This window comes from Streptomyces sp. NPDC005435 (genome assembly GCF_040703155.1).
Lineage (GTDB): Bacteria > Actinomycetota > Actinomycetes > Streptomycetales > Streptomycetaceae > Streptomyces.
This window is the reverse complement of sequence record NZ_JBEXEQ010000015.1, coordinates 1-57,671: the sequence shown is the minus strand read 5'-3', so window position 1 is coordinate 57,671 and position 57,671 is coordinate 1. Positions and strand designations below refer to the sequence as shown.

47 protein-coding genes, 1 tRNA gene and 1 pseudogene (1 of these 49 running past the window's edge) are annotated in these 57,671 nt (G+C 72.2%); 27 read left to right on the top strand and 22 right to left on the bottom strand.

Translation table 11 applies throughout. The annotated features are described in order from the left end of the window. The 4 genes from hisF to AB0898_RS20370 all read left to right on the top strand — a co-directional run. Positions 1 to 545: the 3' portion of an imidazole glycerol phosphate synthase subunit HisF gene (gene hisF / locus AB0898_RS20385; RefSeq protein WP_366804344.1), read on the top strand. It extends 211 nt beyond the left edge of the window; the window shows 545 of its 756 coding nt (coding positions 212-756); its start codon lies beyond the left edge, outside the window; its stop codon occupies positions 543 to 545. A gap of 100 nt (positions 546 to 645) precedes the next feature. Beyond that, positions 646 to 864, top strand: coding sequence for a hypothetical protein (locus AB0898_RS20380; protein WP_018545641.1), 219 nt, complete (start codon positions 646 to 648; stop codon positions 862 to 864). Then, on the top strand, positions 861 to 1,235 hold the full coding sequence (locus AB0898_RS20375; protein ID WP_366804343.1) for a hypothetical protein: 375 nt from the start codon (positions 861 to 863) through the stop codon (positions 1,233 to 1,235). Before AB0898_RS20380 ends, AB0898_RS20375 begins: the two co-directional genes overlap by 4 nt. A gap of 4 nt (positions 1,236 to 1,239) precedes the next feature. Continuing rightward, positions 1,240 to 2,697, top strand: coding sequence for an MFS transporter (locus tag AB0898_RS20370; RefSeq protein ID WP_366804342.1), 1,458 nt, complete (start codon positions 1,240 to 1,242; stop codon positions 2,695 to 2,697). Between the two features lie 26 nt (positions 2,698 to 2,723). Here AB0898_RS20370 and AB0898_RS20365 read toward each other — a convergent pair whose 3' ends face one another. Together AB0898_RS20365 and AB0898_RS20360 are read right to left on the bottom strand one after the other, a co-directional pair. Next, positions 2,724 to 3,122: a VOC family protein gene (locus AB0898_RS20365; protein ID WP_366804341.1), complete on the bottom strand. Its 399-nt coding sequence runs from the start codon at positions 3,120 to 3,122 to the stop codon at positions 2,724 to 2,726. Positions 3,123 to 3,139: 17 nt separating this feature from the next. Then, on the bottom strand, positions 3,140 to 3,775 hold the full coding sequence (locus tag AB0898_RS20360) for a TIGR03085 family metal-binding protein (protein ID WP_366804340.1): 636 nt from the start codon (positions 3,773 to 3,775) through the stop codon (positions 3,140 to 3,142). A gap of 82 nt (positions 3,776 to 3,857) precedes the next feature. Between AB0898_RS20360 and hisI the strand changes: the two genes are divergently transcribed. The 11 genes from hisI (at position 3,858) to lgt (ending at position 12,837) form a co-directional block, all read left to right on the top strand. Beyond that, a complete protein-coding gene (gene hisI / locus AB0898_RS20355; protein ID WP_366804339.1) occupies positions 3,858 to 4,238 on the top strand; it encodes a phosphoribosyl-AMP cyclohydrolase in 381 nt (126 codons plus the stop codon). A gap of 5 nt (positions 4,239 to 4,243) precedes the next feature. Then, a complete protein-coding gene (locus tag AB0898_RS20350) occupies positions 4,244 to 5,725 on the top strand; it encodes an anthranilate synthase component I (RefSeq protein WP_366804338.1) in 1,482 nt (493 codons plus the stop codon). A gap of 50 nt (positions 5,726 to 5,775) precedes the next feature. Continuing rightward, entirely contained in the window at positions 5,776 to 6,414 is a 639-nt protein-coding gene (locus AB0898_RS20345) for a TIGR02234 family membrane protein (RefSeq protein WP_366804337.1), read from the top strand. A gap of 171 nt (positions 6,415 to 6,585) precedes the next feature. After that, positions 6,586 to 6,843, top strand: a complete 258-nt coding sequence (locus AB0898_RS20340) for an HGxxPAAW family protein (protein WP_366804336.1) — start codon at positions 6,586 to 6,588, stop codon at positions 6,841 to 6,843. A 118-nt stretch (positions 6,844 to 6,961) separates the two neighbouring features. Continuing rightward, the gene (locus AB0898_RS20335) at positions 6,962 to 7,414 is read left to right on the top strand and encodes a DUF2752 domain-containing protein (RefSeq protein WP_407078372.1); all 453 of its coding nucleotides are present in this window, start codon (positions 6,962 to 6,964) and stop codon (positions 7,412 to 7,414) included. A gap of 150 nt (positions 7,415 to 7,564) precedes the next feature. Further along, on the top strand, positions 7,565 to 8,374 hold the full coding sequence (gene trpC, locus AB0898_RS20330; RefSeq protein WP_362386504.1) for an indole-3-glycerol phosphate synthase TrpC: 810 nt from the start codon (positions 7,565 to 7,567) through the stop codon (positions 8,372 to 8,374). Between the two features lie 20 nt (positions 8,375 to 8,394). After that, on the top strand, positions 8,395 to 8,595 hold the full coding sequence (gene trpM / locus AB0898_RS20325) for a tryptophan biosynthesis modulator TrpM (RefSeq protein ID WP_366804335.1): 201 nt from the start codon (positions 8,395 to 8,397) through the stop codon (positions 8,593 to 8,595). Positions 8,596 to 8,672: 77 nt separating this feature from the next. Continuing rightward, positions 8,673 to 9,956 carry a tryptophan synthase subunit beta gene (gene trpB, locus AB0898_RS20320; protein WP_366804334.1) on the top strand — a complete coding sequence of 428 codons (1,284 nt, stop codon included), beginning with the start codon at positions 8,673 to 8,675 and terminating at the stop codon, positions 9,954 to 9,956. Then, positions 9,953 to 10,771 carry a tryptophan synthase subunit alpha gene (gene trpA, locus AB0898_RS20315; protein WP_366804333.1) on the top strand — a complete coding sequence of 273 codons (819 nt, stop codon included), beginning with the start codon at positions 9,953 to 9,955 and terminating at the stop codon, positions 10,769 to 10,771. Before trpB ends, trpA begins: the two co-directional genes overlap by 4 nt. Before the next feature lie 97 nt (positions 10,772 to 10,868). Beyond that, the gene (locus AB0898_RS20310) at positions 10,869 to 11,645 is read left to right on the top strand and encodes a thioredoxin domain-containing protein (RefSeq protein WP_366804332.1); all 777 of its coding nucleotides are present in this window, start codon (positions 10,869 to 10,871) and stop codon (positions 11,643 to 11,645) included. Between the two features lie 85 nt (positions 11,646 to 11,730). Continuing rightward, positions 11,731 to 12,837 carry a prolipoprotein diacylglyceryl transferase gene (gene lgt / locus AB0898_RS20305; RefSeq protein WP_366804331.1) on the top strand — a complete coding sequence of 369 codons (1,107 nt, stop codon included), beginning with the start codon at positions 11,731 to 11,733 and terminating at the stop codon, positions 12,835 to 12,837. An 80-nt stretch (positions 12,838 to 12,917) separates the two neighbouring features. On the opposite strand, the gene AB0898_RS20300 is transcribed toward lgt, so the two are convergent. From AB0898_RS20300 to AB0898_RS20270, 7 genes and pseudogenes are all read right to left on the bottom strand, one after another. After that, entirely contained in the window at positions 12,918 to 13,730 is an 813-nt protein-coding gene (locus tag AB0898_RS20300; protein ID WP_366804330.1) for a CoA ester lyase, read from the bottom strand. Beyond that, positions 13,727 to 14,956, bottom strand: coding sequence for a CoA transferase (locus tag AB0898_RS20295; protein ID WP_366804329.1), 1,230 nt, complete (start codon positions 14,954 to 14,956; stop codon positions 13,727 to 13,729). The genes AB0898_RS20300 and AB0898_RS20295 overlap by 4 nt, the downstream gene beginning before the upstream one ends. Beyond that, positions 14,953 to 15,846, bottom strand: coding sequence for a ribokinase (gene rbsK, locus AB0898_RS20290; RefSeq protein WP_366804328.1), 894 nt, complete (start codon positions 15,844 to 15,846; stop codon positions 14,953 to 14,955). Before rbsK ends, AB0898_RS20295 begins: the two co-directional genes overlap by 4 nt. Further along, complete coding sequence (locus AB0898_RS20285) at positions 15,843 to 17,204, bottom strand: ADP-ribosylglycohydrolase family protein (protein ID WP_366804327.1); 1,362 nt, start codon at positions 17,202 to 17,204, stop codon at positions 15,843 to 15,845. Before AB0898_RS20285 ends, rbsK begins: the two co-directional genes overlap by 4 nt. Next, positions 17,201 to 18,415, bottom strand: coding sequence for an ADP-ribosylglycohydrolase family protein (locus AB0898_RS20280; RefSeq protein ID WP_366804326.1), 1,215 nt, complete (start codon positions 18,413 to 18,415; stop codon positions 17,201 to 17,203). Before AB0898_RS20280 ends, AB0898_RS20285 begins: the two co-directional genes overlap by 4 nt. A gap of 7 nt (positions 18,416 to 18,422) precedes the next feature. Then, positions 18,423 to 19,535, bottom strand: a complete 1,113-nt coding sequence (locus tag AB0898_RS20275) for an ADP-ribosylglycohydrolase family protein (RefSeq protein ID WP_366804325.1) — start codon at positions 19,533 to 19,535, stop codon at positions 18,423 to 18,425. 482 nt (positions 19,536 to 20,017) lie between these two features. Beyond that, positions 20,018 to 21,088 (bottom strand): annotated as a pseudogene (locus tag AB0898_RS20270) (ADP-ribosylglycohydrolase family protein); the annotation flags it as partial. Positions 21,089 to 21,370: 282 nt separating this feature from the next. Between AB0898_RS20270 and AB0898_RS20265 the strand changes: the two are divergent. From AB0898_RS20265 to AB0898_RS20255, 3 genes are all read left to right on the top strand, one after another. Further along, positions 21,371 to 22,102, top strand: a complete 732-nt coding sequence (locus AB0898_RS20265) for a VIT1/CCC1 transporter family protein (protein ID WP_366804324.1) — start codon at positions 21,371 to 21,373, stop codon at positions 22,100 to 22,102. A gap of 545 nt (positions 22,103 to 22,647) precedes the next feature. Continuing rightward, entirely contained in the window at positions 22,648 to 27,159 is a 4,512-nt protein-coding gene (gltB, locus tag AB0898_RS20260) for a glutamate synthase large subunit (protein ID WP_366804457.1), read from the top strand. Then, positions 27,152 to 28,615 carry a glutamate synthase subunit beta gene (locus AB0898_RS20255; RefSeq protein WP_366804323.1) on the top strand — a complete coding sequence of 488 codons (1,464 nt, stop codon included), beginning with the start codon at positions 27,152 to 27,154 and terminating at the stop codon, positions 28,613 to 28,615. The genes gltB and AB0898_RS20255 overlap by 8 nt, the downstream gene beginning before the upstream one ends. 139 nt (positions 28,616 to 28,754) lie before the next feature. Here the strand turns inward: AB0898_RS20255 and AB0898_RS20250 are convergent, their stop codons facing one another. Then, positions 28,755 to 29,672: a rhomboid family intramembrane serine protease gene (locus AB0898_RS20250; RefSeq protein WP_366804322.1), complete on the bottom strand. Its 918-nt coding sequence runs from the start codon at positions 29,670 to 29,672 to the stop codon at positions 28,755 to 28,757. A 331-nt stretch (positions 29,673 to 30,003) separates the two neighbouring features. Between AB0898_RS20250 and AB0898_RS20245 the strand changes: the two genes are divergently transcribed. Further along, positions 30,004 to 31,215 (top strand): hypothetical protein, encoded by a 1,212-nt coding sequence (locus AB0898_RS20245; protein ID WP_366804321.1) that lies wholly within the window; start codon positions 30,004 to 30,006, stop codon positions 31,213 to 31,215. 15 nt (positions 31,216 to 31,230) lie between these two features. Here AB0898_RS20245 and AB0898_RS20240 read toward each other — a convergent pair whose 3' ends face one another. Next, entirely contained in the window at positions 31,231 to 32,148 is a 918-nt protein-coding gene (locus tag AB0898_RS20240) for a hypothetical protein (protein ID WP_366804320.1), read from the bottom strand. A 98-nt stretch (positions 32,149 to 32,246) separates the two neighbouring features. On the opposite strand from AB0898_RS20240, the gene AB0898_RS20235 reads away from it, so the two are divergent. Both AB0898_RS20235 and pepN read left to right on the top strand, forming a co-directional pair. Then, positions 32,247 to 32,591, top strand: a complete 345-nt coding sequence (locus tag AB0898_RS20235) for a chorismate mutase (RefSeq protein ID WP_366804319.1) — start codon at positions 32,247 to 32,249, stop codon at positions 32,589 to 32,591. Positions 32,592 to 33,044: 453 nt separating this feature from the next. Continuing rightward, on the top strand, positions 33,045 to 35,528 hold the full coding sequence (pepN, locus tag AB0898_RS20230) for an aminopeptidase N (protein ID WP_366804318.1): 2,484 nt from the start codon (positions 33,045 to 33,047) through the stop codon (positions 35,526 to 35,528). 70 nt (positions 35,529 to 35,598) lie between these two features. Here the strand turns inward: pepN and AB0898_RS20225 are convergent, their stop codons facing one another. Beyond that, positions 35,599 to 36,129, bottom strand: coding sequence for a GNAT family N-acetyltransferase (locus AB0898_RS20225; RefSeq protein ID WP_366804317.1), 531 nt, complete (start codon positions 36,127 to 36,129; stop codon positions 35,599 to 35,601). A 146-nt stretch (positions 36,130 to 36,275) separates the two neighbouring features. Between AB0898_RS20225 and AB0898_RS20220 the strand changes: the two genes are divergently transcribed. After that, a complete protein-coding gene (locus tag AB0898_RS20220; protein WP_366804316.1) occupies positions 36,276 to 37,634 on the top strand; it encodes an aminotransferase class V-fold PLP-dependent enzyme in 1,359 nt (452 codons plus the stop codon). Further along, positions 37,631 to 39,043: a SidA/IucD/PvdA family monooxygenase gene (locus AB0898_RS20215; RefSeq protein ID WP_366804315.1), complete on the top strand. Its 1,413-nt coding sequence runs from the start codon at positions 37,631 to 37,633 to the stop codon at positions 39,041 to 39,043. Before AB0898_RS20220 ends, AB0898_RS20215 begins: the two co-directional genes overlap by 4 nt. Before the next feature lie 25 nt (positions 39,044 to 39,068). Here AB0898_RS20215 and AB0898_RS20210 read toward each other — a convergent pair whose 3' ends face one another. Beyond that, on the bottom strand, positions 39,069 to 40,892 hold the full coding sequence (locus AB0898_RS20210; protein WP_366804314.1) for a 5'-nucleotidase C-terminal domain-containing protein: 1,824 nt from the start codon (positions 40,890 to 40,892) through the stop codon (positions 39,069 to 39,071). Positions 40,893 to 41,041: 149 nt separating this feature from the next. Between AB0898_RS20210 and AB0898_RS20205 the strand changes: the two genes are divergently transcribed. Continuing rightward, positions 41,042 to 41,734 carry an SIMPL domain-containing protein gene (locus AB0898_RS20205; protein WP_366804313.1) on the top strand — a complete coding sequence of 231 codons (693 nt, stop codon included), beginning with the start codon at positions 41,042 to 41,044 and terminating at the stop codon, positions 41,732 to 41,734. Positions 41,735 to 41,964: 230 nt separating this feature from the next. Continuing rightward, complete coding sequence (gene pyk / locus AB0898_RS20200; protein WP_366804312.1) at positions 41,965 to 43,401, top strand: pyruvate kinase; 1,437 nt, start codon at positions 41,965 to 41,967, stop codon at positions 43,399 to 43,401. Between the two features lie 7 nt (positions 43,402 to 43,408). Here the strand turns inward: pyk and AB0898_RS20195 are convergent, their stop codons facing one another. Both AB0898_RS20195 and AB0898_RS20190 read right to left on the bottom strand, forming a co-directional pair. Continuing rightward, complete coding sequence (locus tag AB0898_RS20195; protein WP_366804311.1) at positions 43,409 to 44,185, bottom strand: transcriptional regulator; 777 nt, start codon at positions 44,183 to 44,185, stop codon at positions 43,409 to 43,411. A gap of 103 nt (positions 44,186 to 44,288) precedes the next feature. Further along, positions 44,289 to 44,361: transfer RNA gene (locus AB0898_RS20190), tRNA-Leu, on the bottom strand. Positions 44,362 to 44,462: 101 nt separating this feature from the next. Between AB0898_RS20190 and AB0898_RS20185 the strand changes: the two genes are divergently transcribed. Next, positions 44,463 to 45,134, top strand: a complete 672-nt coding sequence (locus AB0898_RS20185; protein ID WP_366804310.1) for a response regulator — start codon at positions 44,463 to 44,465, stop codon at positions 45,132 to 45,134. 74 nt (positions 45,135 to 45,208) lie between these two features. Here the strand turns inward: AB0898_RS20185 and AB0898_RS20180 are convergent, their stop codons facing one another. The 7 genes from AB0898_RS20180 to AB0898_RS20150 form a co-directional block, all read right to left on the bottom strand. Beyond that, complete coding sequence (locus tag AB0898_RS20180; RefSeq protein WP_366804309.1) at positions 45,209 to 45,925, bottom strand: ABC transporter ATP-binding protein; 717 nt, start codon at positions 45,923 to 45,925, stop codon at positions 45,209 to 45,211. Then, positions 45,922 to 46,956: an ABC transporter ATP-binding protein gene (locus AB0898_RS20175; protein ID WP_366804308.1), complete on the bottom strand. Its 1,035-nt coding sequence runs from the start codon at positions 46,954 to 46,956 to the stop codon at positions 45,922 to 45,924. The genes AB0898_RS20180 and AB0898_RS20175 overlap by 4 nt, the downstream gene beginning before the upstream one ends. Before the next feature lie 5 nt (positions 46,957 to 46,961). Continuing rightward, positions 46,962 to 48,803 carry a branched-chain amino acid ABC transporter permease gene (locus tag AB0898_RS20170; RefSeq protein WP_366804307.1) on the bottom strand — a complete coding sequence of 614 codons (1,842 nt, stop codon included), beginning with the start codon at positions 48,801 to 48,803 and terminating at the stop codon, positions 46,962 to 46,964. A gap of 5 nt (positions 48,804 to 48,808) precedes the next feature. After that, positions 48,809 to 49,741, bottom strand: coding sequence for a branched-chain amino acid ABC transporter permease (locus AB0898_RS20165; RefSeq protein ID WP_366804306.1), 933 nt, complete (start codon positions 49,739 to 49,741; stop codon positions 48,809 to 48,811). Between the two features lie 109 nt (positions 49,742 to 49,850). After that, positions 49,851 to 51,086 carry a branched-chain amino acid ABC transporter substrate-binding protein gene (locus AB0898_RS20160; protein ID WP_366804305.1) on the bottom strand — a complete coding sequence of 412 codons (1,236 nt, stop codon included), beginning with the start codon at positions 51,084 to 51,086 and terminating at the stop codon, positions 49,851 to 49,853. 569 nt (positions 51,087 to 51,655) lie between these two features. Further along, the gene (locus AB0898_RS20155; protein ID WP_366804304.1) at positions 51,656 to 52,129 is read right to left on the bottom strand and encodes a hotdog fold thioesterase; all 474 of its coding nucleotides are present in this window, start codon (positions 52,127 to 52,129) and stop codon (positions 51,656 to 51,658) included. Between the two features lie 79 nt (positions 52,130 to 52,208). Next, on the bottom strand, positions 52,209 to 54,509 hold the full coding sequence (locus tag AB0898_RS20150) for an FdhF/YdeP family oxidoreductase (protein WP_366804303.1): 2,301 nt from the start codon (positions 54,507 to 54,509) through the stop codon (positions 52,209 to 52,211). Between the two features lie 291 nt (positions 54,510 to 54,800). On the opposite strand from AB0898_RS20150, the gene polA reads away from it, so the two are divergent. Next, positions 54,801 to 57,521 (top strand): DNA polymerase I, encoded by a 2,721-nt coding sequence (gene polA / locus AB0898_RS20145; RefSeq protein ID WP_366804302.1) that lies wholly within the window; start codon positions 54,801 to 54,803, stop codon positions 57,519 to 57,521. Positions 57,522 to 57,671: the final 150 nt, after the last annotated feature.

Below are 57,671 nucleotides of genomic sequence, written 5' to 3'. Positions count from 1 at the left end.
CCGAGCAGGTCTTCATCCCGCTCACCGTGGGCGGCGGCGTCCGCACCGCCGAGGACGTGGACAAGCTGCTGCGCGCGGGCGCGGACAAGGTGGGCGTCAACACGGCCGCCATCGCCCGTCCCGACCTCATCCGCGAGATCGCGGAGCGGTTCGGCCGCCAGGTGCTGGTCCTCTCGGTGGACGCCCGCCGCACGCCGTCCGGCTCCTTCGAGGTCACCACCCACGGCGGCCGCACGGGCACCGGCATCGACGCGGTCGAGTGGGCGCACCGGGCCGCCGAGCTGGGCGCGGGTGAGATCCTGCTCAACTCGATGGACGCGGACGGCACGAAGGACGGCTACGACATCGAGATGCTGGCCGCCGTCCGTCGGCACGTCTCCGTGCCGGTGATCGCCTCGGGCGGCGCGGGCGCGCTGGAGCACTTCTCCCCGGCGGTCGAGGCGGGCGCGGACGCGGTCCTCGCGGCGTCGGTCTTCCACTTCGGCGACCTGCGGATCGGGGATGTGAAGCGGACGCTGCGGGAGGCGGGGCATCCCGTCCGGTAAGCGGGGCGTTTCGTCCGCTTATTCGGTCAGCCGTTTGTCCTTTCACTCTTGGTAGTGAAGGCGGTAGTGGTCGGGGTTCCAGGCTGTATAAGCTGCGCATATGCCTGGAATCACGATCGAGTTCACCGAGGAAGAGCTGGCCGAGCTGCGCGCCGAGGCCAAGGAGCAGGGCGTGGCGATCAAGCGGCTGGCGCACGACATACTGACCGAGGACGTCGTGCGGCGGCGGCAGAAGCAGCGGTTCGTCGAGGGGGCCTCGAAGAAGGCCCGCGAGATCATGGCCGACTTCGAGGAGCGATTCCCGAAGGGACTCCGATGACGCTGTACGTCGATCCGGGATGGGTGCTCAACATCCAGGTCAACGTCTCCCCGCAGAACACCCCCATCCGTGACTGGGGCGCGCTCCACTGCATGGTCGAGCGGCACCGGTACGAGCGGGTAGCGGGCGAGCCGTACTACGAGGAGATCGCCTCCCGGGCGGCCACCTTCCTGCACACCGCCCTGCGCCTGCGGCCGTTCAGCGACTACAACGCGTCGATCGGTGTCGCCTGCGCCTGGGAGTACATGGAGCAGTCCGGCGTGCCCTTCGAGATGCCGCGCGGCGAAGTCGCCAAGCTCGTCGCCGACATCCGCAGCGACGAGGCCGACCTCCAGGAGACCGCCCGCCTGCTGCGCGAGTGGGCCGCGTGACCCAGTGACCGACACCGCGATACGCCCGGCCGCCCGGACCGAGAGCCGGGCGGCCCACCGTGATCCCAACGTCCTGCGCTGGCTCGGTGCCTACGCCGCCTCCATGGTCGGCGACAACGTCTACTACCTCGCCCTGTCCTGGGCCGCCGTACGCTCCGGAAGCCCCGCGGAGGCCGGGATCGTGGTCTCGGTGAGCGCGCTGCCGCGTGCCGTGCTGATGCTGGGCGGCGGAGTGGTGGCCGACCGCTTCGGACCGCGCCGCGTCGTCATCGGCAGCGACACCGTGCGCTGCGCGGCCGTCCTCGCCGTGGCCGCGCTGCTGTACGTCGCCCACCCCGGACTGTGGCCGCTGGCCGCGCTGGCGCTGCTGTTCGGCACCGTGGACGCCGTGTTCGTCCCCGCCGTGGGCGCCCTGCCGGCCCGGATCACCGGCCCGGACCAGCTGGCCCGCGTCCAGGGGATGCGCGGCCTCGCCAACCGGTTCGCCTCCGTCGTGGGCGCCCCGCTCGGCGGACTCGGCATCGCCATGGGCGGCGCGGCGGCCGCGTTCGGCGTGGCCGGCCTGCTCATCGCGGTCTCGGTGCCGCTGCTGGTCTCGGTACGGATGCGGGGGCTGCCCCCGGCCGAGGAGACCGGTACGCCCGGTGGGACGGGCCTGCCGGGGGAGGGCGCTTCCGGCGCCGCGGCCGGGGAGGCCGTGGCGGCGGCGACCCTGCCGCCCGCGGCCCCCGTGCTGCCCGGAGAGGCCGTCTCCGCCGTGGTCGCCGTGCCGCCCGCGGAAGCCCACCCCGCCGGGCCCCGCACACCGGCCGCCCCCGACGCGCCGGAGACCGCCCCCGCCCCGCGCCCGGCCGACGTCTGGCACGACCTGCGCGACGGACTCGCCTACCTCCGCCGCCACCGCGTCCTCGGCCCCCTGGTGCTGGCCATCGCGCTCGGGGACCTCGGCTTCGTCGGGCCGCTGAACATCGGGCTGACCCTGCTGGCCGACCGGCGCGGCTGGGGAGCCTCCGGCATGGGCTGGGTGCTCGCCGGGTTCGGAGTCGGCGCGGGCGCCGTGTCGATGCTGCTCGCGGTGCGGGGACGGCTGCCCCGGGCCGGACTGATCACCGGGTACGCCTGCATGGCCGGGGCCGTCGCCATCGGGGCACTGGGCCAGGTGTCCGCGCTGCCCGCCGCCGTCGGCGTCGCCCTGCTCATCGGGCTGCTCGCCGGACTCAGCGGGGTCCTGTGCGGGGCGCTGCTCCAGACCCAGGGCGACCCCGCCTACCTCGGCCGGGTCACCTCCGTCGCCAGCCTGGTCAGCCTCGGCCTCGCCCCGCTGAGCATGCCGTTCGCCGCCGCCGCGACCGGCGCCTGGGGTCCCGGGCCGGTGTACGCGGTCAGCGCCGTCGTCTGCGCACTGGGCGGAGCCGTCGTCCTCGTGTTCCCCGCGCTGCGCCGCGCCGAGCTGCCCCGCTGACCCGCGTTCCCGTGCCCCCGGTCCCCTCAGGGGATCGGCTGGGTGAGCTGGATCAGATTGCCCACCGTGTCGTCCAGGACCGCCGCCAGCAGCGGGCCCTGGACGGTCGGGGGGTGCGGGAAGCGCACGCCGAGGCCGCGCAGCCGCTCGTACTCGGCGAACAGGTCGTCCACCGCGAACACGATGCACGGCAGCCCCGCCTCGTACAGCGCCGCACGGTACGGCTCCGCGATCGGGCCCTCGCCGGGCTCCAGGAGCAGCTGGACGTCCGGCTGGACCCCGTCCGGCGCGCCCACCGTCACGAACAGGGCGCCGTCGCCGAGGTCCACGTGCAGCCGCGTCTCGAAGCCCAGCACCTCGGTGTAGAAGGCGTGCGCCCGCTCGACGTCGTCGACGTACACCCCCGTCATCGCGACCTTGATCACGGCGGCGCGCCCGGGTCTCAGATGCCGAGCTGCCGGGAGTCGCCCACCTTGGCGATCGCGTCCGGGTCGCCGTCCAGCACCACCTTGGCCGCGTCCTGCCGCCCGAAGACGAACATCAGCAGCTCGGCGGGCTCCCCGGTCACCGTCACCACCGGCGCGCCCTTGTGCGCGACCACGGTCTGCCCGTCCGGGCGGCGCAGCACGAGCCCGGTCGGCGCCTTGCGCCCCGCGAGGCGGGCCGTGCGCTCCAGGCGCGACCACAGCGTGTCCTGGAACACCGGGTCCAGCTCGCGCGGGCTCCAGTCCGGCTGGGCGCGGCGTACGTCCTCGGCGTGGACGAAGAACTCCACCGTGTTCGAGGCCTCGTCGACCTGCTTGACGGAGAACGGCGAGAGCTTCGGCGGGCCCGTACGGATGAGCTGGATCAGCTCGGAGTACGGCTTCGCGGCGTACTCCTCCATCACCCGGTCCAGACGGGGCGCGAGCTGCTTCACGAACTGGCCGGCGACAGCGTCCGGGCGGCGCTCGCGCACCACCACATGGGCGGCCAGGTCCCGGGTGGTCCAGCCCTCGCACAGCGTCGGGGCTTCCGGTCCTGCGGTTTCCAAGAGGTCGGCGAGCAACAGCCGTTCACGCTTGGCGAAGGTCGACATGGGCTCAGCCTACGACCATACGGAAGGACCGCACAGCGGACACGGACCGTGACGCGCCGCCCCGCACGGCACAATGGCACCCATGACCCGTACGACCGGCAGCCCCCGCCCCAGCGGCCTCGACCCGGAGATCGCCGCCCGCCTCAAGCGCGACCGCGACGGACTCGTGCCCGCCATCGCCCAGCAGTACGACACCGGCGAGGTACTGATGCTCGGCTGGATGGACGACGAGGCGCTGCACCGCACCCTGACCACCGGCCGCTGCACGTACTGGTCCCGCAGCCGCCAGGAGTACTGGGTCAAGGGCGACACCTCCGGCCACGTCCAGCTCGTGAAGTCGGTCGCGCTGGACTGCGACGCCGACACCCTGCTGGTCAAGGTCGACCAGACGGACGCCGCTTGCCACACCGGCGACCGCACCTGCTTCGACGCCGACGTGCTGCTCAAGGACGGGGACCGCTGAACACCATGGACCTCGACACCTTCCGCAAGCTCGCCGCCGACCGGCGGGTCATCCCGGTCACCCGCAAGCTCCTCGCCGACGGCGACACCCCGGTGGCGCTGTACCGCAAGCTCGCCGCCGAACGCCCCGGCACCTTCCTGCTGGAGTCCGCCGAGAACGGCCGCTCCTGGTCGCGCTACTCCTTCGTCGGCGTCCGCTCGGCCGGCACCCTCACCACGCGCGACGGCGAGGCGCACTGGCTCGGCACCCCGCCGGTCGGCGTCCCCACCGACGGTGACCCGCTCGCCGCCCTGCGCGCCACCCTCCAGGCCCTGCACACCCCGCACCAGGAGGGCCTGCCGCCCTTCACCGGCGGCATGGTCGGCTATCTCGGCTACGACATCGTCCGCCGCCTGGAGAAGATTGGCCCCGGCGAGCGCGACGACCTGAAGCTCCCCGAGCTGACCATGCTCCTGACCAGCGACCTCGCGGTCATGGACCACTGGGAGGGCTCGGTCCTGCTGATCGCCAACGCGATCAACCACAACGACCTCGACACCGGCGTGGACGAGGCGTACGCCGACGCGGTCGCCCGGCTCGACGCCATGGAGGCCGACCTCGCCCGCCCGGTCGCCCAGCCCCCGGCCGTGCTGCCGCCCTCCGAGCTGCCCGAGTACACCGCGCTGTGGGGCGGCCCCGACTTCCAGGAGGCCGTCGAGGACGTCAAGGAGCGCATCCGCGCGGGCGAGGCCTTCCAGGTCGTCCCCTCCCAGCGCTTCGAGACCCCGTGCACGGCGAGCGCGCTGGACGTGTACCGGGTCCTCAGGGCCACCAACCCGTCCCCGTACATGTACCTGTTCCGCTTCGACGGTTTCGACGTGGTCGGCTCCTCGCCCGAGGCGCTGGTCAAGGTCGAGGACGGGCGCGCCATGGTGCACCCCATCGCCGGCACCCGGCACCGGGGCGCCACCCCGCAGGAGGACCAGGCCCTCGCCGACGAGCTGATGGCCGACCCCAAGGAACGCGCCGAGCACCTGATGCTGGTCGACCTCGGGCGCAACGACCTCGGCCGGGTCTGCGAGCCCGGCTCGGTGGAGGTCGTCGACTTCATGTCGGTCGAGCGCTACTCCCACGTGATGCACATCGTCTCCACGGTCACCGGCAAGGTCTCCGGCGGCCGCACCGCCTTCGACGTGCTCACCGCCTGCTTCCCGGCGGGCACCCTCTCCGGCGCCCCCAAGCCCCGCGCGATGCAGATCATCGACGAGCTGGAGCCCTCCCGTCGCGGTCTGTACGGCGGCTGCGTCGGCTACCTCGACTTCGCGGGCGACTCCGACACCGCCATCGCCATCCGCACCGCCCTGCTGCGCGACGGCACGGCGTACGTCCAGGCGGGCGCCGGGATCGTCGCGGACTCCGACCCGGTCGCCGAGGACCAGGAGTGCCGCAACAAGGCCGCCGCGGTGCTCCGCGCCGTCCACACCGCCAACCGGCTCGGCACCGTCTGACCCGTTCGCGTGGAACCCCGGGTGCATGATCGCCCGGGGTTCAGGCGATAGTGGAGTACGTGACTGCCGTACCTCACCCCCGTACCGAAGCCGCCGCGCCCGTCCGGTCCAGCCGGCGCAGCCTCGCGGCGGCCCTGCTGTTCGGCGCGCTCGGCGCGGCCGTGGCGCTGCTCGCGACCCGGCAGCGCTGGTCCGAGGGCACCGCGACGGTGGCCGGCGGCACCTTCCCGCTGACCGCCAGGGGCAGCGACGTCACCGGGGTCCCGGCGGCGCTCGCCGTCGTGGGCCTGGCCGCGCTGGTCGCCGTCTTCGCGGTCCGCCGGGCCGGGCGCCTCGCCGTCGCCGGACTGCTCGCGCTCTCCGGCGCGGGCATCGTCGCCGCCGCCCTCGCCGGAGTCTCCGACGGCTCCGCCCTGGACGAGAAGGCCGCCCAGGCCACCGGCGACACCTCGGCCACCGTCGCCGCCCTCACCCACACCGGCTGGCCCTACGTCGCGGCCGTCGGCGGTGTGCTGATCCTGCTCGCCGGGGTACTCGCCCTGCGGTACGGCCGCCTGTGGCCCGCGATGTCCGGGCGTTACGAGCGCGGCACGCAGCGCCCCCGGCGCACCGCGCGCCCGGTCGATCCCGAGCGCCCCGAGGAGATGTGGAAGGCGCTGGACCGGGGCGAGGACCCCACCGGCACCTGAGCCCCGCCCCGGGTGTGGCCGACGGTGTGGCCGACGGGTGTGGCCAACCAGACTCGACCCCCGCGTCGGTCTCCCGCGCGCGTGCGGGACAATGGGCCTCGGGCGTCCGGCCCGTACCGACCGGCGGCCTTCAGAAACGTACGTCACGTACACAGCAGCTAGGAGCAAGTCATGGCGGGCAGCAGCCACGGTCACACCCCGGCCGCCTGGACCGGTGTCATCATCGCCTTCATCGGTTTCTGCGTCGCGGGCGCCTTCACGGTGATGGCCCAGCCGCTCGGCTTCTGGGCCGGCCTGGTGATCGTGGTCCTCGGCGGCGTCGTCGGCATGATCATGCGTTCCATGGGTCTCGGCCAGCCCAAGGAGAACGGCCAGATCACCCACCTGACCCCCACCACGACCCGCGAGCCGGTCACCGCCGAGAGCTGACCGACCCGGCACACCGCACCCGAGGGGCGGCCCAGGCACCATGTGCCGGACCGCCCCTCGCGCGTACGGGGCCGTCTTCCCCTGCGCGCCCGCGCACCCCGCGCGGCACAATGCCAGCGTGAACGCCGACACGCCCACCGCTCCCGCTCACCCCGCCGTCCCGCCCGCCCCCGCCCCCCTGTGGCGGAGGCTCGCCGCGCCCGCCGGGACGCTCGCGGCCGTGGTGGGCGCGTTCGCCTATGTCGGGGCCGTGGACCCGAACCAGCCCGGGCATTACCCGGTCTGTCCGCTGTACGCGCTCACCGGGCTGTACTGCCCCGGCTGCGGGGGCCTGCGCAGTGCGCACGCCTTCGTGCACGGGGACCTGCTCGGCGCGCTGCGGGACAACGCGTTCGGGGTGGCCGCCTATGTCGCCTTCGCCGTGCTGTGGACCGTCTGGGCCGTGCGGGCGGCGCGTGGGAGGGCGCTGCGGATCGAGATCGGAGCCGCGCAGCTGTGGGTGTTCGGGGGCGCCCTGCTGGTGTTCAGCGTCGTCCGGAATCTGCCGTCCGGTGGCTGGTTGCATCCTTGATCAACTACGAAAGTCCAGGTAAGGGGACCGCCGCGCACCGGATGCGAAGTCGGACACCTCCTGCGGATACCATCGCAGTGACCACGGGTTTTCGAACCCCGCAGGCTTAACGGCCTGATCTTCACGACCGTCTGGAAGGGGGCCGCTCGCGTGAGTGTGCTCGACGAGATCATCGACGGAGTCCGGGCCGACCTCGCGGAGCGCCAGGCACGCGTCAGCCTCGACGAGCTCAAGGAGCGTGCCGCCAAGGCTCCCGCCGCCAAGGACGGGGTGGCCGCGCTCAAGGGCGACGGCGTCAAGGTCATCTGCGAGGTCAAGCGCTCCAGCCCCTCCAAGGGCGCGCTGGCCGCCATCGCCGACCCGGCGGGCCTCGCCGCCGACTACGAGGCGGGCGGTGCCTCCGTCATCTCCGTCCTCACCGAACAGCGCCGCTTCGGCGGCTCGCTGGCCGACCTGGAGGCCGTCCGCGCCCGCGTGGACATCCCGGTGCTGCGCAAGGACTTCATCGTCACGTCGTACCAGCTGTGGGAGGCCCGCGCCTACGGTGCCGACCTCGCGCTGCTGATCGTGGCCGCCCTGGAGCAGCCCGCCCTGGAGTCCCTGATCGAGCGCGCCGTCTCCATCGGCCTCACCCCGCTGGTCGAGGTGCACGACGAGGACGAGGTGGAGCGCGCCGTGGACGCGGGCGCCAAGATCATCGGCGTCAACGCCCGCAACCTCAAGACGCTCGAGGTCGACCGCACCACCTTCGAGCGCGTCGCCCCCGAGATCCCCGACGAGCTGGTCAAGATCGCCGAGTCCGGCGTGCGCGGCCCCCACGACCTGATCGCCTACGCCAACGCCGGCGCCGACGCCGTCCTGGTCGGCGAGTCCCTGGTCACCGGCCGCGACCCCAAGACCGCGGTGGCCGACCTGGTCGCGGCGGGCGAGCACCCCGCCCTCCGCCACGGCCGCGGCTGACCACCGGTAGGCTGACAGCGATGAACAGGACCCTGCCCACCGTGGACCGGCACGCCCGCCTCGCGCGCGGCTGCCGCCCGAGGGGCTGCCGCGCCCCGGCCCGCAGGGTCCACGGCCGCAGGGTCAGGTACCACATCGGCGCCGAGCCGGGCCAGATCAACGGCATGCGATGGCAGCAGCCGACCTTCAGGGGCGCGGGGAACTGCGCGAGCAACCACTGACGGCTCGCGGCCAAAGACGAATCCCCGCCCCCACGGCGATTAGTGTTTTTTCCACGCACTCACCGTGAGGTACTGGCATGCCCAGCAACTACTTCTTCCCTGACCCGGAAGGCCAAGTCCCCAGCGCCGAAGGCTACTTCGGCGCCTTCGGCGGCAAGTTCATCCCGGAGGCCCTCGTCGCCGCCGTGGACGAGGTCGCCGTCGAGTACGAGAAGGCCAAGCAGGACCCCGAGTTCGCCCGCGAGCTCAACGACCTCATGGTCAACTACACCGGCCGCCCGAGTTCCCTGACCGAGGTGCCGAGGTTCGCCGAACACGCCGGAGGCGCCCGCGTGTTCCTCAAGCGCGAGGACCTCAACCACACCGGCTCGCACAAGATCAACAACGTGCTCGGCCAGGCCCTGCTCACCAAGCGCATGGGCAAGACCCGCGTCATCGCGGAGACCGGCGCAGGACAGCACGGCGTCGCCACCGCCACCGCCTGCGCCCTGTTCGGTCTCGACTGCACGATCTACATGGGCGAGATCGACACCGAGCGCCAGGCCCTCAACGTGGCCCGGATGCGGATGCTCGGCGCCGAGGTCGTGGCCGTGAAGTCCGGCAGCCGCACCCTGAAGGACGCCATCAACGAGGCGTTCCGCGACTGGGTCGCCAACGTCGAGCACACCCACTACCTGTTCGGCACGGTCGCGGGCCCGCACCCCTTCCCGGCGATGGTCCGCGACTTCCACCGCGTCATCGGCGTCGAGGCCCGCCGCCAGATCCTGGAGCAGGCCGGACGCCTCCCGGACGCCGCCATCGCCTGCGTGGGCGGCGGCTCCAACGCCATCGGCCTCTTCCACGCCTTCATCCCCGACGCGGACGTCCGCCTGATCGGCTGCGAGCCCGCCGGACACGGCGTGGAGACCGGCGAGCACGCGGCCACCCTCACCGAGGGCGAGCCCGGCATCCTGCACGGCTCCCGCTCCTACGTCCTCCAGGACGAGGAGGGCCAGATCACCGAGCCGTACTCGATCTCGGCGGGCCTGGACTACCCGGGCATCGGCCCCGAGCACGCCTTCCTGAAGGACTCCGGGCGGGGCGAGTACCGCGCGGTCACCGACGACGAGGCGATGCGGGCGCTGCGGCTCCTGTCGCGTACCGAGGGCATCATCCCGGCCATCGAGAGCGCCCACGCGCTGGCCGGCGCCCTTCAGGTCGGCAAGGAGCTGGGCCCCGACGGGCTGATCATCGTCAACCTCTCCGGGCGCGGCGACAAGGACATGGACACCGCCGCCCGCTACTTCGGCCTCTACGACACCGACGCCGAGGTGGCCGCCGACCAGACCGACACCGCCGAGATCGAGGGGGACGCCAAGTGAGCGGGAACGTACAGCTGCTGAGCGACACCCTCGCCGCCGCCAGGGCCGAGGACCGCGCCGCGCTGATCGCCTACCTCCCGGCCGGGTTCCCGACCGTGGACGGCGGCATCGAGGCGATCAAGGCCGCCTTCGACGGCGGAGCGGACATCGTCGAGGTCGGGCTTCCGCACAGCGACCCGGTCCTGGACGGCCCGGTCATCCAGACCGCCGACGACATCGCGCTGCGCGGCGGCGTGAAGATCGCGGACGTGATGCGCACGGTCCGCGAGGCCCACGCGGCCAGCGGCAAGCCGGTGCTGATCATGACGTACTGGAACCCCATCGACCGCTACGGCGTCGAGCGGTTCACCGCCGAGCTGGCCGAGGCGGGCGGCGCGGGCTGCATCCTGCCCGACCTGCCGGTCCAGGAGTCCGCGCTGTGGCGCGAGCACGCCGAGAAGCACGGTCTCGCCACCGTCTTCGTGGTCGCCCCGAGCAGCAAGGACGAGCGGCTCGCCCGGATCACCGCGGCGGGCAGCGGCTTCGTCTACGCGGCCTCGCTCATGGGCGTCACCGGCACCCGGGAGTCGGTCGGCGCGCAGGCCCAGGACCTGGTGGAGCGCACCCGCGCGACCAACGGCGACCTGCCCGTCTGCGTCGGTCTCGGCGTCTCCAACGCGGCCCAGGCCGCCGAGGTGGCGGGCTTCGCCGACGGCGTGATCGTCGGCTCGGCCTTCGTCAAGCGGCTGCTGGACGCCCCGGACGAGGCGGCGGGCATCGAGGCGGTCCGCGCGCTCGCCGCCGACCTGGCGAAGGGCGTGCGCGGCACGGTCTGAGCCGTCGCTCCGACGGGCACGGAACCCCACGGTCACTCGAACGGGTGGACCTACGGCCGGGGAGGCGCAATGCGCCTCCCCGGTTCGTTCAGGGGGTGTGAGCGAGAAGAACCGTGACGGAAAGCGCAGTGCCCGGCAGAAGATGGCGGCGGAGCGCGAGAAGCAGAAGTCCGCGGAGAGGCGGCGCCGGGCGCTGATCGTGGGCGCGAGCGTGGTCTGTGTCCTCGGCCTCGCCGCGGTGATCGGCGTCATCGCCGCGAACGCGGGCAAGGACAAGGGCAACAAGAACGCGGGCCCGGTCGTGGCCCCCTCCGGCGCCCAGGGCAAGGACAGCCTCGCGATCCCGGTCGGCAAGGACGGCGCCAAGTCCACGCTCACCGTCTGGGAGGACTTCCGCTGCCCGGCCTGCCAGGCCTTCGAGACGCGGTACCGCCCGGTGCTGCACGAGCTGACGGACGCCGGAAAGCTCCGCGTCGACTACCACCTGGTCCGCCTGATCGACGGCAACCTGGGCGGCACCGGCTCCCTGCGCGCGGCCAACGCCGCCGCCTGCGCGCAGGACGCGGGCAGGTTCCGTGACTACCACGACGTGCTCTACGCCAACCAGCCCGAGGAATCGGACGACGCCTTCGCGAGCGACGACAAGCTGATCCAGCTCGCCGGCAAGGTCAAGGGCCTGGACACCCCGGCCTTCCGCTCCTGTGTGAAGGACGGCACGCACAACAGCTGGGTGAACCGCTCGCAGCAGGCGTTCGAGGCGGGCAAGTTCGGCGGCACGCCCACGGTCCTGTTCGACGGCAAGAACATCTACCAGGACCAGTCGATGACCCCGGAGAAGCTCAAGCAGATGGTGGAGGACGCCGACCGAGGGTGAGCCACGTTTCTCACCTGCCCGTTATGGAGCCGTAGCCCGGTCGCCCGGCGTCCGCGCGGCCCGGCACGGTAGCGTCGACCCTGCCATGGATATTGCCTACATTCCCAGTCCGTCGCGCGGGGTGCTGTACCTCGGCCCCATTCCGCTGCGCGGTTACGCCTTCTGCATCATCATCGGCGTCTTCGTCGCCGTCTGGCTCGGCAACAAGCGCTGGGTCGCCCGGGGCGGCCGCGCCGGCACGGTCGCCGACATCGCCGTGTGGGCCGTGCCCTTCGGCCTGGTCGGCGGACGGCTCTACCACGTGATCACGGACTACGAGCTGTACTTCAGCCCGGGCCGGAACTGGGTGGACGCCTTCAAGGTCTGGGAGGGCGGCCTGGGCATCTGGGGCGCGATCGCGCTCGGCGCGCTCGGTGCCTGGATCGGCGCCCGCCGCCGGGGCGTCGCGATGCCCGCCTACGCCGACGCCGTCGCCCCCGGCATCGCCTTCGCCCAGGCCATCGGCCGCTGGGGCAACTGGTTCAACCAGGAGCTGTACGGCCGCGAGACCCATCTGCCCTGGGCCCTGCACATCACCTCCTCCGAGGGCGGCCGGGTGCCGGGCTACTACCACCCGACCTTCCTCTACGAGTCGCTGTGGTGCGTCGGCGTCGGCTTCCTGGTCATCTGGGCCGACCGCCGCTTCAAGCTGGGCCACGGCCGCGCCTTCGCGCTGTACGTCGCCGCCTACTGTGTGGGCCGCGGCTGGATCGAGTACATGCGCGTGGACGACGCCCACCACATCCTGGGCCTCAGGCTCAACGACTGGACGGCGCTGATCGTCTTCCTGCTCGCGGTGGCCTACCTGATCGTCTCGGCGCGGCTGCGGCCGGGCCGGGAGCCGGTGGTGGAGGCGGGTGCCGCCGAGGACGCCGAGGGCGCCGAAGCGGGCGGGGCGAAGGACGACGAGTCCGAGAGCGACAAGCCGAAGGGCACGGCGGACGGCAAGGACAAGGGCAAGGACGAGGCGAAGCCCGAGGACGGCTCGGCCGAGTCCAAGAAGGCCGAGTCTGAGAAGGCCGAGGCCAAGTCCGAGGACACCGCCGCCACGGCGGCCAAGGTCGACATGTCCAAGGCCGACGAGGCCGAGGACAGCGACGCCGAGGACGACGACGCCAAGGTCAAGGACACCGCCGAGGCCAAGAAGGGCTGACGCGCGCCAGGCATACGGAGGGCGCCCGGGGATTCCCCGGGCGCCCTCTTCGCGTACCGTCCCGCAGGGGCCCCGCCCGCTCAGCCCCGCCGCACCAGCGACAGCGTGCGCCGGGCCAGCGCCACCGTCGCCGCGTCGATGAAGCGGCCGTCCGGCAGGGCCTGGGCGCCCTGCTCGGCGGCGGCCGCCTTGACCACGGTCTCGGCCTCCTCCAGCTCCGCCGGGGTCGGCTGGTAGGCCCGCTCGATCACCGGGAGCTGGCGCGGGTGGATCGCGGCCCGCCCCAGGAAACCCAGGGCGCGGCCCCGGGCGCAGGAGGCGGCCAGCCCGTCCAGGTCCCGGATGTCGGGATGGACGGACTGCGGCGGCGGGGCGAGTCCCGCCGCGCGGGCGGCGACGATCACCCGGGCCCGGGACCAGTCGAGCCCCGAGTCCGCCCGTACCCCGAGATCGGCCCGCAGGTCCGCCTCGCCCAGCGAGATCCCGCGCAGCGAGGGATGGGCGCGGGCGATGGCGTGGGCGTGCTCGATGCCGAGGGCGGATTCGAGCAGCGCGTACAGCGGCAGCGCGGTGAGGACGGCGGTGTGCCGTACCTCGTCGGGGGAGGCGACCTTGGGCAGCCGCAGCCCGGACACGCCGGGCAGCGTGCCCAGCGCGGCCAGGTCCGCCGCGCCCCACGGGCCGTCGGCCGCGTTCAGCCGGACGTGCACCGGGACCGGCTGGTGCTCGGAGAGCCGTTCGGCGGTGGCCGTGCGGGCGTACTCCTTGCGGTCCGGGGCGATGGCGTCCTCCAGGTCGATCACCACCACGTCCGCGCCCGCGACGAGCGCCTTGTCCACCACATGGGGCCGGTCGCCGGGGACGTAGAGCCAGGTCAGCGGGGTACGGGTCACAGCGCGCCCTCCTCGCGCAGGGCACCGAGGTCGGCCGGCCCGAGCCCCAGCTCGGTGAGCACGTCCTCGGTGTCGGCGCCGTGGGCCCGGCCGGCCCAGCGGATCGCGCCGGGGGTCGAGGAGAGCCGGAAGAGGACGTTCTGCATCTTCAGCGGGCCGAGGTCCGGGTCGGCGACGGTGGTGACCGTGTCCAGGGCCAGATACTGCGGGTCGGTGAACACGTCCCGTACGTCCTGCACGGGGGCGATCGCGGCCTCCGCCTTCTCGAAGGCGGCCAGCACCTCGTCCCGGTCGCGGGCCGCGATCCAGGAGCCGACCGCCGCGTCCAGGACGTCGGCGTGCGCGGCCCGCTGGGCGCCGCTCGCGAACCACGGCTCCTCGATCAGCTCCGGGCGGCCCACCAGGCGCATCACCCGCTCGGCCACCGACTGCGCCGAGGTGGAGACGGCGACCCAGGAGCCGTCGGCGGTGCGGTAGGTGTTGCGCGGGGCGTTGTTCGCGGAGCGGTTGCCGGTGCGTTTCTGCACATAGCCGAGCTGGTCGTACCAGGTGGGCTGGGGGCCGAGCACGGCGAGCATCGGCTCGATGATGGCCATGTCCACGACCTGCCCGGCGCCGGTGCGGTCGCGGGCGGCCAGCGCGGTGAGCACGGCGTACGCGGTCGCCAGCGCGGTGACCGAGTCCGCGAGCCCGAACGGCGGCAGGGTCGGCGGCGCCTCCGGCTCGCCGGTCAGCGCCGCGAAGCCGCTCATGGCCTCCGCGAGCGTGCCGAACCCGGGCCGGTGCGCGTACGGCCCGAACTGGCCGAAGGCGGTGACCCGGGCGAGGACGAGACGCGGGTTGACGGCCGACAGCTCCGGCCAGCCGAGGTCCCACTTCTCCAGGGTGCCGGGGCGGAAGTTCTCGATCACCACGTCGGCGGTGGCCGCGAGCCGCAGCAGGGTCGCGCGGCCGCCGGGGCGGGACAGATCGAGGGTGATGGCGCGCTTGTTGCGGCCCAGCACCTTCCACCACAGCCCGATCCCGTCCTTGGCGGGACCGTGCCCGCGCGAGGGGTCGGGCCGCCGGGGATGCTCCACCTTGATCACCTCGGCGCCGAAGTCACCGAGCATCGTGGCGGCGAGCGGACCGGCGAACAGCGTGGCCAGGTCCAGGACGCGCAGCCCGTCCAGCGGCTGGACGGACGGGCGCGGGGCGCGGGGCGTGTTCTCGTCTCGGCTGCTCATGTCGTGTACTGCGCCTCGATCTCCTGGCGGTACGGCATCGACGCCGACGCCCCTTCCCGCTGCACCGACAGGGCCGCGGCGGCCGACGCCCACATCAGGGCCTCGCGGATGGGGCGTTCCTCGGCGAGGGCGACCGCGAGCGCGCCCGCGAAGGTGTCGCCGGCGCCGGTGGAGTCCACGGCGGTGACGAGGGGTGCGGGTACGACCAGGGGCTCGGTGCCGCGGGCGACGTAGAGGCTGCCGGCCGCGCCGAGGGTGACGACCACTTCCGGCACCAGGTCGAGCAGGGCGGTGGCCGCCTCGCGCGGGTCGATGCGTCCGGTGAGGGTGACGGCCTCGTACTCGTTGGGGATCAACAGGTCGGTGGCTTCGAGGAGTTCGGGTGGCAGGGGCTGGGCGGGGGAGGGGGTGAGGACGGTGCGCACGCCGTGCCGCCGGGCGGTCTCGGCGCCCGCGAGGACCCCGTCGAGCGGGATCTCCAGCTGCAGCAGCAGGGCGTCGGCGCCGCTGAGGGCGCCCTCGTCGCCGGGGGCGAGGTGGTCCAGGGTGCCGTTGGCGCCGGGGATGACGACGATGGCGTTGCCGCCCTCGTCGTCCACCACGATGTGCGCGGTGCCGGAGGGGCCCTCGACCGTGCGCAGGAAGTCGGTGTCCACGCCGGAGTGTTCGAGGGTGTCGCGCAGCCGGAGCCCGAAGGCGTCGTTGCCGACGGCGCCGATCATCGAGACGGTGGCGCCGCACCGGGCGGCGGCGATGGCCTGGTTGGCGCCCTTGCCGCCGGGGATGGTGTGGAACTCGCGCCCGGTCACGGTCTCGCCGAGCTGTGGGGCCTTGGCGACGTAGGTGACGAGGTCCATGTTGGTGCTGCCGAGGACCGCGATGTGGGTCATGGTCGGGTCGCCTCCAGGTGGGTGAGATGGGCCAGGGTGTCGAAGCCGGTGCCGTCGAAGTCGGCGACGGTGGTGGCGAGCCGGTTCTTCAGCGGGGCCCGCCAGTGCTCGGGCAGCGCCTCGGGGGAGCCCGCGAGCAGCCCCGCGACACTGCCCGCCGTCGCCCCGTTGGAGTCGGTGTCCCAGCCGCCGGACACCGCACGGCAGATGGAGCCGGAGAAGTCGCCGTCCGCGTGGGTGAGGGCGGCGACGGTCAGCGCGGTGTTGGGGATCGCGTGCACCCAGTGGTGGGTGGCGTCGTAGCGGGCGTGGAGCCGGTCCACCACGTCGTCGAAGTCGGCGTGCTCGTGCGCCAGTCGAACGGCGTGGTCGAGTGCCCCGGCCAGCCGGGAGCGGGCCGGGACGACCGTGCGGCCGGTGCGCAGACAGGCGTGCACGTCCTGCGTGCCGGTCGCGGCGGCGGCGAGGACGGCGGCAATGAACATCGCCGCGTAGACGCCGTTCGCGGTGTGGGTCAACACGGCGTCGCGGTAAGCCTGTTCGGCGGCGGCCGCCGGGTCGCCCGGGTGGGTCCAGCCGTGCACGTCGGCGCGGATCAGCGCGCCGATCCACTCGCGGAACGGGTTGCGGTACCGGGCGGTGCGCGGGGGTTCGATCCCGCCCAGGAGGTTGCGGAAGGCGACGCGCTCGGCGGTGAAGGTGCGGCCGGGCGGGAGTTCGTCCAGCCAGAGCGCGGCCACCTGGTCGGTGGTGAAGGCGCGGCCGTGCCGCCGGAGCAACAACAGGGCCAGCAGCGGGTAGTTGAGGTCGTCGTCCTCGGGCATCCCGTCGATGTTCTCGGCGAGCGAGGTGGGGGCCGAACGGCGGTTCCAGGGGTGGCGGGCCAGCAGCTCGGCGGGGACGCCCTCGGCGGTGAACCACGTGGTCAGCGGCCGGTTCCCGGCGGCCTCGGCGAGGGCGCGGATGCCGTCCAGGGGCAGCTTCTCCACGGGCTTGCCCAGCAGGCACCCGGCCGCGCGGCCGAGCCAGGCGGCCTCCAGGGCGGCGGGGGAGACGCCGGTACGGGCTTGCGGGGCGGGCCAGTTGGGGCACGCTTCGGTGAGCGCGGTCCATTCCGTCGGCTCGTCCGCCGCCAACGCGCCGGGCAGATCGGCCAGTTCGTCGAGCAGGTCCTCGGCGAGGAGGCGCAGCGAGCGGGAGACCGGCTCCGGGGAGGCGCCGGCCCGCTCCGGGGCGTCCGGGCCGCCCGCCGCCTTCCAGCGCGCCTCGATCCGCGCGGGCTCCCTCCCGTCCAGGCGGGCCTGGCGGATCTCATGGCCCAGCAGGTCCTCGGGCTGGACCCAGGTCAGCCGGATCATGCCGGGTCCCCGAGGGCGGCGAAGGCCCGCTCGTGCGCGCGCCGCCGCTCCACGTCCCGCGCGAAGACCTCCCGGGCGACCCCGGCCAGTGCCCGCGCCGGGGCCCACAGGTCCAGGCGGCTGGCCTCGGCCACCGTCTTCGCCCACTCCTCGGGCACCGGCGAGCCCAGCGCGCCGGTGATCGCGCCCGCCATGGTGGCGATGGAGTCGCAGTCGCGCCCGTAGTTGACCGAGCCGAGCACCGCGTGCCGGTAGTCGCCGCCCGCGACCAGCACCATGCCGAGCGCCACCGGCAGCTCCTCGATGGAGTGCAGCCGCGAGGGGCGGCGGGCGCCGAGCGAGGGGGCGCGGTAGTCGGGGCCGACCGTGTCGTACGGCGCGACCGCCGTGCGCAGCGGGACGAGCGCCGACTCGAAGTCGCCGTACCCGGCGGCCGTTTCGCACACCTTCTCGATCGCCTCGCGGGTGCCGTCCTTCGCCAGCGCCAGGCAGGCGGCGACCACGGAGTCCGGGGTGGCTCCCGGCGCGGCCGCCGCGGCGACGGCGGCGGCGAGGACCCCGGCCGCCTCCCTGCCGTACGACGACTGGTGCGCGCCCGCGACGTCCAGTGCCTCGGCGTACGCGGCGGCCGGGTCGGCGGCGTTGACCAGGCCGACCGGCGCCATGTACATCGCCGCACCGCAGTTGACGATGTTTCCGCTGCCCGCCTCGCGCGGGTCCATGTGACCGTAGGCCAGCCGGGCCACCAGCCACTTCTCGGCGAGGAAGATCCGCTGGAGCGGCAGCGCCTCCGCCTCCAGCTCGGGAATCCAGCGGGGGCTGGTCATCAGGTCCGGGACCAGGTGGTCGGCGACCGCGTAGGCGTCGAGGTGGTCGCGGACGCGCTCGTAGACCCGGATCAGCGCGTGGGTCATCAAGGTGTCGTCGGTGACGTGCCCGTCGCCCTTGTGGTACGGCGCGATGGGGCGGGCGGTGCGCCACTCGTCGCCGTTCCAGGGGCCGACGATGCCGTGGACGCGGCCGCCGTGGCGGTCGGCGATCTGGTCGGGGGAGTAGCCCTCGACGGGGCCGCCGAGCGCGTCGCCCACGGCGGCGCCGACCAGGGCCCCGGTGATCCGGGCGTCCAGCGCGGTCAGTCCCGGGCCGGGGGCGCCGGAGCCTTCCCGGCCGGTGGTTTCCGGGCCGGGGAATTCTTCCTTTTCGGGCGTCATACCCGAATCATCCCTCCGGTCGGGCCCGTTGCGCGGCTTCCAGCAGCCCGGCGAGTTCCACGAGGTCCGTACCGGTGAGCCGGGGCAGCGCACAGCCGGACAGCACACGGCACGCGTCCCGCCAGGTCTGCGGTACGGACGCGCCGCCGCCCAGCGCCCCGGTGAGCGCCCCGGCCAGCGCCGGAGCGGAATCCGCGACCCGGGACAGACACGCGGCGGCCGGGACGGCCTCGCGGATGCGGCCCCCGGAGACGGCCGTCAGCGCCAGCGCGACGGGGACCGTCTCGGCGGCGGCGACGCCGTAGCTGTACACATGATCGACGATCCGGTGCTCCAGGAGGGGGATCAGCTCGAAGGCCGAGCCGCTGTCCGGGACCAGCGCGAGCGCCTGGCGGGCGTTGCGGCCGATCTCCGTCCCGGAGGGGAGTTCCGCGAGCGCCGCCGCCACGCACTCGTCCGGCTTCGACCCGCCGAGGGCCGCCGCCAGGGCCGCCGCCATGGCCCGCGCGCCGTGCACGCCGTCGCCGTCCTGGGTGTAGCGGGCGTCGAACTCCGCGAGGTCGGCCGCGCGCTGCGGATCGCCGGGGTGGGCCACGGCGAGGACACAGGCGCGCACGCAGGCGGCGTCGTCGAAGTAGTGCGGGTTGTCGTGCCCGGTGGCGGGCGGCCGCAGCCCGGCGGCCAGATTCCCGAGGCCCGCCCGGACCGAGATCCGCGCGCGCAGCGGCAGTACGGCCGACTCGATCTCCGGGGCCCGGTCCGCCGCGGCCGCCACCTCGGCGGCGACGGCCGTCCAGGTCAGGTCGATGGCCGCGCGCATCCGGCGCTCCCGGCTGAGGTCCCCGAGCACGGCGTCCCCGGCCCGCAGTACCGCCTCGGCGGCGAACGCGGCCCACTCGGCGTCGTCGGAGGGGCCGAGGCGCAGCGGCTCCGGGGGCTGGTTCAGCGCGACCGGCACGGGCAGCGTGGTCGTCGCGTTCTGCTCCGCGAACGTGTCCAGCTCCCGGGTGAGCCGCCGCGTCCACTCCGGCATCCGCGCCGCCCGGTGCCGCGCCGCCGGCCATCCTGCGGCGTCCCCGGCGGCGAGGCCGAGCAGCAGTCCTTCGATACGGCGGCTCACGCGGGGACCTCCGAGTCGGCGCGGGCGGCTGTGGCCGGGGCGGACGGGTGTGTGGGCGCGGCCCGCTCCGTGACGGCGGCGGCGCCCTGCGCCGGGTGTCCTGCGTCGTCGGGGGGCGGGACGGGAACGGCCCGCCCCCCGGCCGCCTCCGGACCGGTCCCGGTCCCGGTCCGCCCGGCAGCGCCCGTGGGGCCGGGCGCCGAGGCCAGGGCGGTCGGTGCCCCGGCCGTCTCCCGGCGCACCCCGGCCCGCTCCGGGGGCGCGATCCCGGCGGGAGCCGCCACGGTTGCCGCCCCGCCCTCGGGCGCCGCGCCGCTCCCGGCCGTCACCAGTTCCCGTACCTCCTCGCTGCCGACCGCCACCAGCTCCCGTACCCCCTCCGGTGCCGTGCCGTTCCCCGCCGTGACCACCTCGCGGAGCGCCCCGCCCCGCACCAGTTCCCGTACCTCCACCGGCAGGAAGTCCGGAACGGCCAGCGCCTCGCCCCACTTGCCGCCCTCCTCCGGGACCAGGAGTTCCGCGACGTCCAGGATGTGGTGGCCGGCCATGGCGGGCAGGCAGCGGCCGCGGGCCGGGCCGATGGCGGCGGCCCAGTCGGCGGGGATCGCGGAGACGCCCTGGGTGGCGCCGGCGAGGGCGCCCGCGACGGCCGCCGTGGTGTCGGCGTCGCGGCCCATGTTGACGGCCGTGAGGACCGCCTCCCGGAAGTCCCCGTCGGCCGCCGCGTACGCGCCGAAGGCGAGGGCGACGGCCTCGGGGGCGAGGTCGGTCCAGGGGTAGCCGCCGATGACCACGGCGGAGCGGACCGCGCGTTCGCCCCGGTGGGCGACGGCGACCGCGCGGCGCAGCGAGCGGGCGGTCCAGGAGTCGTCGGGTACGGCCGCGAGCGCGGCGGCGATGACGACGGCCGGGTCCGCGCCCGCCATCGCCGCCGCCACCCCGGCCGCGACCGCCTGCCCGCCGTGGATGCCCTCGCCCTCGTGGCTGACCGAGCCGTCGATCGCCACCAGGCGGGCCGCCTCGGCGGGGCGCCCGGCGGCGAACACCCCGAAGGGCGCCGCCCGCATCGCGAGCCCGTCGCTCCAGGCGTGCCGGTGCTGGGCGGAGATGGGAGCCGCGAGGCCCCGCCGCAGGTTCTCCAGGGTGCCGCGCTCGCTGAAGCCCGCGCCCCGGAAAGGCCCCTCGGCGCGGTCCGCGATCCACTGGTGCCAGGCCGCCTCGACATGCGCCGGGGTGAGCGCGGAGCCGTGCCGGGCGAGCAGCAGCCCCGAGAAGATCGCGTACTCGGTGTCGTCCGTGCCCGAGGGGCGGTCCGTGACGTATCCGGTGATACGGCCCCAGCGGGCGCGGATCTCGGAGGGCTTCATGTTCTCGGCCGGGGCGCCGAGCGCGTCCCCGACCGCCAGGCCGAGCAGCGCCCCGCGCGCCCGCTCACGCGGTCCGGGGCGGTCCCCGGGCGCCGGGTCCACGGCGGAGTCCGGGGCGGAGTCCGGGGCGGGGTCCGGGGTGGAGTCCGGGTCGGGGTCCGGGGCGGTGCGGGCGGTCGAAGCCATGGCGGACTCTCCTTCGGCGGTGGGCCGCGCCAGGTCCCGTCGGCCGCGCTGCCCTTTGCGGATGTGTCCCCCGCGAGACGCGCCGGCCAGCCTCCGAAGGGCCGGTATCACCCTCTCGGCATCTGAGCGTTCGATTCCTCGGATGAGCAAGAAAAGGTAAAACCGCAGGTTAGCCCAGCCTTTCCTTGCTGGCGGGTGCGGAATGACCGACGTAGGTTAGGGGTTGTCAAAAGATAGAAACAGTCCAAAGTTAGCTTTGGCTAAGCTTCCCGGGGGTTCTGGATGGCCATCATCGACACCGAGGCCACACTGCACGAGGCGCACCGTGACAACCACACGCACCGCGATGTCAACGGCGGCTGGCTGCGCCCCGCCGTGTTCGGCGCGATGGACGGTCTGGTGTCCAACCTCGCCCTGCTGACCGGTGTCGCGGGCGGGTCCGTCGGCCATCAGACGATCGTGATCACGGGGCTCGCCGGGCTCGCCGCCGGCGCCTTCTCCATGGCGGCCGGTGAGTACACCTCCGTCGCCTCGCAGCGCGAGCTGGTGCTCGCCGAGCTGGACGTCGAGCGCCGCGAGCTGCGCCGGCACCCGCAGGCCGAGGAGGAGGAGCTGGCCGCGCTGTACACCGCGCGCGGAGTCGAGCCCGGCCTCGCCCGCGAGGTCGCCCGGCAGCTGTCGAAGGACCCCGAACGCGCCCTGGAGATCCACGCCCGCGAGGAGCTGGGCATCGACCCCGCCGACCTGCCCTCGCCGCTGGTGGCCGCCGTGTCCTCGTTCGGTTCGTTCGCGCTGGGTGCCCTGCTGCCCGTCCTGCCGTTCCTGCTGGGCGTGACCGTGCTCTGGCCCGCCGTACTCCTCGCCCTCGCCGGGCTCTTCGGCTGTGGTGCGGTGGTGGCCCGGGTGACGGCGCGGACCTGGTGGTTCAGCGGTCTGAGGCAGCTCGCCCTCGGCGGCGCCGCGGCCGGTGTGACGTACGCCCTGGGCGGCCTGTTCGGTACGGCCCTAGGATGAGTGCGCGGAATATATGCGAAAGCCCGCATAAATAATCGTTACTCGCGGGTTTCGAACGCTTAACCACGGGGCATGACCAGTGAGCACTGGCACTGCGGGCAATGACGCCTGCGGTGACGCCCGCGGACCGGGGGAAAGACGCCCGGCCCGCCCCCCTCGGACCGGCCGGTCCCGATCCGACCGATTGTCCCCGGCCCGGCCTTCACGCACCTTTCCCGCCGCCGTGCGCGGCACCCGCCGCGAACGACCTCGCGGCACCCGCCGCGACCCCTGCGGCACCCCGCCGCACCCCAGCGGCACCCGCCGCGACCTTCCGTGTGGCGTCCGCATGGTGGAACGGCCTATCCGGTTCCCGGGAGCCGTCCCATCATGTAACCTGCACGAAATTTTGCACCCCACGCAGAGGGCCAGCGTCGTCCCTCGGTACCGCACATGGCCAGATGACGACGACGGGAGAGCCGATGCGTACGCCGCGCCAGCCGTCCCAGCACTCCGTGACCGACCGCCCCTGGTCCTTCATGGATGCCCGCCCTGCGGCTCAGGGCATGTACGACCCCCGCGACGAACACGACGCCTGTGGCGTCGGTTTCGTGGCCACCCTCACCGGCGAGGCGAGCCACGCGCTGGTCGAGCAGGCGCTGACCGTACTGCGCAATCTCGAACACCGGGGTGCCACCGGCTCCGAACCCGACTCCGGGGACGGCGCCGGCATCCTTTGCCAGGTGCCCGACGCGTTCTTCCGCGAGGTGGCCGGATTCGATCTGCCGGCCGCCGGTTCCTACGCGGTCGGCATCGCCTTCCTGCCCGAGGGCGGCACCTCCGAAGCTGTCTCACGGATTGAGACGATCGCCGCCGAGGAGGGCCTCACGGTCCTCGGCTGGCGCGAGGTCCCGGTCGCCCCCGAGCTGCTCGGCGCGACCGCCCGCTCGACCATGCCCGCCTTCCGGCAGATCTTCGTCGGCGACGGCGTCAGCGAGGGCATCGCGCTCGACCGCAAGGCGTTCGTCCTGCGCAAGCGCGCCGAGCGGGAGGCGGGGGTCTACTTCCCCTCGCTGTCCGCCCGGACCATCGTCTACAAGGGCATGCTGACCACCGGCCAGCTGGAGCCCTTCTTCCCGGACCTGTCCGACCGCCGCTTCGCCTCCGCGATCGCGCTCGTGCACTCCCGGTTCTCCACGAACACCTTCCCGTCGTGGCCGCTCGCGCACCCGTACCGCTTCATCGCGCACAACGGTGAGATCAACACCGTCAAGGGCAACCGCAACTGGATGCGCGCCCGCGAGTCCCAGCTCGGCTCGGACCTGTTCGGCACCGAGGACAACCTGTCGCGGACGTTCCCGGTGTGTACGCCGGACGCCTCCGACTCGGCGTCCTTCGACGAGGTGCTCGAACTGCTGCACCTGGGCGGCCGCTCGCTGCCCCACTCCGTGCTGATGATGATCCCGGAGGCGTGGGAGAACCACGCCTCCATGGACCCGGCCCGGCGCGCCTTCTACCAGTTCCACTCCACGATGATGGAGCCCTGGGACGGCCCCGCCTGCGTCACCTTCACCGACGGCGTCCAGGTCGGCGCCGTACTCGACCGCAACGGCCTGCGCCCCGGCCGCTACTGGGTCACCGACGAGGGCCTGGTCGTCCTCGGCTCCGAGGTCGGCGTCCTCGACATCGACCCCGCCCGCGTGGTCCGCAAGGGCCGCCTCCAGCCCGGCCGCATGTTCCTCGTGGACACCGCCGAGCACCGCATCATCGAGGACGACGAGATCAAGGCGTCCCTCGCCACCGCGCAGCCCTACGGGGACTGGATGGAGGCCGGGGAGATCGAGCTGGGCGACCTGCCCGAGCGCGAGCACATCGTGCACACCCACGCCTCCGTCACCCGCCGCCAGCAGACCTTCGGCTACACCGAGGAAGAGCTGCGCGTCATCCTCGCCCCGATGGCCAAGGCCGGCGCCGAACCCATCGGCTCCATGGGCACCGACAGCCCCATCGCGGCCCTCTCCGAGCGCCCCCGGCTGCTCTTCGACTACTTCACCCAGCTCTTCGCCCAGGTCACCAACCCCCCGCTGGACGCCATCCGCGAGGAACTGGTCACCTCCCTGCGCTCCTCGCTCGGCCCCTCGGGCAACCTGCTCGACCCGACCGCGGCCTCCTGCCGCTCGGTCCTGCTGCCGTTCCCGGTGATCGACAACGACGAGCTGGCCAAGCTCATCCACATCAACGCCGACGGCGACATGCCCGGCTTCAAGGCCGCGACCCTCTCCGGCCTCTACCGGGTCTCCGGCGGCGGCGAGTCCCTGGCCGCGCGCATAGAGGAGATCTGCGCCGAGGCGGACGCCGCCATCGACAACGGCGCCCGGCTGATCGTCCTGTCCGACCGGCACTCCGACGCCGAGCACGCGCCGATCCCCTCGCTGCTGCTCACCGCCGCCGTCCACCACCACCTCATCCGCACCAAGCAGCGCACCCACGTGGGCCTGCTGGTCGAGGCCGGTGACGTGCGCGAGGTCCACCACGTCGCCCTGCTGATCGGCTACGGCGCGGCCGCCGTCAACCCGTACCTGGCGATGGAGTCCGTCGAGGACCTGGTCCGCGCGGGCACCTTCCTGCCCGGCATGGAGCCCGAGCAGGCCATCCGCAACCTGATCTACGCCCTCGGCAAGGGCGTCCTGAAGGTCATGTCCAAGATGGGCATCTCCACCGTCGCCTCCTACCGGGGCGCCCAGGTCTTCGAGGCCGTCGGCCTTGAGGACGAGTTCGTCGCGAAGTACTTCGACGGCACCACCTCCAAGATCGGCGGCGTGGGCATCGACGTCATCGCGCGTGAGGTCGCCGCCCGCCACGCCAAGGCGTACCCGGCCAGCGGCATCGCGCCCGCGCACCGCACCCTGGAGATCGGCGGCGAGTACCAGTGGCGCCGCGAGGGCGAGCCGCACCTGTTCGACCCCGAGACGGTCTTCCGCCTTCAGCACTCCACCCGCGCCGGCCGGTACGACATCTTCAAGAAGTACACCGACCGCGTGAACGAGCAGTCCGAGCGCCTGATGACGCTGCGCGGCCTGTTCGGCTTCGACTCAGGGCGGGCGCCGATCCCGGTGGACGAGGTCGAGCCGGTCTCCGAGATCGTCAAGCGCTTCTCCACCGGCGCCATGTCGTACGGCTCCATCTCCCGCGAGGCGCACGAGACGCTCGCCATCGCGATGAACGAGCTGGGCGGCAAGTCCAACACCGGCGAGGGCGGCGAGGACCCGGACCGGCTCTACGACCCGGCCCGGCGCAGCGCCATCAAGCAGGTCGCCTCCGGCCGCTTCGGCGTGACGAGCGAGTACCTGGTCAACGCCGACGACATCCAGATCAAGATGGCCCAGGGCGCCAAGCCCGGCGAGGGCGGCCAGCTGCCCGGCCACAAGGTCTACCCGTGGGTCGCCAAGACCCGGCACTCCACGCCCGGCGTCGGCCTGATCTCCCCGCCCCCGCACCACGACATCTACTCCATCGAGGACCTGGCCCAGCTGATCCACGACCTGAAGAACGCGAACCCGCAGGCGCGGATTCACGTCAAGCTGGTCTCCGAGGTCGGCGTCGGCACGGTCGCGGCGGGTGTGTCCAAGGCGCACGCGGACGTGGTGCTCATCTCCGGCCACGACGGCGGTACGGGCGCCTCCCCGCTGACCTCGCTCAAGCACGCGGGCGGTCCCTGGGAGCTGGGCCTCGCCGAGACCCAGCAGACCCTGCTGCTCAACGGGCTGCGGGACCGGATCGTCGTCCAGACCGACGGCCAGCTCAAGACCGGCCGTGACGTGGTGATCGCCGCGCTGCTCGGCGCCGAGGAGTTCGGCTTCGCCACCGCGCCCCTGGTCGTCTCCGGCTGCGTGATGATGCGCGTCTGCCACCTGGACACCTGCCCGGTCGGCATCGCCACCCAGAACCCGGTCCTGCGCGAGCGGTTCAACGGCAAGGCCGAGTACGTCGTCAACTTCTTCCGGTTCATCGCCGAAGAGGTCCGCGAACTCCTGGCCGAGCTGGGCTTCCGCTCCATCGAGGAGGCCGTCGGCCACGCCGAGGTGCTGGACGTCGAGCGCGCGGTGAACCACTGGAAGGCCCAGGGCCTGGAGCTGGCCCCGCTGTTCCACGTGCCCGAGCTGCCCGAGGGCGCGGCGCGCCACCAGATCACCACCCAGGACCACGGCCTGGAGAAGGCGCTCGACAACGAGCTGATCAAGCTCGCCGCCGACGCGCTCGCCGCCCCGGACGCCGCCGAGGCCCACCCGGTGCGCGCCCAGGTCGCCATCCGCAACATCAACCGCACGGTCGGCACCATGCTCGGCCACGAGGTGACCCGGAAGTTCGGTGGCGCGGGCCTGCCCGACGACACCATCGACATCACCTTCACCGGCTCGGCAGGGCAGTCCTTCGGCGCCTTCCTGCCGCGCGGAGTCACCCTCCGCCTGGAGGGCGACGCCAACGACTACGTCGGCAAGGGCCTCTCCGGCGGCCGGATCGTCGTCCGCCCCGACCGGGCGGCCGACCACCTCGCCGAGTACTCCACCATCGCGGGCAACACGATCGGCTACGGCGCCACCGGCGGCGAGCTGTTCCTGCGCGGCCGCACCGGCGAACGCTTCTGCGTCCGCAACTCCGGCGCCCTGGTGGTCTCCGAGGGCGTGGGCGACCACGGCTGCGAGTACATGACCGGCGGCCACGCCGTCGTCCTCGGCCCGACCGGCCGCAACTTCGCGGCGGGCATGTCCGGCGGCATCGCCTATGTGATCGACCTCGACCGGGACAACGTCAACCCCGGCAACGCCGGCGCGATCGAGCCCCTGGACGCCGCCGACCGCGTCTGGCTGCACGAGGCCGTGCGCCGCCACGCGGAGGAGACCGGCTCCACGGTCGCCGCCAAGCTGCTCGACGACTGGGACCGGGCCGTCGAGCGGTTCAGCAGGATCATCCCCAGCACCTACAAGGCAGTGCTCGCCGCCAAGGACGCCGCCGAGCGAGCCGGTCTCTCCGAGACCGAGATCACCGAGAAGATGATGGAGGCGGCGACCAATGGCTGATCCCAAGGGCTTTCTGAACCACGGCCGCGAGGTCGCCCGCACCCGCCCCGTGGACGTGCGCCTCAAGGACTGGAACGAGGTCTACGTCCCCGGCTCCCTGCTGCCGATCATCAGCAAGCAGGCCAGCCGGTGCATGGACTGCGGCATCCCGTTCTGTCACAACGGCTGTCCGCTCGGGAACCTCATCCCCGAGTGGAACGACTACGCCTACCGGCAGGACTGGGCCGCCGCCTCCGAGCGGCTGCACGCGACCAACAACTTCCCGGAGTTCACCGGCCGCCTCTGCCCCGCCCCCTGTGAGTCGGCCTGTGTGCTGGGCATCAACCAGCAGCCGGTGACCATCAAGAACGTCGAGGTCTCCATCATCGACAAGGCGTGGGAGACCGGGGACGTCGCCCCGCGCATCCCCGAGCGCCTCTCGGGCAAGACCGTCGCCGTCGTCGGCTCGGGCCCGGCCGGCCTCGCCGCCGCCCAGCAGCTCACCCGCGCCGGGCACACGGTCGCCGTCTACGAGCGCGCCGACCGCGTCGGCGGCCTGCTGCGGTACGGCATCCCCGAGTTCAAGATGGAGAAGCGGCACATCAACCGCCGCATAGAGCAGATGCGCGCGGAGGGCACCCGCTTCCGCACCGGCGTCGAGATCGGCCGCGACCTCAAGGCGACCGACCTCAAGAAGCGCTACGACGCGGTCGTCCTGGCCGTCGGCGCCACCACCGCCCGCGATCTCCCCGTCCCCGGACGGGAGTTGAGCGGCATCCACCAGGCGATGGAGTACCTGCCGCTGTCCAACAAGGTCCAGGAGGGCGACTATGTGGCCCCGCCGATCTCGGCCGAGGGCAAGCACGTCGTCGTCATCGGCGGCGGCGACACCGGCGCCGACTGTGTGGGCACCGCCCACCGCCAGGGCGCGGCCTCCGTCACCCAGCTGGAGATCATGCCCCGCCCGAACGACGAGCGCCACGCGCTGAACCAGCCCTGGCCGACCTTCCCCATGCTCTACAAGGTCACCAGCGCCCACGAGGAGGGCGGTGAGCGGGTCTACTCCGTCTCCACCACCCACTTCGAGGGCGACGAGGACGGCAACGTCCAGTGGCTGCACCTGACCGAGGTCGAGTTCATCGAGGGCCGGCTGACCCCCAAGCCGGACAGCGAGCGCAAGATCCCCGCCCAGCTGGTCACCCTCGCCATGGGCTTCACCGGCACCGACCGGGACAACGGTCTGGTCGAGCAGTTCGGTCTCGACCTGGACGAGCGGGGCAACATCGCCCGCGACGCCGACTTCCAGACCAACGTGCCCGGCGTGTTCGTCGCCGGTGACGCCGGCCGCGGCCAGTCCCTCATCGTGTGGGCCATCGCCGAGGGCCGCTCCGCCGCCCGCGGTGTGGACCGCCACCTCACCGGGGCGAGCGACCTGCCCGCCCCGATCCGTCCGACCGACCGCGCCCTGGCGGTCTGACGGCCCCACCACCGGATGTCCCGTACAACGACGTACGCGGCATCGGGCGGCGCCTGCCCGACAGTCCCCGACCGGACGCCCCGGCAGGCGCCGCCGCCTGTCCGGGGCCGGGTGCGGAAAGGGCGCGAAGGCGCCCGGCTCAGGCCATGGTGCCCGTGAAGCCCGCCACCTTCACCCACGCCAGCACCAGCAGCGCCACCACCAGCGCCGCGCACGCGCCCGTCTGGATCAGCGTCCGGCGCTTGTCGCGGGGCGCGTAGGCGTACGCCAGCGTCACCAGACCGCCCGTCAGCAGGCCGCCCAGGTGCGCCTCCCAGGACGTCATGAACGCCGAGACCACCAGCCACACCAGCAGCCCGGTCATGTACTGGTTGACCGCCCGCATGTCGTAGCCCAGGCGGCGCCCCATCACCCAATACGCCGCGCCCAGGCCGAAGATGGCGCCCGAGGCGCCGATCGTCAGGTCGTCGGGCGCGACCAGCAGCACCAGCACCGAACCGCCCAGCGCGGAGAGCAGATACAGCCCGAGATAGCGGGCCCGCCCCAACTGGGTCTCCACCACCCGGCCGATGCTCCACAGCGACACCATGTTCATCACGATGTGCACCATCCCCATGCCCTCGTCCGGCGGCATGTGCAGGAACTCACCGGTCAGCAGCCGCTCCCACTGCCCGCCCGCGAGGCCCTCCGGGCGCAGCACCGGGTCGTAGGGGTACTGCCACAGATAGTGCCCGCCGTGCGGTCCGAGCAGCCCCGCGCCCAGCATCCCGAACCGGTCCACCAGGGACGGCCGGGCCAGCTCGCAGAGGTAGGCGAGCACGTTCAGGCCGACCAGCACGTACGTCACCAGCGGCACCGCGCTGATCCTGCCGCCGAACGCCGTCCGCGCCTGCCGGACCGACCGCGTCCCCTCCTTCACGCACTCCACGCACTGGTGGCCGACCGCCGCCTCGCGCATGCAGTCCGGGCAGATGTAGCGGTCGCAGCGGGTGCAGCGGACGTGCGACTCCACCCTGGGATGGCGGAAGCAGGTGGTCACGTCGGACTCGGCGGTCACGGCCGGCTCCTCGGGGAGAACTCGGTGAAGACTGGACAGGAAGAGCCGGTGGGGCGGCGGCGAACAAACTATCGGACCGGGGCGGACGGCGGGGGAACGACGGGGGAGGGCGGAGGGAGCGCCGGCCGTCCTGCTGTGATCACCTGATTTCCCGACACCGCGTCATCGCCCCGAAGCCCGCGCACTCTTAGGGATGACAGGTGCGGCGAGGCACGTCCGCGCTGGTGGGAGGGCGTGCTGATGATGTCCCGGATCATCGCGCCCCACCGCAGTCACCCGGCCCGCCCCTCGCGGGCCGCTGCGCCGTGCGCGGATCCGGAAGGAGCCGGCCTTGTCCGAGCAGAACGAGCAAGCCGAGCGCGGCGTCGGAGAGTTCACGCTCACCGGCCCGCTGTCCGCCGCCCCGCGCGCCGGGTACACCGCCCCCGAGCCCGACGAGAAGTGGGACCTGCCGGGCGGCTTCGCCCACGTCTACTACGGCTCGGGCCACCGGGGCCTCGTGCGGCCCGTGCTCATGGCCGACGGCTTCAACCTCGGCCGCAGCGACCTCGACTGGCTCTACGCGGGTCTCGACGGCGGCCACCCCTTCCTGACCGAACTGCGCCGCCGGGGCCGGGACGTCATCCTGATCGGCTTCGAGGAGCGCACCGCGTCGATCCTCGACAACGCGCAGACCGCGACCGCCGCCATCATGCGGGCCATCGCCGAACGGCTCGGCGGCACCCGCCTCACGGTGGGCGGCTTCAGCATGGGCGGCCTGATCACCCGCTACGCGCTGGCCAGGCTGGAGACGCAGCGCATGGACCACCAGACCGGCGTCTACTTCTCGTACGACACCCCGCACCGGGGCGCGTACATCCCCGTCGGGCTCCAGGCGTTCTCGCACTTCATCCCCGTGCCGAACGACTTCGCCCGGCAGATGGACAGCCCCGCCGCCCGCCAGATGCTGTGGCGCCACTACGACCCGAAGAGCGGCGAGAGCGGTGTGGCCCCCGAGCGCACGCAGTTCCTCCAGGAGCTGTCCCGGGTCGGCGACTGGCCCCGCATCCCCCGCCTCCTCGCGGTCGCCAACGGCCGGGGCGACGGCACCGGCATCGCCGTACCGCCCGGCGAGACCGTGCTCAAGGCCGACAAGGTCTACCCCGGCACCGCCTTCTACGCCCAGGCCCAGGGCCGCAACGTCACCGTCGCCGAGCTGAAGCGGCGCTTCCCGGCCGCCGAGAAGACCATCACCACCAGCGACTTCCCCGAGCTGGACGGCGCCCCCGGCGGCACCCTGCGCTCCTACGGCATCCTCGCCGACGCGCTGAAGAAGGCGGGCGCGCAGGTGGACCTGCGGCACCCGGAGATCTCTTTCGTGCCCACGGTCAGCGCGGTCTCGATCCGCGACCTGGACCAGCAGAAGGACCTGTACGCGGCCGTCGAGGACCTTCCGCCGAACGAGTCCGACGTCGACGACTACCTCTGCTCCTCCGAGACGACGGCCCACACCGCCGTCACCGGGGAACTGGCGTCCTGGCTGCTCGACCGGCTGCCGGACTGACCCCCGGCCCGCGGCTCAGGTGTCGCACTCCAGCACCGTGCGGCACAGCCCGCACCGCGCCTTGACCCGGCCCCGCACCGGCACCCTGATCCGCTGGTGGCAGACCGGGCAGTCGAAGGAGACACGCGGGCGCCCGTCGGCCCCGGAGGTGAAGGTGTACCCCGCCTCCGGGTCCGGGGGGCCGTGCGGCGGGCGGCGCCGGTCGTGCGCGTGCCGGTCGTGGGCGTGCCGGTCATGGGTGTAACGGAGCCGGGCCAGTCGGCCCGCCGTCGTCAGCGGGGGCCTGCGCTCGTCGTGCCGGGCGCGGGCGAGACCCCTGGCGTACGCGTCCGCCGCCTGCGGGCTCGTGAACCACACCGCCGGGTCCTCGTGGAACAGCAGGGCCCGCTTGGCCAGCACGTACCCGAACTCCTCCGGGGTGAGATAGCCCAGCTTCTGCGAGGCCGGGCCGTGCTCGCGGTAGGCGTCCAGGAGCAGCCAGCCCGCGCCCAGGTAGACCGCCACCGTGTCGGTCAGGATCTCGTTCTCCGCCGTGGTCGGGAAGGCCAGGCCGAGCCGGTGCAGATAGACGTGCGTGACCTCGTGGGCGAGGGCCGCGCCGATGTCCTCGCGGTGGGTGCGGAAGCGGTCGTTCAGCTCCACGAAGTACTCCGGGCCCGCCGCCAGCTCGACGTTCGCCGCGTGGGTCATCTCCCGGAAGCCCACGATCAGCCGGGCGTCCGGCAGCCGGAAGTGCCGCACCAGCTCGCGCGCCACCCGCTGCGCGCCCAGATGCAGGTCGTCCGCGTCGCCGAAGGCCACGTCGGCCGGGGCCACACTGGCCGAGAAGGTCTCCACCACGTCGTACGACAGCCGCTTGTACAGCGCGGTGACCGCCCGCCGTACCGTCGCCAGATGCGGGAAACCGTGCTCGACCGGTCCGCCGTTCGCCACGTCCGCACCCCCAAAGACGCCGGGAAGCCCCCTCCACCATAGGGCCGCCCCGACCGTCCCGGAACGGCGCCGGGCCGCGCCCCGTAGGGTTGTCGCCCATGACCATCAGCAACACCGGTACCGGTGACGTCGAGCCCGAGGTCCGCGAGGAGCTGGAGCGGCTGCGGGCGAGCATCGACAACATCGACGCGGCCGTCGTCCACATGCTGGCCGAGCGCTTCAAGGCCACCCAGCAGGTCGGCCGCCTCAAGGCCCGCCACCGGCTCCCCCCGGCCGACCCGGCCCGCGAGTCCCGCCAGATCGCCCGCCTGCGCAGCCTCGCCGAGGACGCCCGCCTGGACCCGGCCTTCGCCGAGAAGTTCCTCAACTTCATCGTGGCCGAGGTGATCCGCCACCACGAGCGCATCGCCGAGGACACGGCGGCGAAGCCTCCGGCGAGTTGACGGGGGTGGCCGAGGGCCCCCGAATCCGGTGCCGGCGGCCACACCCGGCGTGCGTCTCGGCCGCCCCGTCCGCCGGCGTCCACCGGCCGAGCGCGGCCGCGCGCCCACGCTGACGCCGACAGGCATGCGGGGCGCGCGCTGCGGGAGGACATGCCCGGCGTGCATCACGGCTCGGGCTGTGTAGCGACTGGGGATTCGTCTCACCACCCGTTGCCGCAGGCGGCAGCGAGCGCGGCCGTTTCCGACGGCTGGCCGGCATCCGTGGCACGCGCGTGCGGCCGCACCTCACGTGGGCCGCTCCGGCGAGGACACGGCCAGGCCTCCGGCGAACTGAGGGAGGAGCGGGACACGAAGCCTCTGGTGAGCCGGGGGAAGAGCGGGCGAGGGGCGGACATAAGCCATGTACCGGTCCGCCTCTGTCCGGCACCGGCGGCATCGGGCAGCATGGCCTGCATGTCCGTACTGACGCGCGACGAAGCGCAAGCCCGAGCACAGCTCATCGACGTCCACCGCTACACCGTCGACCTCGACCTCACCACCGGGGAAGAGACCTTCGGCTCCCGTACCGTGATCGCGTTCGGCGCGCGGTCCGACGGGGACACCTTCGTCGAGCTGAAGCCCGCCGAGCTGCGCTCCGTCACCCTGGACGGACAGCCGCTGGACCCCGAGTCGCTGGACGGCAACCGGCTGCCGCTGAAGAACCTCACCGAGGGCGAGCACGAGCTCACCGTGGACGCCGTCATGCGCTACTCGCGCACCGGCGAGGGCATGCACCGCTTCACCGACCCCACCGACGGCGAGACCTACCTCTACACCCAGCTCTTCCTGGACGACGTCCAGCGCGTCTACGCCGCCTTCGACCAGCCCGACCTGAAGGCCGTCTTCGACGTCACCGTCACCGCCCCCGAGGAGTGGACCGTCCTCGCCAACGGCGTCACCGAACACCTCGGCGAGGGCCGCTGGAAGGCCGCCACCACCCCGCCCATCTCCACCTACCTCCTCGCCGTCGCCGCCGGCCCCTGGCACTCGGTGTACACCAAACACCGCGGCCTGCCCTTCGGCATCCACTGCCGCCGCTCGCTCGCCCCCCACCTCGACGCCGACGCCGACGAGATCCTCGACGTCACCCGCGCCTGCTTCGACCGCTACCACGAGAAGTTCGCCGAGCCCTACCCCTTCGACTCCTACGACCAGGCGTTCGTCCCCGAGTTCAACGCCGGCGCCATGGAGAACCCCGGACTCGTCACCTTCCGCGACGAGTTCGTCTACCGCTCCGCCGTCACCGACACCGAGCGGCAGACTCGCGCCATGGTCATCGCCCACGAGATGGCCCACATGTGGTTCGGCGACCTCGTCACCCTCAAGTGGTGGGACGACATCTGGCTGAACGAGTCCTTCGCGGAGTACATGGGCTACCAGACCACCCTGGAGGCCACCCGCTTCACCGAACCCTGGGTGGAGTTCGGCGTCACCCGCAAGGCCTGGGGCTACGACGCCGACCAGCGCCCCTCCACCCACCCCGTCGCCCCCGAGGCCGTCGACGACACCGCCGCCGCCCTCCTCAACTTCGACGGCATCTCCTACGCCAAGGGCGCCTCCGCGCTGCGCCAACTGGTCGCCTGGCTCGGCGAGAAGGACTTCCTCGCGGGCATCAACATCCACTTCGAACGGCACCGCTTCGGCAACGCCACCCTCGCCGACTTCATCGACTCCCTCGCCGCCGCCACCGAACGCGACGTCCACGCCTGGGCCGACGCCTGGCTGCGCACCACCGGCGTCGACAAGCTCAGCGCGCACATCGGTTCCGCCGAGGACGGCACCCGCACCCTCACCGTCGAGCACGAGGGCGGCCGCCCGCACCGGATCACCGTCGGCCTCTACGACCACGACCTCACCGAGGAGGGCCGCCTCACCCCGCGCGCACCCCTCGGCCTCGACATCCCGCACGAGGGCCCCGCTTCCATCGGCAAGCGCCCCGCGCTGGTCGTCCTCAACGACGGCGACCAGACCTACGCCAAGATCCGCTTCGACGCCGACTCCTTCGACACGATCCGCACCGGCCTGTCCGGACTGCCCGACCCGCTCACCCGCGCGGTCGTCTGGAACGCCCTGCGCGACGCCGTACGCGACGGCGAACTCCCGCCCGCCGCCTACCTGGAGACCGCCCGCGCCCACCTCCCGCTGGAGAGCGACCTCGCCCTCGTCGAGGGCGTCCTCGCCTTCGCCATCGGCAACATCGCGCTGCGCTACCTCACCCCCGAGGAGCGCCCCGCCGCGCTCGCCACCCTCACCTCGCTCTGCCGCGACCTCATCCGCCGCACCGAGGACGGCGACAACCCCGGCCTGCGCCTGATCGCCGTACGCCGCCTCATCGACGTCGCCGCCCACCCCGAGACCCTCGACGCCTGGCTCGCCGACGGCACGGTGCCCGGCGGACCCGAGCTCGACCCCGAGCTGCGCTGGCGCATCCTCGGCCGGCTCGCCGTGCTCGGCGCCACCGACGAGGCCGCCATCGCCGCCGAGCTGGAGCGCGACCCGTCCGCCAGCGGCCAGGAGGGCGCCGCCCGCTGCCGCGCCGCCCTGCCCGACCCGGAGGCCAAGCGGGCCGCCTGGGACGCGATGTTCACCGGCGACGACCTCTCCAACTACCTCTTCAAGGCCGTCGCCCAGGGCTTCTGGCAGCCCGAACAGGCCGACCTGGTACGGGAGTACGTCACCCGCTACTTCAAGGAGGCCCCCGCCCTCGCCGCCCGGCGCGGCCCCGCCATCGCCGCCGCCGCGGGCGTCTGGGCCTTCCCCCGCCACGCCGTCGACCGCGAGACCCTCACCCTCGGCGAGACCTGTCTGCGCGAGGACGCCCCGCCGACGGCCCTGCGCCGCAAGCTGATCGACGAACTCGACGATCTGGGGCGGGCGTTGCGCGTACGGGGGGAGTAGCAGCCGACAGGGGCGCCGGGCGTCGGACGCCGGGTGCCCGGCGTCGGGTGCCGGGCGTCGGGCCGTGCGGTCAGGCGGAAGCCGATCTGCGCAGCACCGCCCGGCGCGGCGCCCCCGTACCCCCGCCGGCCGTGTCCGTCTCGGGGGCGTCCAGGGCGAAACCGAGGCAGGTCAGGAAGCGCTCACCCGGCACCCACCCCGGCGGAACCGTCGCCGTGACCAGCGGGGGCTCGCCGAAGCGGGGGAGCAGCGCCTCCGCCACCGCCCGGCCCAGACCCCGCCCCCGCGCCCACGGCGCCAGCAGGAACAGCCCCACCGCCACCGCCCCCGGCTCGGGATGGTCCCGTACCGCGTCGATCACCCCCGCGATCTCGCCGTTGCGCTCCACCACCAGCAGCGCCTTGGCCGCCGGATCCGCGCCCGCCGGCAGCGCGTAGAACAGACTCTGCACGTCACCCGGCCCCGACGGCAGCCCCGTCGCCGCCAGGAACCAGTCCTCGCACTCCTCGAACAGCCGGAGCAGCGGCCCCTCGTCGCGGGGGTCCACCTCCCGGACGAGGACCCGCTCACCCGGGACATCGATCGGCCACACCTCGTTCATCCCGCCGACGATAGGCCCGTACACGCACTCCTCCGACGTGTTTTCCCCGCACGGCAGTACCCACGACCGGCTTCGGTCGTTGGACATCGCGGACACCCGGCCCCAAATCCGCCCGGCCGGAGGTCCCCCGCCCCGCAGGAGAGCCCATGAGCACCCCGCCCCTCGCCGCCGGACCCCACGGCCCCGACGCGCTGCGGCCCCTGCTGGACACCGTGCTCGACGCCCTCGCGGCGGGAGCGGCGGAGCGGGGCGGACCACTGCCCGCCGGAGGACCGCACACCGTGGAAGCCCGGGCCGAGACGATTCTCGGGGACGTCCTGCCCGAGCACGGCGACCCCGACGCCCTGCGCGCCCTCGTCCACCTCCTCGCCGCCGGAGCCGCCGACCCCGCCGACCCGCTCTGCGCCGGCCATCTGCACTGCCCGCCGCTCGCCGTCGCCACCGCCGCCGACCTCGCCGTCAGCGCCCTGAACCCCTCCCTGGACTCCTGGGACCAGGCCCCCGCCGCCTCCGCCCTGGAAGCCCGCGTCACCCGCGCCCTCGCCCGCGAAGCCGGACTCGCCGACGCCCTCGTCACCACCGGCGGCACCGAGTCCAACCAGCTCGCCCTGCTCCTCGCCCGCGAGACCCACGGCAGCGCCCTCACCCTCGTCTGCGGGGCCAACGCCCACCACTCCCTGCCCCGCGCCGCCTGGCTCCTCGGCCTGCCCGCCCCGCTCGTCCTGCCCACCCCCGACGGCACCCTCGACCCCGCCGCCCTCGACACCGCGCTCGCCGGACTCCAGGGCCCCGCCCTCGTCGCCGCCACCGCGGGCACCACCGACGCCGGACTCATCGACCCGCTCCCCGAGATCGCCGCCCGCTGCGCCGCCCACCACGCCCGCCTCCACATCGACGCGGCCTACGGCGGCGGACTCCTCTTCAGCGACCGCCACCGCGCCCGGCTCACCGGACTCGACGCCGCCGACACCGTCACCCTCGACCTGCACAAACTCGGCTGGCAGCCCGTCGCCGCCGGACTCCTCGCCGTAGCCCGCCCCGCCGAACTGACCGCCCTCCACCAGCGCGCCGACTACCTCAACGCCGACGACGACACCGACGCCGGCTACCCCGACCTCCTCGGCCGCTCCCCGCGCACCACCCGCCGCCCCGACATCCTCAAGACCGCCGTCACCCTCAAGACCCTCGGCCGCACCGGACTCGCCCAGCTGGTCGACCAAGTCTGCGCCCGCGCCGAGGAGTTCGCGGAACTCGTCCGCGACCACCCCCGCTTCGAGCTGTACGGCGCCCCCGGCATCAGCACCGTCCTGTTCCGGCCCGCCCACGCCCCCGACGACACCGTGGCCGCCGTCCGCCGCACCCTCCTCCACCAGGGCCGCGCCGTCCTCGGCCGGGCCCGCGCCGACGGCCGCCTCTGGCTCAAGGCCACCCTCCTCAACCCCCACACCCGGCCGGACGACCTGGCCCACCTCCTGAAACTCGTCGAAGGACACACGCCCAGATGACCCAGCCCCCACGGCACGAGCCCGCATCCCCCCGCGACCTCGTCGGCATCGGCATCGGCCCCTGCAACCTCTCCCTGGCCGCCCTCGCCCACCCGCTGGCCGAACTCGACGCCGTCTTCTACGAACAGCGCCCCGGCTTCCACTGGCACCCCGGCCTGCTCATCGACGACGCCACCCTCCAAGTCCCCTTCCTCGCCGACCTGGTGACCCTCGCCGACCCCACCAGCCCCTGGAGCTTCCTCAACTACCTCCGCGCCCGCCAGCGCCTCTTCCCCTTCTACTTCGCCGAGCACTTCCACATCCGGCGCGCCGAATACGACGCCTACTGCCGCTGGGTCGCCCGGCACCTGCCCGGACTGCGCTTCTCCCACCAGGTCGACACCGTCCGCTGGGACCCCGAACGCGAGGTCTTCGAGGTCGACTTCACCCGCCTCGACACCGAAGGCCAGGCCGAATCCCTCGGCCGCACCCGCGCCCGCAACCTCGTCCTCGGCATCGGCACCGCACCCCACGTCCCCGAACCCCTGCGCCCCCTCGCCGCCGCCCCCGGCGTCCCCGTCCTGCACGCCGCCGACTACCTCACCCACCGCGACACCCTCCTCGCCGCGGCCCACGTCACCGTCGTCGGCTCAGGACAGTCCGGCGCCGAGGTCTTCCTCGACCTCCTGCGCCACCGCCCCCAGAGCCGCGAGGGCCTCCACTGGATCGGCCGCACCCCCGCCTTCGCCCCCATGGAGTACTCCAAGCTCGGCCTGGAACACTTCACCCCCGACCACACCCGCTACTTCCACGCCCTGGCCGAACCCGTCCGCGACCGGCTCGTCCCCGCACAGTGGCAGCTCCACAAGGGCGTCGACGCGGGCACCCTCGCCGCCATCCACGACGAGCTGTACCGGCGCACCCTCCACGGCGGCTGGCCCGACGCCGTCCTCACCCCCGGCGTCCACGTCCGCACCGCAGGGCGCCTCGGCACCGGACAGGTCGAACTCCACCTCGAACACCACGACCAGGGCAGCCGCACCCGCCTCGCCACCGACGCCGTCGTCCTCGCCACCGGCTACCGCCAGCGCCCCCTGGACGGCGTCCTCGCCGGACTCGCCCCCCACCTGCGCCGCGACAGCGCCGGACGCCCCCTGATCGACGACGAGTTCCGCCTCGTCCTCGACCCCGCCGTCACCGGCGCCGTCCACGTCCAGAACGCCGAACTCCACACCCACGGCGTCGGCGCCCCCGACCTCGGACTCGCCGCCTGGCGCAGCGCCCGCATCCTCAACTCCCTGACGGGCAAGGAGCAGTACCCCCTGCCCACCCGCACCGCCTTCACCACCTTCGGACTCCACCCCCAACGCACGAACCCCGGCGACGGCAGGACTCATCAGGTCCGCACCGTCGCCGGGGCACCGGTCTAGCGACAGAAGGCTTCTAGAACACCTTCTAGAACACCGGGGTGCCGTTCCGCGTCAGCTTCCAGTCCACCGACGCGAAGTCCTTCGGATCCAGCTCACCCTTCGCCGTCACCCACTCCGCGATCCGGGTCCGGATCTCCGTGGACTCCGACCACAGCTCCTTCGCCGACGCCACATACGGGAAGGCGCCCCCACCGTTCGCCCGGTAGTTGTTCACCGCGAACACGAACTGCGCGGCATCGTCCAGCGGCGCCCCGCCGAACGTCACGTTCTTGATCCGCGACCCGGCCGGCTGCGCCACGTCGATGTCGTACGACAGCCCGGACACATAGTCGTAGTTGTAGTCCGGGCGGTCGTTCGCGTTCGTCAGCCTGTCCACGTCCACCGGGGCACCCGGCGCCGTCTGCACGAAGTACTCCGCCGAGTACTCCAGGTACGCCCGCACCTGCGCACCCGTCAGCAGCTTCGCCACCAGCGTGTTGTCGTACACGTACAGGCTCGACAGATCCCGGATCGTCACATCGCCCGCCGGGATCTCACTCGTCCGCGAGAACGGCGACGCCTGCGACAGCACCGGCAGCGACGCGTACGCGGTGCCCGCCAGCGCGGCCTTGACCACGTCCTCCTGCACCTTGTTGATCAGGTCGATGATCGGCGCGTCCTTGTACCGCGCGTCCACCGTCGTCAGCGTCTCGGTCGCCCGGCCCACCACCTGGTTGACGTACGCGACCACCTTCGTGTGCTCCGCCGTCAGCAACCGGGTGATCTTCGGGTCGTCCGCGACCGTCCGCGAGTCCCGCAGCGACGCCGCGACCGACTCCACCTCCCACTTCCCCCGCCGCAGCACCAGCTCCACGTCGAACAGCGTCAGCCGCTCCGCGAAGCACAGCGGCTCCGACAGCACGACCGTCTTCCCCGACTTCTCGTTGACGACCCGCAGCTCCGGGATCTCCACATGCGCGTGCCCCACCAGAATCGCGTCGATCCCCGGCACCTGCCGCGCCACGTTCGCCGCCGCGTTCTCCACGTACGGCACCTGGTCCCCGTACGACGACGTGCCCGACGTACCCGAGTGCGCCGAGACGATCACCACGTCCGCACCCATCGAGCGCAGCCTCGGCACCCACTTCGCCGCCTGCTCCTCAAGCCCCTCGAACGCCAGCTTCCCCTGGACGTACGCCTTGTCCCAGATCGCGATGCCCGGGTTCGTCAGCCCCAGCACCGCCACCTTCACCGGCGGCGCCCCCGGCACCCGGTACTGCTTCATGACGTACGGCTGGAACGCCGGCTTCAGCGTCTTCGCGTCCACCGCGTTCGCGCCCAGCAGCGGAAAACGCAACTGGCTCTCGAACTTCCGCAGCGTCTCGATGCCGTAATTGAACTCGTGATTGCCCAGCGCCGCCGCGTCGTACCCGATCGCGTTCATCGCCAGCGCCATCGGATGCACCGGACCGCCCTTGGCGGTGATCGGGTCCACCTTGGCGTAGTAGTACGTCAGCGGGGTGCCCTGGATCGTGTCGCCCGCGTCGATGAGCAGCGTGTTGTGCCGCCCCTTCTCCGCACGGACCTGGTTCACCAGCGTCGAGATCCGCGACAGACCCAGCGCGTTGCCCGCCGGGTCGGCGTACTCCGCGTTCTTGAAGTAGTCCCAGTTGAAGACGTGCCCGTGCAGATCGGTCGTGCCCATCACGGTCAGCGCGTACCGCTTCTCGTGGTGCCTGCCGTGCTGGTCGTGCTCGCCGTGCGTGGCGGGCGCGGCCTCGGCCGCCGGCGCCCCGACTCCGCCCGCGACGGCCACCCCCGCCCCGGTCACGGCGGACTTCTTCAGGAACTTCCGGCGGTTCAACGACATCGGTGGCCTCTCTCGGCACGATCGGACAACGCGCGTAGATTGTGCCGGGCCACGCCCCGCCGCAACAGACCTCCCAGGTTGCGATCCGGTGACCGGTACCCCCCGAACTCCCGCCACCCGTACGGGCGTCACATGACACAGTGGGACACATGACCACTCCACCGGCACCCGCGCACGGCACCCCCGACGCCCCCCTCCTCGTGGTCCAGGGCGAGGCGGAGTTCGAGACCGGACCCGAGATCGCCCGCATCGGCATCACCGTCGCCGCCCGGGGCCGCGACCGGCGCGCCACCCTCGACGACCTCACCCGCCGCAACGCCGCCGTCCTCGACCTCGTCAAGTCCTACGGCGAAGCCGTCGCCGAACTCTCCACCGGCGTCTTCTCCCTCACCCCCGAACTCAACCGACGCGGCCGGGACGAACACGTCCGCAGCCACCAGGGCCAGGTCCGCCTCGACGCCGAGTTCACCGACTTCACCGCACTGGCCGAACTCACCACCCGACTGGCCGACTTGGAAATGACCCGAGTCGACGGCCCCTGGTGGTCCCTGCGCCCCGGCTCCCCGGTCCACACCGAGGCCCGCCGCCGCGCCGTCGCCGACGCCCTCCAGCGCGCCCGCGAATACGCCGAAGCGCTCGGCACCTCCGTCGCCGCCCTGGTCGAACTCGCCGACGCCGGCGCCGCCCGCCCCCGCACCACCGCCGGCTATGGCCGCGCCGCCCGCCCCTTCGCCGGAGGCGGCCCCGCCGAACCGCCCGAGGCCCTCGACCTGGAACCCGCACGGATCACGGTGGCCGCGCAGGTCACGGCGCGCTTCACGCTGGTGCCGCCGAGGCTGTGAAAACGCGGGCCCGGAAATGGGCGGCGTGAACGGGCGGCGTGAACGGGCAGGATGAATAGGTGAGGTGAATGCGTGAGCGAAATGGGTGACGAACTGTTGCGCGAAAAACATCGCTCATAGGAGCGGGTCGCCGCACAATTCAACACTTGTCAATAAGCCTTTGCATAAAGGTCGTTGAATGGCCATCGGCCCCGGATTCTCTACCCGCCGGTAAGCCCTAGGCTCGAACCATGCGCCGAGCAAAGATCGTCTGCACACTCGGGCCGGCCACCGACTCGTACGACCAGATCAAGGCACTGGTCGAAGCCGGAATGGACGTCGCCCGCTTCAACCTCAGCCACGGCGGCCATGCCGAACACGAGGCGCGATATCAGCGCGTACGCAAGGCCGCCGACGAAACCGGCCGCAGCGTCGGAATCCTCGCCGATCTTCAAGGCCCGAAGATCCGCCTCGGCCGCTTCGCCGAAGGACCTGTGATCCTCGAACGCGGCGACACCTTCACCATCACCGTCGAAGAAGGCGTCGAGGGCGACCGCCACCGCTGCGGCACCACCTACGCCGGACTCGCCGCCGACGTCACCCCCGGCGAACGCGTCCTCGTCGACGACGGCAAGGTCTGCCTGGAGGTCACCTCCGTCGACGGACCCCGCGTCCGCACCCGCGTCCTCGAAGGCGGCGTCGTCTCCGACCACAAGGGACTCAACCTCCCCGGAGCCGCCGTCTCCGTCCCCGCCCTCACCAAGAAGGACGAGGACGACCTGCGCTGGGCCCTGCGCACCGGCTTCGACACCGTCGCCCTCTCCTTCGTCCGCGCCGGACGCGACGTGCTCGACGTCCACCGCGTCATGGACGAGGAGGGCCGCCGCCTGCCCGTCATCGCCAAGGTGGAGAAACCCCAGGCCGTCGAGGACATCGAGGGGATCGTCGCCGCCTTCGACGGCATCATGGTCGCCCGGGGCGACCTCGGCGTCGAGATGCCGCTCGAACACGTCCCCGTCGTCCAGAAACGTGCCTGCCAACTCGCCCGGCGCAACGCCAAACCGGTCATCGTCGCCACCCAGATGCTCGACTCCATGATCGAGAACGCCCGGCCGACCCGCGCGGAGGCCTCCGACGTGGCCAACGCGGTGCTCGACGGCGCGGACGCGGTGATGCTCTCCGGCGAGACCAGCGTCGGCAAATACCCGGTCGGGGCCGTGCACACCATGGCGAAGATCGTCACCGCCGCCGAGGAGGACATGTTGGCCGGCGGCCTCCCACCGCTGACCGAACGCGACAAGCCCCGCACCCAGGGCGGCGCGGTCGCCCGCGCGGCGGCGGAGACGGGTGACTTCCTCGGCGCCAAGTTCCTCGTCGCCTTCACCCAGTCCGGCGACACCGCCCGCCGCCTCTCCCGCTACCGCTCCCCGATCCCCCTCCTCGCCTTCAGCCCCGAACCGGCGACCCGCTCGCAACTGAGCCTGACGTGGGGCGTGGAGACGTTCCTGGGTCCCCATGTCGACTCCACGGACGCGATGGTCGCCCAGGTGGACGAGCTGCTGCTCCGCTACGGCCGCTGCGAGAAGGGCGACATGGTGGTCATCACAGCAGGCTCCCCGCCGGGCGTCTCCGGCACGACGAACCTGGTCCGGGTACACCACGTGGGGGAGGACGACAGTCCTCGGTAGGCGCCAATCAGTACTTGGGGCCTACGTGGGCGTCCATGAGGGCGACGGAGGGTTTGCGGGCTACGGAGATGTTGAAGGGGTTTCCGTTGCGCGTGCACTGGGTCCACTCCACACCGAGTCTGTCGAGGGTGTCGGTGAAGAGGCGCCGGATGTCGTCGGAGACGTTGGCGAAGAAGTACCGCGGGTACTCATAACGCTTGCGCTCGCCGCCGACCAGCTTCTCGGTCCAGTTGGTGATGCGGCACCCGTCGGAGTGGATGAGCCCCCGGATGAACTCCCAGGGGCGGGCGTCGACGATCTCCTGTTGCCAGGGTTCGAGGGCGATTACCCGCTCGTGTTTCTTGCCGGGGCCGTGCTGCGGAAAGAGGCAGCGCCAGTGCCGGCTGTAACCGACCACAGAGGTGTAGCCGACAGCTTGGACCCGGTACGACTTCTTGCTCGGGTTGATGGCTTCGACGGCGGCGGCGCAGGCCTCGATGAGGCCTGGCCACGCGTCGGAGCAGGCGATGCGGAGGTAGTAGCCGGCTTTCATGCCGGGGCTGATGCAGCCGTCACCGAGATAGAGGCCGAGCAGGTAGCTGTACGAAGCCCTGTCCGCGGGCGGCTCGCCCGCAGGCCCGCACAGTGAGCACGGGGTGCGCTCCATGCGGGGGAGCGGGGTGACGCGGGTCCGCCAGGAACGAATCGCGCTGCGGGAGACTCCGGTCTCCTTGCTCACGGAGTTGAGGCTGCGCCCCTGGGCCACGAGCGCGAGCGCTCGCTTGCGTGTGCTGAGGTCGTACATGCGGCCACTTTGTGGGAGAGGGCGCGGCGACGCGCAGCAAAAAGCGGATGTTCACGAGAACGTGAACATCCGCTTATTCGTGACCTTGGAATCGAAGGAAAAGTGCCCCGGGTGGGATTCGAACCCACGCTGTCGGTGGTTTGAGCACCGTGTCTCTACCGCTGGACTACCGGGGCGTCCTGTAAAATGAAGGTCGGCGGCCACTTGCTGTGGCCCCACTTTACCGCAGCTAGGTAGGCTCTTGTCAGCAGTACCCCTGCCTGAACGGAGAGCATCAGTGACCCCCGAGTCGCCCCAGCCCGCAGACGTGTCCGACGACGACAAGTCGCATGTGCCCCCGCTGACGACCCGTGTCGTCATCGCGGAGGACGAGGCGCTGATCCGGCTCGATCTCAAAGAGATGCTGGAGGAGGAGGGCTACACCGTCGTAGGCGAGGCCGCCGACGGTGAGCAGGCCGTGGAGCTGGCCCGGGAGCACAAGCCGGACCTGGTGATCCTGGACGTGAAGATGCCGAAGCTCGACGGCATCTCCGCGGCCGAGAAGATCGCCGAGGAGTCCATCGCCCCGGTCCTGATGCTCACCGCGTTCTCGCAGCGCGACCTCGTGGAGCGCGCCCGCGACGCCGGTGCCATGGCCTACCTCGTGAAGCCCTTCAGCAAGAGCGACGTGGTCCCGGCCATCGAGATGGCCGTCTCCCGCTTCACCGAGCTGCGCCAGCTGGAGCAGGAGGTCGCGGACCTCACCCAGCGCCTGGAGACCCGCAAGCTGGTGGACCGCGCGAAGTCGATCCTCCAGACGGAGTACGGCCTGTCCGAGCCGGCGGCCTTCCGCTGGATCCAGAAGACCTCGATGGACCGCCGCCTGTCGATGCAGCAGGTCGCGGAGGCGGTCATCACGGACGACCAGGAGAAGAAGGCGTCCAAGAAGAAGGACAAGGACAAGGACTGAGTCCCGCTCCACGTTCCACGTGACGAGGCCCGCGCCCCCGGGAGGGGAAGCGCGGGCCTCGGTCGTACGACGGCTCAGTCCTCGCCGAGGTACGCCTTCCGTACCGACTCGTCGTGCAGCAGGTCCCGCCCGCTGCCGGAGAGCGTGATGGTGCCGATCTCCATGACGTAGCCCTGGTCGGCGAGCGAGAGCGCCGCCTGGGCGTTCTGCTCGACCAGGAGGATGGTCGTGCCCTGGGACTTCAGCTCGGCGATCGTCGCCATGATCTTCTGCATCATGATGGGCGAGAGCCCCATGGACGGCTCGTCCAGCATGAGCAGCTTGGGCTGGGACATCAGCGCCCGCCCCATGGCCAGCATCTGCTGCTCACCGCCCGAGAGGGTGCCCGCGGCCTGCTTCCTGCGCTCCCCGAGGATGGGGAAGAGGTCGTAGGCGCGCTGGATGTCCTTCTCGATGCCGGGCTTGTCGCTGCGCAGGAAGGCACCGAGGCGGAGGTTGTCCTCGATGGTCATGCGGGGGAAGATGTGCCGGCCCTCGGGGGAGTGGGCGAGTCCGAGGGAGACCACGTCGTGGGCGGGGACCTTCTTCAGCGACTTGCCGTTGAAGCGGATCTGGCCGCCGACCGGCTTGAGCAGCCCGGACAGGGTGCGCAGCGTGGTGGTCTTGCCCGCGCCGTTGGTGCCGATGAGGGTGACGACCTGGCCGGCCTCGACCTTGAACGAGATGCCCTTGACGGCCTCGATCTTGCCGTAGGCGACCCGCAGGTCCTCGACTTCGAGCAGTGCGGTCATCGGTCGTTCTCCTTGCCGTTCTCCTCGCCGGACGCGGTGTCGGTCGCGGTGCCGGTCGTGGCCTCGGCCTCTGCCTCGGCCGTCGCCGTGTCCGCCTCCGCGGTCTCCGCCGTCTCCGCCTCGGCCTCCGCGGTCTCGGCCTCCGCGGTCTCCGCCTCGGCCCCCGCCACGGCCGCCTCGGCCGCCTCGACCTCGGCGGCCTCTTCGGCGCCGGGGGCGTCCTCGTAGGGTTCGCCGAGGTAGGCGGCGACGACGCGCTCGTCGCCCTGGACGGTGGCGCTGTCGCCCTCGACGAGCTTCTGGCCCTGCACGAGGACGGCGACGCGGTCGCAGAGGTTGAAGATGAAGCGCATGTCGTGCTCGATGACGAGGACGGCGATGCCCTGGTCGCGGATGGCGAAGACCAGTTCCTCGGTGGCGCGGGTCTCCTGCGGGTTCATGCCCGCGGTGGGCTCGTCGAGCAGGAGGAGGCCGGGCTCGCTGGCAAGGGCCCGGGCGATCTCCAGCTTGCGCTGCTCGCCGTAGGGGAGGTTGCGGGCGAGGTGCTCGGCCTTGTGGTCCAGGCCCACGAAGGCGAGGAGTTCCATGGCGCGGGCGCGGGAGGCCGCTTCGGCCTTGTGGAAGCCGGGGCCGCGCAGCAGGGCGGACCAGAGTCCTTCCTTGGTGCGGGTGTGGCGGCCGACGAGGACGTTCTCCAGGACGGTCATGTTGGCGAAGAGCCGGATGTTCTGGAAGGTGCGGGCGATGCCGGCCGCGGTGACCTTGAAGGACTTGGGCGGCAGGATGGTGCCCTTGTAGCGGACTTCGCCCTCGGTGGGGATGTAGAGGCCGGTGAGGCAGTTGAAGAAGGTGGTCTTTCCGGCGCCGTTGGGGCCGATGAGGCCGACGATCTCGCCGCTGTTGACGGTGAGGTTCACGTCGCGGACGGCGGTGAGGCCGCCGAAGCGCATGGTGACGCCGCGGGCTTCGAGGACCGGCTCGCCGGGGGTGGTGCCGGGGGCGGTTTCCTGGGTGGTGGTGTCGGTGGTCATGGTGGTCAGGCCCCTGCCTTGCTGAGGACGGCGGGCGCGTCGGTGTCCTCGTGGAACTCCAGTTGGCGGCGCCGGTTGGGGATGAGGCCCTCGGGGCGGAAGCGCATCAGCAGTACGAGCGCGACGCCGAAGGCGAAGAGCTGGTAGTCGCCCAGGAATTGGAGCTTGGCCGGGATCAGATACAGCAGCGCGGCGCCGACGAGGGGGCCGGAGATGGTGCCCATGCCGCCGAGGACGACGGCGGCGAGGAGGAAGGCCGAGTTGGGCGGTACGACGTGCGCGAACTGGTACTGCTCCGGGGTCACGGTGTAGGTGACGTGGGCCTGGACGGAGCCGGCGAGTCCGGCGAGGCAGGCGCCGAGCGCGAAGGCGATGAGCTTGACCCGGAAGCCGTTGATGCCCATGGCGAGCGCGGCGGTCTCGTCCTCGCGGATGGCGATCCAGGCGCGGCCGATGCGGGAGTCGCTGCTGCGCCGGAAGACGACGACCACGACGAGGGTGATGAGGAGCATCAGCAGGAAGTAGTTGGCGAACCGGCCGATGGTGGTGCCGAGGATCTGGTGTTCCTGGCCGAAGTCGAAGCCGAGGATGTTCAGGTTCGGGATCGAGGAGATGCCGTTGGAGCCGTTGGTGATGTCGGGTCCGGAGGTGCCGTCCATGTTGAGGACGGTGATGCGGAAGATCTCTCCGAAACCGAGGGTGACGATGGCGAGGTAGTCGCCGCGCAGGCGGAGGGTGGGGGCGCCGATGAGGACGCCGAAGATCATGGCGACGACCGCGCCGAGCAGGGCGGAGGCCCAGAAGGGCCAGTGCACGTGCAGCGGCGAGGAGGGGGAGCCGGAGACGAGGGCGGAGGTGTAGGCGCCGACGCCGAGGAACGCGACGTAGCCGAGGTCGAGGAGGCCGGCGAGGCCGACGACGATGTTGAGGCCGAGGGCGACGGTGGCGAAGATCAGGATGTAGACGCCGATGGTGGCGTACTGGTCGTCGGACTGGGTGAAGGGGAAGGCCGCGGCGGCGACGAAGGCGCCGGTCATGGTGACGGTGCGGTGCCGTGCGGTAATCGCCGAGATCCGGGCCACGAGTCCGGCCTTGGCGAGTGCGGCGAAGCCGAATCCGGCGGTGATGAGGAAGCCGATGAACAGTTCGTCGTATTCGGTGCCGATGCCGTAGGTGAAGACGAGCAGGCCGAGGGCCATGACGCCGGCGATGAGGAGGATCTCCGCCCAGGCGGGCAGGGTGCGGCCGGGGGCGGGGGTCTCGGCGGCGAAGGCGGCCTTGAAGTTCTGCCGGTTCTGCCGTGCGCGGTGCCGGAAGGCTTCCCAGCCGGTGTCGTCGGGGTCGGCGAGGTCGGGCGCGGGCCGCTGGAAGGGCAGCGCGAGGGCGCCGAGGAGGGCGACCAGGGTGGCGACGGCGACGAGGTAGCCGCCGGGTTCGAGGTTGACGACGCCGCCGAGCTTCACGCTGATGGCGATGACGGTGTACCAGGCGGTGGCGAAGGTGCCGAGCGCGGCGAGCTTGAGGGCGCTGTCGGCGCTGCCGGGGGTCAGGGCGCGCAGGCCCTTGACGCCGTAGGAGGCGAGGCCGAACAGGGTGGTGAGCAGTCCGCCGATGAGGACGAGGACCTGGAGGCCGCCGGGGTAGCCGTAGACGGTGAGGTCGCCGGGGAACTCGGAGGTCCAGGTCCAGGCGAGGAAGGTGGAGACGACGGCCAGGGCGCCGCCACCGGTGGCCAGGGCGCGGCCGACGGTGGCCGGCAGGCCGATCAGGCCGGTGGCCGCGGGGGCGGTGGTGTCCGGGGTGTCCGGGGTCTCCGGGGTGCCGGGTGCGGTGGTCTGTGTGGTCATCGGTGTCACGCCCTGTCCGCGACGCGCTCGCCGAGCAGGCCCTGTGGCCTCAGGAGGAGCACGAGGATGAGGAGTACAAACGCCCAGACGTCGGCCCAGGACTGGCTGCCGAACTTGTCCATGCCGGGGATGTCCGCGATGTAGGCGGTGGAGAGGGCTTCGGCGACGCCGAGGACGAGGCCGCCGAGCATGGCGCCGTAGATGTTGCCGATGCCGCCGAGGACGGCCGCGGTGAACGCCTTGAGGCCGAGGATGAAGCCCATGCGGAAGTCGATCTGGCCGTACTTGAAGCCGTAGGCGACGGAGCCGACCGCGGCGAAGGCGGCGCCGAGGGCGAACGCGATCACGATGATGCGGTCGGTGTTGACGCCCATGAGCTTGGCGGTGTCCGGGTCCTGGGCGGTGGCCTGCATGCCGCGTCCGGTGCGGGTGCGCATCACGAAGTAGGCGAGGACGGCCATGCTGAGGGGGGCGGCGATGAGGAGGAAGACGTCTCCGGTCTGGATGGTGACGCTGCCGAGCTCGAAGGGGCCGCCGGGGATGCTCGGGAAGGTGCGCGCGGACTTGGCCTCGGGGTACCACGCCCAGACCGCCTGCTGGAGGGCCAGGGAGAGGCCGATGGCGGTGATGAGCGGGGCGAGCCGGGGGGCGCTGCGCAGCGGCCGGTAGGCGAATCGTTCCGCTCCGACGGCGACGGTGACGGCGACCAGGATGGCGCCGACGAGCATCAGCGGCAGGGCGATCCACATGGAGGTGCCGTCGGGAAGGACGTACACGTAGACCGTGAGGGCGCCGAAGGCGCCGGTCATGAAAATCTCGCCGTGGGCGAAGTTGATGAGCTGGACGATGCCATAGACCATGGTGTAGCCGATGGCGACCAGCCCGTACATGGAACCTAGTAGCAGGCCGTTGACCAGCTGCTGCGGCAGTTCGTTCACCGCATGTCCTCCGAGCGTTCGGATGAGTTCGACGGATGTGTCCGGATGTGAGTCCGCGCGGGGCGCCACTTCAGCGCCCCGCGCGGCTCGGCTGGTGCGGGTGTGTGGGTCAGGAGCCGTTGTAGGTGCCGGACTCCACGGCGGTCCAGGCGCCGTTCTTGACGGCGTAGACGGTGAGCTGCTTGTTGGTGGCGTCGCCGTACTCGTCGAAGGAGACCTTGCCCGTCACGCCGTCGAAGGAGACGTTCTGCAGGGCGGCGGTGACCTTGGCGCGGGCGTCGGAGGGGAGCTTGCCGCCGTTGTCGTCGACGACCTTCTTGACGGCCTCGATGATGGCCCAGGCGGAGTCGTAGGAGTAGCCGCCGTAGGCCGCGTAGTCCTCCTTGTAGCCGCCGGCCTTGTAGTCGCTGACGAACTGCTTGGCGGAGGGCAGGGTCTCCACGGGGGCGCCGACGGAGGTGGCGAAGTCGCCGGAGGCGGCGGGGCCGCCGAGCTTGATGAAGGTGTCGTCCTTGATGCCGTCGCCGCCGATGAGCGGGATCTTGGCACCGGCGGCCTTGATCTGCTTGCTGAGCGGGCCGGCCTGCGGGTATTCGCCGCCGTAGTAGACGATGTCGGCGCCGGAGTTCTTCACCTTGGTGGCGACCGCGGAGAAGTCCTTGGTGTCGGGGTTGATGTGCTCGGTTCCGACCACCTTGCCGCCGAGCTTCTTGAAGGCGGCGGTGAAGGTGGCGGCGAGGCCCGCGCCGTAGGTCTTCTTGTCGTCGATGACGAAGACCTTCTTCTTCTTGGCCTTGCTGTAGACGTACTGCGCCGCGTACGGGCCCTGGACGGCGTCCGTGGTGGCGGTGCGGAAGTACGACTTGTACTGGCGCTTCTTCGTGTGCTGCCAGTCGGGGCCCTGGGTGAGGCTGACGCCGGTGTTGGCGGGGGAGACCTCGGCCAGCTTGGCGTCGTCGAGGACCTTCTGCATCGACTCGGCGACGGAGGAGTTGAGCGGGCCGACGACGCCGAGGACGTTCTTGTCGGTGACGAAGGCGGTGGAGTTCTGCTGGCCGGAGGAGGGCTGGCCCTGGTCGTCCTTGGCCTCGATCTTGAAGGTGACGCCCTTGACGTACTCCTTCTTGTTCGCGGTCTTGGCCGCGAGGTCCACCGAGTTCTTGATGCCCATTCCCAGCGCGGACAGGTCGCCGGTCAGCGGGGCGTCGACGCCGATGACGACGGTGGTGCCGCCGCCCGCGGAGCTGTTCCCCTTGTCGCCGCTGTCGCGCGAGCCGCAGGCGGTCAGGGTGAGAGCTCCCGCAGCCAGCGCGGCGGTGATGGCGATGAGCGAACGTTGACGCACGATCAGTCCTTTCCCTGGACGACCGCATCCTCATGGAAACGGTCGAGCCGCGCACTGGCCGAAAAGTGAATCCGGGGCGCGGTGACTGGCCGTGACTCTAGGCGTGTGTGGGGAACGTGGAGGAGGGTCTGACGAATGCTGTGACGCTCTTGTTATGACACGAGGTAATGCAGAGCGGTACGCGGTGGGGGAAAGGCAGGAATTCGATCCGGTTCGCCCGGTCCACATCGTGAGAACCCGCAGGAACGAACCTCAACTGTTCAGGCGTCTCAAGGGTTTTGGTGATGACGCGAGGCTCGTTGCCGCACGTGACATTCGCGGCCCCGGCGATCTGCCGGGCGGGTCGGGAAGGCCGGGTGGAACAGGAATCCGTATTGCGCGCGTATTACACAGAGTTACTTTCAGGGAAATGATTCGGCGCCTTCCGGTTTCCCGGAATTCGGTCATATGCGGGCATGGCGAGGGCCGGGGGCCCGCGTGGCCGGTGCTCCGGCCGGCGCGGGCCCCCGGCCCTGACGCTTCATCAATTCACGAATGCGGACGGTGACTTGGTCCCGCCCGTGGGGTGGTCAGCCCTCGGCGCCGCCGGGCCGCGCGTCCCGCAGCAGGCAGGTCAGCCGGGCCGTGCAGACCCGGCGGCCCTCCTCGTCACTGATCACGACCTCGTACGTCGCCGTCGTACGGCCCCGGTGCACCGGGGTGGCCACGCCGGTCACCAGGCCGGAGCGCACGCCCCGGTGGTGCGTGCAGTTCAGGTCCACGCCCACCGCGATCTTCGAGCTGCCGCCGTGCAGCATGGCCCCGACCGAGCCCAGGGTCTCGGCGAGCACGGCCGAGGCGCCGCCGTGCAGCAGGCCGTACGGCTGGGTGTTGCCCTCCACCGGCATGGTGGCCACCACCCGCTCCGGGGCCGCCTCCAGGATCTGCACCCCCATCCGCGTCCCGAGGTGACCCGCCGAGAACAGCGCGGGCAGGTCCACACCGAGCGCCGCGTACTCGTCGATGATCTCCTGCGGGAATTTCACCTGCTGCTGCTCACCCATGGTCCGGCTCCGTTCTCGCCACGCCCGTCCGACGGCGCGTCCTGGTCCCCGACGGCACGTCCTGTCGCTGAGCGAACGCTCAGTCGGTCGCCGATTGTTCCAGACGGGGTGCCGCGGCCGCCTCCAGCCGGACCACCACCGACTTGCTCGCCGGGGTGTTGCTGGTGTCGGCGGTGGCGTCCAGCGGCACCAGCACATTGGTCTCCGGGTAGTACGAGGCCGCACAGCCCCGCGCCGTCGGGTAGTGCACCACCCGGAACCCGGGCGCCCGCCGCTCCACCCCGTCGCGCCACTCGCCCACGAGATCGACGTACTGGCCGTCCGCCACGCCCAGTTCACGGGCGTCCTCGGGGTGGATCAGGACGACCCGGCGGCCGTCGGTGATGCCCCGGTAACGGTCGTCCAGGCCGTAGATCGTGGTGTTGTACTGGTCGTGCGAGCGCAGCGTCTGCAGCAGCAGCCGGCCCTCGGGCAGCTCGGGGTGCTCCACCGGGGCGGCCGTGAAGTTGGCCTTGCCGGTGGCCGTCGGGAAGCGGCGCTCGTCGCGCGGGCCGTGCGGCAGGGTGAAGCCGCCGGGCTCGGCCACGCGCGCGTTGAAGTCCTCGAAACCGGGGACCACGCGCGCGATGCGGTCGCGGATCGCCGCGTAGTCCCGCTCGAACTCCTCCCACGGCACCTCGCTGTCCGGGAGCACCCGCCGGGCCAGGCGGGCCACGATCGCGGGCTCCGACAGCAGCTGCGGGCCCGCGGGCGCGAGCCGTCCGCGCGAGGCGTGCACCATGCCCATGGAGTCCTCGACGGTCACGAACTGCTCGCGGCCGCCCTGGACGTCGCGCTCGGTACGGCCCAGCGTCGGCAGGATCAGGGCGCGGGCGCCCGTGACCACGTGCGAGCGGTTCAGCTTGGTCGACACGTGCACGGTCAGCCGCGCCCGGCGCATCGCCGCCTCGGTCACCTCGGTGTCGGGGGAGGCGGAGACGAAGTTGCCGCCCATGGCGAAGAACACCTTCGCCTCGCCGTCCCGCAGCGCCTGGATGGCCCGTACGACGTCGAAACCGTGCGCGCGCGGGGGAGCGAACCCGAACTCCTTCTCCAGCGCGTCCAGGAAGGCCGGCGCGGGCCGCTCGAAGATGCCCATGGTGCGGTCGCCTTGCACGTTCGAGTGACCGCGCACCGGGCAGACACCCGCGCCCGGGCGGCCGATGTTGCCGCGCAGGAGCAGGAAGTTGACCACCTCGCGGATGGTCGGCACGGAGTGCTTGTGCTGGGTGAGGCCCATGGCCCAGCAGACGATGATCCGCTGGGAGCCGAGCACCATGGCGAGCGCGCGCTCGATCTCCTCGCGGGCCAGCCCGGTCACGGCGAGGGTCTCGTCCCACTCCGCCTTGCGGGCGGCGTCCGCGAACTCCTCGTATCCATGGGTGTGCTCGCGGACGAACTCCTCGTCCACCGCGCCCTCGGTCTCCAGGACGAGCTTGTTGAGGAGACGGAAGAGGGCCTGGTCGCCGCCGAGCCGGATCTGCAGGAACAGATCGGTGAGCGCGGCGCCCTTGAGCATCCCCTGCGGGGTCTGCGGGTTCTTGAACCGCTCCAGCCCCGCCTCGGGCAGCGGGTTGACGCTGATGATCTTCGCCCCGGACTCCTTGGCCTTCTCCAGCGCGGAGAGCATGCGGGGGTGGTTGGTGCCGGGGTTCTGCCCCGCGACGATGATCAGATCGGCGCGGTAGAGGTCTTCGAGGAGGACGCTGCCCTTGCCGATGCCGATCGTCTCCGACAGGGCCGAGCCGGAGGACTCGTGGCACATGTTGGAGCAGTCGGGCAGGTTGTTGGTGCCCAGCTCGCGCGCGAACAGCTGATAGAGGAAGGCGGCCTCGTTGCTGGTACGGCCCGAGGTGTAGAAGACGGCCTCGTCGGCGGAGTCCAGCGCGGCGATCTCCTCGGCGACGATGCCGAGGGCACGCTCCCAGGTCACCGGCTCGTAGTGGCTCGCGCCCTCGGGGAGGTACATCGGGTGCGTGAGGCGGCCCTGCTGCCCCAGCCAGTAACCGCTCTTGCCGGAGAGATCGGAGACGGAGTGCTCCGCGAAGAACTCCGGGGTGACCCGGCGCAGCGTGGCCTCCTCGGCCACCGCCTTCGCACCGTTCTCGCAGAACTCCGCGGTGTGCCGGTGCTCGGGTTCCGGCCACGCGCAGCCCGGGCAGTCGAAGCCGTCCTTCTGATTCACCCGCAGCAGGGTGAGCGCGGTACGCCTCACCCCCATCTGCTCCTGCGCGATCTTCAAGGAATGCACCACCGCGGGCAGCCCCGCCGCCGCGTGCTTCGGCTCCCCTGTCCGCGGCGCGTCCTGCACCGGATCGCTCTTGGGCGGCTTCGTCGCCATGTGCCCGCTCCCCTTCGACGGTGTCTCCGGGCCCGGTGCCACGCCGTATCCGCGACCCGTTCCCACGTCCCGCGCATCAGGATGCCTGGCGAGGGGGCGGAGGGGGAGGGGGTGGGCGCGGGCGGTCGGTGAGTGGGCGGGTGGGGGCGGTGAGTGGTCGAGGGGGTGGGGGCGGTGGTGACAGGACCGGCGGGTGGCGGTGCGGCCCGGGCCGGCGATGGTGGGCTCCCGGTCCGGGCCGGGGTGGCGACGTGGACCCGGGTGTCAGTGGGCCGTGGCAGGATCGGGGGCGTGGCAGAGACAGCATCGAAGAAGAACGAGACCAACCCCGGCCGGCCCCGGCTGATGCTCATGGACGGGCATTCGCTGGCGTACCGCGCGTTCTTCGCGCTGCCCGCGGAGAACTTCACCACCGCGACGGGCCAGCCGACGAACGCGATCTACGGCTTCGCCTCGATGCTGGCCAACACCCTGCGTGACGAGGCGCCCACGCACTTCGCGGTGGCGTTCGACGTGTCCCGCAAGACCTGGCGCTCGGAGCGCTTCACCGAGTACAAGGCGAACCGCTCCAAGACCCCGGACGAGTTCAAGGGCCAGGTCGAGCTGATCGGCGAGCTGCTCGACGCCATGAACGCGCCCCGCTTCGCGGTCGACGGCTTCGAGGCGGACGACGTGATCGCCACCCTCGCCACCCAGGCCGAGGCCGCCGGCTTCGACGTACTGATCGTCACCGGTGACCGCGACTCCTTCCAGCTGGTCAGCGACCACATCACGGTCCTGTACCCGACCAAGGGCGTCTCGGAGCTGACCCGGTTCACCCCGGAGAAGGTTTTCGAGAAGTACGGGTTGACGCCCGCGCAGTACCCCGACTTCGCCGCCCTGCGCGGCGACCCGTCCGACAACCTGCCCGGCATCCCCGGCGTCGGCGAGAAGACCGCCGCGAAGTGGATCAACCAGTTCGGCTCGTTCGCGGAGCTGGTCGAGCGGGTCGAGGAGGTCAAGGGCAAGGCCGGGCAGAACCTCCGCGACCACCTGGAGTCGGTCAAGCTCAACCGCGTCCTGACCGAGCTGGAGCGCGCGGTCGAGCTGTCGAAGACGGTCGCCGAGCTGGAGCGCAGCGCGTACGACCGCAAGGCCGTCGTGACGATCCTGGACACCCTGGAGATCCGCAACCCCTCCCTGCGCGAGCGGCTCTTCGCCGTCGACCCCGGCGCCGAGGAGGCGGAGACGACCCCGGTCGTGACCGAGGGCGTGGAGATCGACGGCACGGTTCTCGGCACCGGCGAGCTGGCCCCCTGGCTGGCGGAGCACGGCACGGAGATCCTGGGCGTCGCCACCGTGGACACCTGGGCGCTGGGTGCGGGCTCGGTGGCCGAGGTCGCCCTCGCGGCCGCCGGCGGAGCGGCCGCCTGGTTCGACCCGGCCGAGCTGGACGAGACCGATGAGCGGGCCTTCGCCGCGTGGCTGGCGGACGCGGAGCGCCCCAAGGTGTTCCACAACGCCAAGGGCGCGATGCGGGTCTTCGGCGAGCACGGCTGGAGCGTCGAGGGCGTCCGCATGGACACCGCGCTCGCCGCGTACCTGGTCAAGCCGGGGCGCCGCTCCTTCGATCTGGACGCGCTCTCGCTGGAGTACCTGCACCGCGAGCTGGCCCCGGCCGCCGCGGCCGACGGGCAGCTGGCGTTCGGCGCGGACGACGGCGCGGAGGCCGAGGCGCTGATGGTCCAGGCCCGCGCGATCCTCGACCTGGGCGAGGCGTTCGAAGGCCGGCTGGCGGAGGTCGGCGCCGCCGATCTGCTGCGGGACATGGAGCTGCCCACCTCCGCGCTGCTCGCGCGCATGGAGCGGTACGGCATCGCGGCCGACCGCACGCACCTGGAGACCATGGAGCAGACCTTCGCGGGCGCGGTCCAGCAGGCCGTGAAGGAGGCCCACGCGGCCGCCGGGCACGAGTTCAACCTCGGCTCGCCCAAGCAGCTCCAGGAAGTCCTCTTCAACGAGCTGGCGCTGCCCAAGACGAAGAAGACCAAGACCGGGTACACCACCGACGCCGACGCTCTCGCCTGGCTCGCCGCCCAGACGGAGAACGAGCTGCCGGTGATCATGCTCCGCCACCGGGAGCAGGCCAAGCTGCGGGTCACCGTCGAGGGCCTGATCAAGACCATCGCGGGCGACGGCCGTATCCACACCACCTTCAACCAGACGGTGGCCGCGACCGGCCGGCTCTCCTCCACGGACCCCAACCTGCAGAACATCCCGGTCCGCACCGACGAGGGCCGCGCGATCCGGCGGGGCTTCGTGGTGGGAGAGGGCTTCGAGTCCCTCATGACCGCCGACTACAGCCAGATCGAGCTGCGCGTGATGGCCCACCTCTCCGAGGACGAGGGCCTCCTCCAGGCGTTCACCTCCGGCGAGGACCTGCACACCACGGTCGCCTCCCAGGTGTTCTCCGTCGGCCGGGACGCGGTCGACCCGGAGATGCGGCGCAAGATCAAGGCCATGTCGTACGGCCTGGCGTACGGCCTTTCCGCCTTCGGCCTCTCCCAGCAGCTGAACATCGACGCCGGCGAGGCGCGGGCGCTGATGGACACCTACTTCGAGCGCTTCGGCGGGGTACGGGACTATCTGCGCCGGGTGGTCGACGAGGCGCGGGCCACGGGGTACACGGCGACGCTGTTCGGCCGCCGCCGCTACCTCCCCGACCTCAACAGCGACAACCGCCAGCGCCGCGAGGCGGCCGAGCGGATGGCGCTGAACGCCCCCATCCAGGGCACGGCGGCCGACATCGTCAAGATCGCCATGCTCCACGTGGACCGCGCCCTGCGCGCCACGGACCTCACCTCCCGCATGCTCCTCCAGGTCCACGACGAAATCGTCCTGGAGATCGCCCCCGGCGAGCGCGCCGCCGTCGAGGAGATCGTCCGCCGCGAAATGGCCGACGCGGTGTCCCTCCGGGCACCCCTGGACGTCTCGGTGGGCGTGGGCCCGGACTGGGAGTCCGCGGCGCACTGATCCGGACAGCGTCGTCGGGGGAGGGCAGGTCTCCGGACCTGCCCTCCCCCGTGTCGTACCGAGACGCAGGTCACGTTGACTCGCTCTTGGAAGATGCGTAATGTTCTCCGAGCCGCTTGAACCGGGTACGGCGATCGCCAGTAGACGGAA

Bases quoted from the DNA above. Each gene is read 5' to 3' on its own strand.
- AB0898_RS20295 (WP_366804329.1), bottom strand. From the start codon at position 14,956: ATGAGCAGCCGAGACGAGAACACGCCCCGCGCCCCGCGCCCGTCCGTC.
- AB0898_RS20170 (WP_366804307.1), bottom strand. From the start codon at position 48,803: ATGACCACACAGACCACCGCACCCGGCACCCCGGAGACCCCGGACACC.
- AB0898_RS20360 (WP_366804340.1), bottom strand. From the start codon at position 3,775: ATGTCGACCTTCGCCAAGCGTGAACGGCTGTTGCTCGCCGACCTCTTG.
- rbsK (WP_366804328.1), bottom strand. From the start codon at position 15,846: ATGACCCACATCGCGGTCCTCGGCAGCACCAACATGGACCTCGTCACC.
- AB0898_RS20235 (WP_366804319.1), top strand. From the start codon at position 32,247: ATGACCATCAGCAACACCGGTACCGGTGACGTCGAGCCCGAGGTCCGC.
- AB0898_RS20180 (WP_366804309.1), bottom strand. From the start codon at position 45,925: ATGACCGCACTGCTCGAAGTCGAGGACCTGCGGGTCGCCTACGGCAAG.
- pepN (WP_366804318.1), top strand. From the start codon at position 33,045: ATGTCCGTACTGACGCGCGACGAAGCGCAAGCCCGAGCACAGCTCATC.
- AB0898_RS20155 (WP_366804304.1), bottom strand. From the start codon at position 52,129: ATGGGTGAGCAGCAGCAGGTGAAATTCCCGCAGGAGATCATCGACGAG.
- pyk (WP_366804312.1), top strand. From the start codon at position 41,965: ATGCGCCGAGCAAAGATCGTCTGCACACTCGGGCCGGCCACCGACTCG.
- lgt (WP_366804331.1), top strand. From the start codon at position 11,731: ATGGATATTGCCTACATTCCCAGTCCGTCGCGCGGGGTGCTGTACCTC.
- AB0898_RS20205 (WP_366804313.1), top strand. From the start codon at position 41,042: ATGACCACTCCACCGGCACCCGCGCACGGCACCCCCGACGCCCCCCTC.
- AB0898_RS20215 (WP_366804315.1), top strand. From the start codon at position 37,631: ATGACCCAGCCCCCACGGCACGAGCCCGCATCCCCCCGCGACCTCGTC.
- AB0898_RS20375 (WP_366804343.1), top strand. From the start codon at position 861: ATGACGCTGTACGTCGATCCGGGATGGGTGCTCAACATCCAGGTCAAC.
- trpM (WP_366804335.1), top strand. From the start codon at position 8,395: ATGAACAGGACCCTGCCCACCGTGGACCGGCACGCCCGCCTCGCGCGC.
- AB0898_RS20280 (WP_366804326.1), bottom strand. From the start codon at position 18,415: ATGACGCCCGAAAAGGAAGAATTCCCCGGCCCGGAAACCACCGGCCGG.
- AB0898_RS20380 (WP_018545641.1), top strand. From the start codon at position 646: ATGCCTGGAATCACGATCGAGTTCACCGAGGAAGAGCTGGCCGAGCTG.
- AB0898_RS20340 (WP_366804336.1), top strand. From the start codon at position 6,586: ATGGCGGGCAGCAGCCACGGTCACACCCCGGCCGCCTGGACCGGTGTC.
- AB0898_RS20285 (WP_366804327.1), bottom strand. From the start codon at position 17,204: ATGATCCGGCTGACCTGGGTCCAGCCCGAGGACCTGCTGGGCCATGAG.
- AB0898_RS20225 (WP_366804317.1), bottom strand. From the start codon at position 36,129: ATGAACGAGGTGTGGCCGATCGATGTCCCGGGTGAGCGGGTCCTCGTC.
- AB0898_RS20210 (WP_366804314.1), bottom strand. From the start codon at position 40,892: ATGTCGTTGAACCGCCGGAAGTTCCTGAAGAAGTCCGCCGTGACCGGG.
- trpB (WP_366804334.1), top strand. From the start codon at position 8,673: ATGCCCAGCAACTACTTCTTCCCTGACCCGGAAGGCCAAGTCCCCAGC.
- AB0898_RS20255 (WP_366804323.1), top strand. From the start codon at position 27,152: ATGGCTGATCCCAAGGGCTTTCTGAACCACGGCCGCGAGGTCGCCCGC.
- AB0898_RS20150 (WP_366804303.1), bottom strand. From the start codon at position 54,509: ATGGCGACGAAGCCGCCCAAGAGCGATCCGGTGCAGGACGCGCCGCGG.
- AB0898_RS20175 (WP_366804308.1), bottom strand. From the start codon at position 46,956: ATGACCACCGACACCACCACCCAGGAAACCGCCCCCGGCACCACCCCC.
- AB0898_RS20350 (WP_366804338.1), top strand. From the start codon at position 4,244: ATGGACCTCGACACCTTCCGCAAGCTCGCCGCCGACCGGCGGGTCATC.
- AB0898_RS20195 (WP_366804311.1), bottom strand. From the start codon at position 44,185: ATGTACGACCTCAGCACACGCAAGCGAGCGCTCGCGCTCGTGGCCCAG.
- AB0898_RS20220 (WP_366804316.1), top strand. From the start codon at position 36,276: ATGAGCACCCCGCCCCTCGCCGCCGGACCCCACGGCCCCGACGCGCTG.
- hisI (WP_366804339.1), top strand. From the start codon at position 3,858: ATGACCCGTACGACCGGCAGCCCCCGCCCCAGCGGCCTCGACCCGGAG.
- gltB (WP_366804457.1), top strand. From the start codon at position 22,648: ATGTACGACCCCCGCGACGAACACGACGCCTGTGGCGTCGGTTTCGTG.
- AB0898_RS20265 (WP_366804324.1), top strand. From the start codon at position 21,371: ATGGCCATCATCGACACCGAGGCCACACTGCACGAGGCGCACCGTGAC.